Origin of the sequence: Streptomyces sp. NPDC088252 (assembly GCF_044740965.1) — a bacterium.
Lineage (GTDB): Bacteria > Actinomycetota > Actinomycetes > Streptomycetales > Streptomycetaceae > Streptomyces.
In genome coordinates, this window is the sequence record NZ_JBIURS010000016.1 from 113,543 (window position 1) to 171,213 (window position 57,671).

Consider the following 57,671-nt stretch of genomic DNA (forward strand, 5'->3'; position numbering starts at 1 on the left):
CCCTCTACGCCGCCCGTGACCCGCAGGGCATCCGCCCGCTGGTTCTCGGCCGTCTCGAGCGCGGCTGGGTGGTGGCCTCCGAGTCCGCCGCCCTGGACATCTGCGGTGCCAGCTTCGTCCGCGAGATCGAGCCGGGCGAGCTCGTCGCCATCGACGAGAACGGCCTGCGCACCTCGCGCTTCGCGGAAGCGAAGCCCAAGGGCTGTGTCTTCGAGTACGTGTACCTGGCCCGGCCCGACACCGACATCGCCGGGCGCAACGTCTACCTCTCCCGGGTGGAGATGGGACGCAAGCTGGCCGCCGAGGCCCCCGTCGAGGCCGATCTGGTCATAGCGACCCCGGAGTCCGGCACCCCCGCCGCCATCGGTTACGCGGAGGCCAGCGGCATTCCGTTCGGCGCCGGACTGGTGAAGAACGCCTACGTCGGCCGGACCTTCATCCAGCCGTCCCAGACCATTCGCCAGCTGGGTATCCGCCTCAAGCTGAACCCGCTCAAGGAAGTCATCAAGGGCAAGCGCCTGGTGGTCGTCGACGACTCGATCGTCCGCGGCAACACCCAGCGCGCACTGGTCAGGATGCTCCGTGAGGCAGGCGCCGCCGAGATCCACATCCGGATCTCGTCCCCGCCGGTGAAGTGGCCCTGTTTCTTCGGCATCGACTTCGCGACCCGCGCCGAGCTCATCGCCAACGGCATGACGGTCGACGAGATCTGCACGTCGATGGGCGCCGACTCGCTCGCGTACATCTCGCTCGACGCGATGGTCGAGGCGACGACGATCGCCAAGCCGAATTTGTGCCGCGCCTGCTTCGACGGTGAGTACCCGATGGAGCTGCCGGATCCGGAGCTGCTCGGCAAGCAGCTGCTGGAGACCGAGCTGGCGGCAGGCCCCGCGGCCACCGCCGCGTCCGACGCGCTGCGTCGTCCGTGACGGTCCCGCCGTATCCCTCTGGCCACCAGCCCCGTATTTCCACACGAAAGATCCCAGGCAATGTCTGAGACAACAGGTGCTTCCTACGCGGCAGCGGGCGTCGACATCGAGGCCGGCGACCGCGCCGTCGAGCTGATGAAGGAGTGGGTGAAGAAGACGCAGCGCCCCGAGGTCGCGGGCCTCGGCGGCCTCGGCGGTTTCGCCGGCCTCTTCGACGCCTCGGCCCTCAAGCGTTACGAGCGTCCGCTGCTCGCCTCCGCCACCGACGGTGTCGGCACGAAGGTCGACCTCGCCCGCAAGATGGGCGTCTACGACACCATCGGCCACGACCTCGTCGGCATGGTCGTCGACGACCTGGTCGTCTGTGGCGCCGAGCCGCTCTTCATGACCGACTACATCTGCGTCGGCAAGGTGCACCCCGAGCGTGTCGCGGCCATCGTCAAGGGCATCGCCGAGGGCTGCGTCCTCGCGGGCTGCGCCCTGGTCGGCGGCGAGACCGCCGAGCATCCGGGCCTCCTCGGTCCGGACGACTTCGATGTCGCGGGCGCCGGTACGGGCGTGGTCGAGGCCGACCACCTGCTCGGCCCGGATCGTATCCGTAAGGGTGACGCGGTGATCGCCATGGCGTCCTCCGGTCTTCACTCCAACGGGTACTCGCTCGTCCGGCACGTGGTCTTCGACCGGGCCGGCTGGGAGCTGGACCGCCGGGTCGAGGAGTTCGGCCGGACGCTCGGCGAGGAGCTCCTGGAGCCCACCAGGATCTACTCGCTGGACTGCCTGGCGCTCACCCGTACGACCGAGGTGCACGGCTTCAGCCATGTCACCGGAGGCGGCCTCGCCAACAACCTGGCCCGGGTCATCCCGGACGCGCTGCACGCCAGGGTCGACCGTTCCACCTGGACGCCCGGCGCGGTCTTCGACCTGGTCGGCAAGGCCGGTCAGGTCGAGCAGCTGGAGCTGGAGAAGACGCTGAACATGGGCGTCGGCATGATCGCGATCGTCCCGGCCGAGTCCGTGGACGCCGCCCTGACGACGCTGGCCGACCGCGGGGTCGATTCCTGGGTCGCGGGCGAGATCACGGAACGCGGCGAGCACGCCTCGGGTGCGGAGCTCGTCGGCGGGTACGCGCGATAGGCGCGGAGGCGGGTGCACCGGGGACGCCCGGTGGCCGCTTCGCCCTCGTTCGCCGGTCGGGCCGGGGCCCGTCGCTCGGTGCGCGACGTAATCCAGTCCGCCCGGAAGTCGAGGACGCCGTTGAGGACGACGGGGTCCGCACGGCGAACAGACCGTATCGGGGTAGCACAGAACCCGGTCCGGGGCAGGCCCGGACCGGGTTGATGTGTCAGCGCGAGGTCAAGCGCCGCGGCGCTGTGACGACGGACCGGACTTGCCGTCCTCGTCCTCGTCCTCATCGTCGTTGTACAGATCCGCGTACTGTGCGTACGGGTCATCTTCCTCGTCGTCGTCCTCGAACGGCTCTGCGTTCGGTGGCTGACTCGAAGGCGATGCGCCCAGCTCATTGGCCAGACGCGACAGGTCAGTCCCGCCGCTGCTGTACTTCAGCTGGCGGGCGACCTTTGTCTGCTTGGCCTTTGCCCGGCCGCGCCCCATGGCTCGACCCCCTCGGTGACGGGGCTCGACGGCCCCAGAGTCTTGACACGCGTTCATGTTTCAGGACGGACTCTCGGCAGAGAGACCGTGCCCGTAGGGCTTTAACGGTACCTGCTTCCGCGGCCATACGGTACGCCGCCCGCGTCACACGCCCCGGAAGAGGACCGGCGAGACGCCCCGTCCTCGCTGGTCAACTGCGATTTTAACCTCTTCCTGGCATGCGACCCGCCGACCGGCGTGAGTCTTGTCTCGCCGGTCGGCGGGTCGGTGGGCCATGCTCGGTGAAGGCGTCCGGTGACGCCCCGCGACCGTCAGCCGCGGCGGGCTTCGGCCATCCGCTGCTCGGCGATCCGGTCGGCCGCGGCGGCCGGCGGAATGCCGTCGTCCTTCGCACGTGCGAATATGGCCAGCGTGGTGTCGAAGATCTTCGAGGCCTTCGCCTTGCACCGGTCGAAGTCGAACCCGTGCAGCTCGTCGGCGACCTGGATGACACCGCCCGCGTTCACCACGTAGTCGGGTGCGTAGAGGATCGCCCGGTCCGCGAGGTCCTTCTCGACGCCGGGGTGCGCGAGCTGGTTGTTGGCCGCGCCGCACACCACCTTGGCGGTGAGCGCCGGAACGGTGTCGTCGTTCAGCGCACCGCCGAGCGCGCACGGGGCGTAGATGTCGAGGCCCTCGGTGCGGATCAGCGACCCGGTGTCCGCCGCGACGGCGATCTGGGGGTGCTTCTCGGTGATGCGGCGGACGGATTCCTCGCGCACATCCGTGATCACGACCTCCGCGCCGTCCGAGAGAAGGTGCTCGACCAGGTGATGGCCCACCTTGCCGACGCCGGCGACCGCCACTTTTCGGCCACGTAGCGTCGGGTCGCCCCAGAGGTGCTGGGCGGAGGCCCGCATGCCCTGGAAGACGCCGAACGCGGTGAGGACCGAGGAGTCGCCGGCGCCGCCGTTCTCGGGGGAACGGCCGGTGGTCCAGCGGCACTCGCGGGCGACCACGTCCATGTCGGCGACATAGGTGCCGACGTCGCACGCCGTCACGTAGCGGCCGCCGAGCGAGGCCACGAACCGGCCGTAGGCCAGGAGCAGCGCCGTCCGCCGGGGGCCCTCGATCTGCGCGGAGTCCCCGATGATCACGGCCTTGCCGCCGCCGTGGTCGAGACCGGCCATGGCGTTCTTGTACGACATACCGCGCGACAGGTTCAGCGCGTCCGCGACGGCCTCCTCCTCGGAGGCGTACGGATAGAAGCGGGTGCCGCCGAGGGCCGGGCCCAGGGCGGTGGAGTGGATGGCGATGACGGCCTTGAGGCCGCTGGCACGGTCCTGGCAGAGCACGACCTGCTCGTGGCCCCCCTGATCCGAGCGGAACAGGGTGTGCAGTACATCGCCAGGCGCGCCGGTCACATCGGTCACTGTGGTGACTCCCAAGTACGAAGCGGCGGGAGACCCTCCTGAAGGTGGGGAGGGCCGTGGACCGGCCGGCACGGCCGGTCCGACTAGGGCAAGAGCGTAAGTCCTACGCGGAGGTAGATCTGTTGCAGTGCCGAGGATCACCCCCCGGCGGAGTACGGGCATGACACGATTTGCTGCATGTCGGTGGTGTCTTCAGTGCTCGTCCCCTACGCGTCCTACCTCCGGGTGTACGAGCCGCTGGCAGCCTTCCCGGAGCCCGAACGCTCCCACTGGGCCCGCTACGCGGGCCGCTCCCGCATCCCCACGGCCCAGGACGAACTGCGTCGTTCGCTGGCCGCCCTGGTGGCCACACCGCCGGTCGGCGTGCCGGTGCACGAGAGCGCGGACGCGTTCGTCGCCGAGGTGGACGGCGTGGTGTGCATCTGCCCGTGGCGGACCAGGCTGCGCGGCTGGCTGGCGCTGGCCGAGCTGACGGAGATGTTCCCCGGGCCGGTGCTCGACGCGGTGCTGCCGCCGGTGGTGCGGGGGCAGGCGGTCGCGGACCACGAGCGGTGGGCGGAGCGCAATCCGGACGCGAGGCCCTGGATCCTCAGCTCGGTGTGGCAGGTCCCGGTGCGCTGGTTCGTGCTCTTCGCGGACGAGGAGAGGGAGTACGCGAAGGCGGGCGGGGACGGTGAGCCGCCCGTGCTGCGCTACCGGACGCCGATGGTCGAGGCCCGGCGCCGGCTGGCCCGGACGCTGAAGACGCTGCGCGAGACCGTGGACGAGGGGCCGCTGACCGAGGGGCTCGTGGACGTGGGGCGCTGGCTGGAGGAGTTCCATCCGCGGGCACTGGTCGAGCTGGACTACGCGGGGCTGGTGCACGCGCTGCCGGCGGAGCAGCTCGCTGCGGACCGCTCGGCCGCCGATGTGGCCGAGGGCGTCGCGGCGCTGCGGGCCGGCGACACCGAAGGGGCGAGTGAGGCGTACGGACGGCTGGCGGAGCGCTGGCGGGCGGTGAGGGACCGTCAGTTCGCCAACTGAGGGGCTCCCGTCCGAGTCCACTCCGGTGTCCTGTGTGACGCGTGAGGATGAAGAGGCGGAAGCGTACCGCAGAGGTCTTAGGACCTACGTCCCGAACCGGGCCTTTGCCTCAAGCGTGATGGATAGCACTAACTGGGCCCTTGCGTCCTTCCCTACTCCTCGTGCCAAAATAGGACAAGGAGTCCGGGGAGGGCTCCATCCGTCCAACTAGGGGCGGATTGCTCAGCATTGCACGCTATGGGGGGTCTGGTGACTCCTGATCGCTCTGTGACTGATCGTCACGGTGGTGTGACTGTCCGCTATGGCATGGTCCATCGGCTTCCGTCGCTGATGAACACCTGGGAGGGCAATTCCATCGGTTTGGCCGACGTGGCTGGACGGATGGTGTAGTTGTAGTGCCGAGGACAAGCCGTTCGTCCTATAACCGACTCGGCCCGCGTCCGCCATTTCGGGCAACGCGGGTCAAGGTGCAGAATTTAGAGGAAAGAACCGAGATGGTTCGGTTCTCCCGAGGAGGCCGCTCATGACCGCTCGCACCCCTGATGCCGAGCCGCTGCTGACCCCGGCTGAGGTCGCCACGATGTTCCGCGTGGACCCGAAGACGGTTACCCGCTGGGCCAAGGCCGGCAAGCTCACGTCCATCCGCACGCTCGGTGGACACCGCCGGTACCGCGAGGCAGAGGTCCGCGCACTGCTTGCGGGTATTCCGCAGCAGCGCAGCGAGGCCTGACACACCCCTGTCGCCGCGCCACAACAGGGCTTCCGGGTCCCCCTACCCGTACAGGCCCACCCATAGCTCCACATGACGGGCGTCCGCCCCAACGGGCGCCATACCTGTGTCATACGGGCACGTCATTCGATCGCGCTGGACTCCGCCGGGTCCAGCGCGATCTTTTTGTGCTCTCGCGCCCCCGGGAAGGCTTCCCGCGCGTGCCGCCCGTGACGGCTCCGACGCCTCGGGAAACCGGGCGTCCGGTTGGCTCCGGGCGCAGTGGCGTGCGGGCTTGCGCGGGTCTGTGCGGGACTGTTCCCGACCGCCCCGGGGAAGCCGGGCCGTGACGGTTCGGAAGGTCCCGTGCGGCTCCCGTCCGGGTGGTGCAATTGCACATATTAAATTCGCCAGTTGTAGGAAGGGTGTAAAGTCACCCCTTCTCAAAACTCGTTCAGTGACTCCCGTCACATCGCATGAGTCTTGCCAGGTACGAGCCTGCCACCTTCGTGGAGCGGGACGGCTCGCCATTGGTCACCCGGGCGGGGGACTTTCGTCCCGGGTCCCACAGGGGCCCCTCCGGCGCCCCGTGGGCACGGTCGGCGGTTTCGGGCGGGGGAGCGGCTCCGGAGGCCGTCACGGGCTCGATGACGGGTCCTGGGGGCCGGTGGCCGGCGGGTGGGTGGTGAGTGGGTCGGCGGAAGTCGGATGCGGCGGCCGGAAGGACGTGTGGGAGCGTGTCGGTTCCGCGTCCGACGAGTGCCGCCGTGCGCGCCACCTTCCGGTGGGCCGTCGTCATGCGTGCCACCTCCCGGCGGACCGCCGCCCCGTGCCGAGGAACAGGAGCGGCTCCTGCTGTCTGACTACTCGTCGGCGGTTGCCGGAGTCAAGACGCGCGAAAGCCCGGATCCAGGGGATCCGGGCTTTCGTCACTGCGGTCCTGACGGGATTTGAACCCGCGGCCTCCACCTTGACAGGGTGGCGAGCACTCCAAACTGCTCCACAGGACCAGGTTTTCGCTGCTGCCTTGCGGCTGGCTGCGAAGACAGACTGTACAGCAGGTCAGAGGGTCCGGTCGACCTCACCCAAGGTGGTGGTTCCGTCACGGTGCCGATCCCGTCCGTCTCACGGTGCCGCCGCGTCGATCGCCTTCACGATCCGCTTGTCGGAGACGGGATAGGCCGTCCCCAGGGCGTGCGCGAAATAGCTGACCCGGAGCTCCTCGATCATCCAGCGGATGTCCAGGACCTCCTGCGGAACGGGCCTGCCCCGTGGCATCTGTTCGAGCAGCCAGGCGTACTCGTCCTGCATCTCATGGACCTTCTCCATGCGCGTGGTGTCGCGCTGGACGGCCGTCGGCATCTGCTGGAGCCGGCGGTCCACGGCGACCAGGTAGCGCATCAGGTCGGGCAGCCTGCGCAGCCCGGTCGAGGTGACGAAGCCCGGCGGCACCAGGGCCGCGAGCTGGTCCCGTGCGTCGGTGACGTTGTTGACCAGGACGAGGCTGTTGGTGGCCTTCAGGCGGCGCTCGCAGGCCTGCCAGGCGGCCAGCACCTGCTGCACCTGCTTGACCGTGTGCTCGGTCAGCGCGACGAGATCGGCGCGCACCTTGTCGAACAGCTTGCGGAACGACTCCTCGTCCCAGGCGGGGCCCCCGTGCGCGCCGATCAGCCGGTCGGCGGCCGCCGTCGCGCAGTCCTCGAAGAGCGCCTGGATGGACCCGTGCGGATTGCGGGACAGGGCCAGCTTCTGCTGGTTCGTCAGCTTGTCCGAGGCGAACTTCGCCGGGTTCACCGGGATGTTCAGCAGGATCAGCTTCCGGGTGCCGAGCCACATCGCCTGCTGCTGCTCGGCCTCGGTGTCGAAGAGCCGGACGGCGACTGTGGCGCCCTGGTCGACGAGGGCCGGGTACGCCTTGACCGGCTGGCCGGCCCGACGGGTCTCGAAGACCCGGTTCAGCGTCCCGATCGTCCAGTCCGTGAGGCCCGAGCGCTCGATGGACTCGCCCGAGGGCCCCGCGGTGGCCGCGGCGGCCTTGGAGAGGGCCTGACGGGCCTTGGGACGCAGCTGGAGCTTCAGTGCCTCCAGATCCTTGTCCTCGGCCACCTTGCGGCGCCGCTCGTCGACGATCCGGAAAGTGATCTTCAGGTGGTCGGGGACCCGGCTCAGGTCGAAGTCGTCGGCCGTGACCGGGACGCCGACCATCCGCTGGAGCTCCCGCGCCAGCGTGACCGGCAGCGGCTCCTGGAGCGGTACGGCCCGGTCGAGGAACTTGTCCGCGTAGTTCGGCGCGGGCACGTAGTGCCGGCGGATCGGTTTGGGCAGCGAGCGGATCAGCTCGGTGACCACTTCCTCGCGCAGCCCCGGGATCTGCCAGTCGAAGCCCTCGGGGGTGACCTGGTTGAGCACCTGGAGCGGGACGTGGACGGTCACACCGTCGGCGTCCGCGCCGGGCTCGAACTGGTACGTCACCCGGAACTTGAGCTTCCCCTGCCGCCAGGAGTCGGGGTAGTCGTCCTTGGTGACGGCCCCGGCCTTCTCGTTGATGAGCATCGAGCGCTCGAAGTCCAGCGCGTCCGGCTCGTCCCGGCGCTTGTGCTTCCACCAGGAGTCGAAGTGGGCGCCGGAGACCACGTGCTCGGGGATGCGCCGGTCGTAGAAGTCGAAGAGCGTCTCGTCGTCCACGAGGATGTCGCGGCGCCGGGCGCGGTGCTCCAGTTCCTCGACTTCGCCGAGGAGTTTGCGGTTGTCGTGGAAGAACTGGTGGTGCGTCCGCCAGTCGCCCTCGACCAGGGCGTTGCGGATGAACAGGTCCCGGGACGTCTCCGCGTCGATACGGCCGAAATTGATCTTGCGCTGGGCGACGATCGGTACCCCGTACAGCGTGACCCGCTCATAGGCCATCACCGCGGCCTGGTCCTTCTCCCAGTGCGGCTCGCTGTAGGTGCGCTTCAGCAGATGCTGGGCCAGCGGCTCGATCCACTCCGGCTCGACCTTGGCGTTGACCCGCGCCCACAGCCGGGACGTCTCGACCAGCTCCGCCGACATCACGAACCGCGGCTGCTTCTTGAAGAGCGCCGATCCGGGGAAGATCGCGAACTTGGCGCTGCGGGCACCCAGGTACTCGTTCTTCTCGGTGTCCTTCAGACCGATGTGCGAGAGCAGCCCGGCCAACAGCGAGACGTGCACCGACTGCTCGGGCGCGGCCTCCTCGTTCAGGTGGATGTCCATCTGCTTGGCGACGGTACGCAGCTGCGCGTAGATGTCCTGCCATTCGCGGATGCGCAGGAAATTCAGGTACTCCTGCTTGCACATCCGGCGGAAGCTGGACGAGCCGCGCTCCTTCTGCTGCTCACGGATGTACCGCCACAGATTCAGGAACGCCAGGAAGTCGGAGGTCTCGTCCTTGAAGCGGGCGTGCTGCTGATCGGCCTGCGTCTGCTTGTCCGAGGGCCGCTCGCGCGGGTCCTGGATGGAGAGTGCCGCGGCGATCACCATGACCTCGCGGACACAGCCGTTGCGCTCGGCCTCGATGACCATCCGGGCCAGACGCGGGTCGACGGGCAGCTGGGAGAGCTTCCGGCCGAGCTGGGTGAGCCTCTTCTTCGGATCCTTCTCGTCCGGATCCAGTGCGCCGAGCTCCTGGAGGAGCTGGATGCCGTCGCGGATGTTGCGGTGGTCCGGCGGGTCGATGAAGGGGAACTTCTCGATGTCGCCGAGGCCGGCCGCGGTCATCTGGAGGATGACGGAGGCCAGGTTCGTGCGCAGGATCTCGGGGTCGGTGAACTCCGGACGGGTCAGGAAGTCGTCCTCGGAGTACAGCCGGATGCAGATGCCGTCCGACGTACGGCCGCAGCGGCCCTTGCGCTGGTTGGCGCTGGCCTGTGAGATCCGCTCGATCGGCAGCCGCTGGACCTTGGTGCGGTGGCTGTAGCGGGAGATCCGGGCGTTGCCCGGGTCGATCACGTACTTGATGCCGGGGACGGTCAGCGAGGTCTCGGCGACGTTGGTCGCCAGCACGATCCTGCGCCCCGTATGGCGCTGGAAGACACGGTGCTGCTCGGCGTGCGAGAGACGGGCGTAGAGCGGGAGCACCTCGGTGTGGCGGAGGTTCTTCTTGTTCAGCGCGTCCGCGGTGTCACGGATCTCGCGCTCGCCGGAGAGGAAGACCAGGACATCGCCCGGCCCCTCCGACCGGAGCTCGTCGACGGCGTCGCAGATCGCGGTGATCTGGTCCCGGTCGGCGTCGTCGCCCTCCTCCTCCAGGAGGGGGCGGTACCGCACCTCCACCGGGTACGTACGCCCGCTGACCTCGACGATCGGCGCCTCGCCGAAGTGGCGTGCGAACCGCTCGGGGTCGATCGTCGCCGACGTGATGACGACCTTCAGATCCGGGCGCCTGGGCAGCAGCCTGGCCAGGTAGCCGAGCAGGAAGTCGATGTTCAGCGACCGCTCGTGGGCCTCGTCGATGATGATCGTGTCGTACGCGCGCAGCTCGCGGTCCGTCTGGATCTCGGCGAGCAGGATGCCGTCCGTCATCAGCTTGACGAACGTCGCGTCGGGATTCACCTGGTCGGTGAAGCGGACCTTCCAGCCGACCGCCTCGCCCAGCGGGGTCTTCAGCTCGTCCGCGACGCGCTCGGCGACCGTACGGGCCGCGATCCGGCGCGGCTGGGTGTGCCCGATCATGCCCCGGACACCGCGCCCCAGCTCCATGCAGATCTTCGGGATCTGCGTGGTCTTGCCGGAGCCGGTCTCCCCGGCGACGATCACGACCTGGTGGTCGCGTATCGCCTCCAGGATCTCGTCCTTCTTCTGACTGACCGGGAGCTGTTCCGGGTAGGAGACGGCGGGCAGCCGCCCGGCACGCAGCGCGAGCCGCTCGGCTGCCTTTCCGGCCTCGGCGGCGATCTCGTCCAGCACGGACTGACGGGCCTCGGGCTTGCGGATGCGGCGCGCCCCTTCGAGACGGCGGCCGAGCCGGTGCGCATCGCGGAGCGAGAGCTGTTCGAACCGGTTCTGGAGATCAGCGAAGGAAGTAGACATACGGGTCCCAGGATCTCACCCGGGCCCGAAGAACGGCGAACGTATTTCGTGCGGCCCCGGTCACCACCTCGGCACTGCGCGGAGGCGTGGGATCACAGCACGTACCATTTCGGGCAGCTGACCACCCGTTGCCCGATGCCCCAGTCCGGAAAGGCCGGTCGCCGTGTCCCGTACGCAGTGGTACTGCCTGATGGCGGTGCTCGCGGTCGCGCTGGGGCTGTTCTGCGGACCGGGGAAGGCTGCGCCGGGCGACGCAGGACGCGCCTTCGCCCCGGTGGTCGCGGCTGCCGGGGCCGACACCGGAAGGGCGGCCTCCTGGGCGCGCCCCGGTCCGCACGCCGCTTCGGCGGACCCCGGCGCGGACGCCGCGTTCGCCGGTACGGCCGTCGTGTCGGCCATGGACGGGCACCAGATGCCGGGGTGCGGCAAGAGCAGGAAGCGCGAGGACGGCGAGCCCGCCCTGCCCGGCCGCGCCCGCGCGGCGCACGACCAGGCGCCCGGACTGGCGGAGTGGGGCCTGCCCGCCGCCACCGGGGAGGGACCGGTCGGCCCGCCCGCCCGGATAAGGCTGCGCGGTCCCGCTCCCGCCGCGCCCACTCCCGTCGAGCTCTCCGTACTGAGGGTGTAGAAGGCCGTTTCCCCCGGCCGTACCTCTTCTCTCCCGTATCACCAGCACGGAGTCCCGCATGCCCAAGCCCAAGTCCTCACGCAAGCCGGCGCCCAAGAAGCCGCTGATCTACGGTGCCGGAGTCGTCCTCGCCGCCGCGGCGCTCGGCTTCGTCTCCTACCGGGCCACCGCCCCCGACCATCCGGGTTCCTCCTCCTCTTCCTCCTCCTCGGTCGCCGATGTCACCTCGGAACCGGACGCCGGCGTCTATCCGGAGCTGGCGAAGCTCGCCCGGCGCGACGCCGGTGACAAGCTCGCGCAGGGACGGGTGGACGCGCCCGTCGTCCTCATCGAGTACGCCGACTTCAAGTGCGGCTACTGCGGCAAATTCGCCCGCGACACCGAACCCGCCCTGGTGAAGAAGTACGTCGAGAACGGCACCCTGCGCATCGAATGGCGCAACTTCCCGATCTTCGGCGCCGAGTCCGAGGCAGCCGCCCGCGCCGCCTGGGCCGCCGGGCAGCAGGGCCGCTTCTGGCAGTTCCACCGTGCCGCGTACGCCGAGGGGGTCAAGGAGAAGGGGTTCGGAAAGGACCGGCTGAAGGCGCTCGCCCAGCAGGCCGGGGTCGCGGACCTGGACCGGTTCGCGCGCGACGCGGACAGCTCCGCCGCCGCCGCCGCGGTGGGCAAGGACCAGGAACAGGGGTACGGCATCGGCGCGACCTCCACCCCGTCGTTCCTGATCAACGGCCGCCCGATCGCCGGAGCCCAGTCGATGGAGACCTTCACCCAGGTCATCGACGCGGCGGCCGAGAAGGCCCACGACACCGAGAACGCCAAGAGCGGAAAGAACGGCCGGGGCGCCGAGGGCGGCGCGAAATGACGGCCGACATCGGCTACTTCGCGGCCTTCCTCGGCGGGCTGCTCGCCCTGGTCAGCCCGTGCAGTGCGCTGTTGCTGCCCGCCTTCTTCGCCTACTCCATCGACTCCACCTCGCGGCTGCTGGCCCGTACCGGAATCTTCTACGCGGGTCTCGCCACCACCCTGGTGCCGCTCGGCGCCGCGGGCTCGTACGCCGGACGGCTCTTCTACAGCCACCGCGACGCGCTCGTGCTCGGCGCCGGGTGGCTGATCATCGCGCTCGGCATCGCACAGATCGTGGGTCTGGGCTTCGCCTCGCGCCGGATCGCCGCCCTCAGCGGTCGGATCCGTCCGACCACCGCCCTGTCGGTCTACGCGCTGGGCGCCGTATACGGACTGGCCGGTTTCTGCGCGGGGCCGATCCTGGGCAGCGTCCTCACCGTGGCGGCGGTCAGCGGCAGCCCGGTCTACGGCGGACTGCTGCTCGCCGTCTACGCCCTGGGCATGGCGGTACCGCTCTTTCTGCTCGCCCTGCTCTGGGAACGCTTCGACCTGGGCCGCCGGGCCTGGCTGCGCGGTCGCACCTTCCGGATCGGCCGTTTCGAGCTGCACACCACGACGCTGCTGTCGGGGCTGTTCTTCATCGGCCTCGGCGTGCTGTTCCTCGCGTACGACGGGACGACCGCGCTCCCCGGGCTGCTGGACGTCGACGATTCGTTCGCCGTCGAGCAGTGGGCCCAGCGCATCGGTGAGCACGTGCCGGACGCCATGGCGCTGCTGGCCGTGGTCGCGGTGGTGCTGCTGGTTCTGGCGGTACGGGCGTGGCGTGGCCGGGGTGTGAACTCGGCGGACCGGGAAGAGGCCTGACACGACGAAGGCCCCGTCCGGTGGACGGGGCCTTCGGGTGGTGGCTGGGGCCGGGATCGAACCGGCGACCTATCGCTTTTCAGGCGATCGCTCGTACCAACTGAGCTACCCAGCCACGCAGCTCATAATGGCTGCAGCGGTCCTGACGGGATTTGAACCCGCGGCCTCCACCTTGACAGGGTGGCGAGCACTCCAAACTGCTCCACAGGACCAAGCGATGTGCGAGACAAGTCTCGCACACGTTAAAGCGTGCCCCCAACGGGATTCGAACCCGTGCTACCGCCTTGAAAGGGCGGCGTCCTGGGCCACTAGACGATGAGGGCTAAGGGCCCACCTGCGCGCTTTCCAGCGCGTCGGGGACGTGAGAAGCATATGGGATGGCAGCGGCTATCGCCAAAACGGTTTACGGCGAGGCAGCGGGAGGGGTCGGGGAGACGGCCGGCCGGGACCCCCCGTCCGGCTCACCGGCGGCCCCGTACGCCCCGCGCCGCGGTCCGGCCCGGGGCGTGTCGAGCGGCCGTACGGGACAATGGCGGGGTGCTGGAGATGACGCGCGAAGAGTTCGAAGAACTGGTCGCCGAGGCGCTGGACCGGATTCCGCCGGAGCTGACACGGCTGATGGACAACGTCGCGGTATTCGTCGAGGACGAGCCGGATCCGGGTGATCCGGAACTGCTCGGGCTGTACGAGGGCACACCGCTGACCGACCGCGGTGAGTGGTACGCGGGGGTGCTGCCGGACCGGATCACCATCTACCGCGGGCCGACACTGCGGATGTGCGAGTCGCGCGAGGACGTCGTCGCCGAGACCGAGATCACGGTCGTCCATGAGATCGCCCATCACTTCGGCATCGATGACGAGAGGCTGCACGCGCTCGGCTACGGATGAGCGTGCGAGCGCCGTACGGGTGGGGCGCGGAAGGCGTGCGGGAGGTGTGCGGGCCGGGCGCGGGGCGTGTCCCCGGCGGGGCGGCGGGAGTTGGGCAGGACGCCCCCCCGCTCCCCGTACCGTCCGTTCGCTCTTCGTACCCCGGAGGTGCCTCCCGTGCGCCAGTTCTCCGCTCCCGTCCGATGGGCGGCCGTCGTCGCCGTGACGGTCGCCGCGTCCACAGGCTGCATGAGCGTCGGCGACGACGACGGGAAACCGGCGCCGTCGCCGACGTCCGAGCCGAAGGGGAGCGTGGCCGGGCCGGACGGCGGCACCGTGGCGGGCACGGGTCGCGCCCGCACCGGTGGTGGCCGTGCGGAGGCGCACTCCGAACGGGAGGCGGCCGAATCACCGGAACCGCGCGGCTCCGCCGGCCCCTCGGGTTCGCCCGGCGGCGTCCGGCCCGGCGCGGAGCCGGGTGACCGCGGTGATCCGGGACCGGCGGCGGGCGGCGGGCTGCCGGCGCCCTCGGTCTCGCGGCCGGGGCCCGGAGCGCCGCAGCAGCCCGAGTCCCCGCCGCCCTCGCCGTCGGCCACGCCCGAGCCGCCCGCCTCCCCGGAGCCCGAACCGGAGCCCTCGGAGCCGGCGCCGCAGCCGTCGGCCTCTTCGGCGGCTCAGCTCCGCACCGACGCGATGAGTGCGTCGGGGGAGCCGTGGCCGCTGCGGACGCCCGATGTGTCGCCGCAGGTCAGCCCGGTGTAGCCGGGGGTCGGCGGGGGGCGGTTTGCGCGATGTGGGGGGGAGTGCGTATGGTGGTAGATCGTTTGATCCCATTGCCCGGCGCCGAAACAGAAGCGCGCCGTGTGGCGCGTACTCTCCCTTGCCGTGGCTGGACCGCATTGAGGCGGTCGAAATTGCGAATCACGGAGTTACGGGCGCGTGCCGAGACTCCGGAAGGTTTCGCATTTCGCATGTCAATTTCCAGTTCTGACCACACCGTCATGCCCGAGAGCGTCGAGAACGACGAGCTCATCGAGGCCGCGCAGGCCGTCGTCGCCGAGTCCCTCGACGCCGCCGACGCCGCCGACGCCGTCGAGGCCGACGCCCCCCTGGCCGACGCGGACGCCGAGCCGACCGTCACCTTCGCCGATCTGGGCCTGCCCGAGGGCATCGTCCGCAAGCTCGCGCAGAACGGGGTGACCGAGCCCTTCCCGATCCAGGCGGCGACCATTCCGGACGCCCTGGCCGGCAAGGACATCCTGGGCCGCGGCCGTACCGGCTCCGGCAAGACCCTCTCCTTCGGTCTGCCGACCCTGGCCTCGCTGGCCGGTGGGCACACCGAGAAGAAGAAGCCCCGCGCGGTCATCCTCACCCCGACCCGTGAGCTCGCGATGCAGGTCGCGGACGCGCTGCAGCCGTACGGCGACGTGCTCGGCCTGAAGATGAAGGTCGTCTGCGGCGGTACGTCGATGGGCAACCAGATCTACGCGCTGGAGCGCGGTGTCGACATCCTCGTCGCCACCCCGGGCCGGCTGCGCGACATCATCAACCGGGGCGCCTGCTCCCTGGAGAACGTCCAGGTCGCGGTCCTCGACGAGGCCGACCAGATGTCCGACCTGGGCTTCCTGCCCGAGGTCACCGAGCTGCTCGACCAGGTTCCGGTCGGCGGCCAGCGCATGCTCTTCTCCGCCACGATGGAGAACGAGATCGGCACGCTGGTCAAGCGCTACCTGAACAACCCGGTGAGCCACGAGGTCGACAGCGCCCAGGGCAATGTCACGACCATGACGCACCACGTCCTCGTCGTGAAGCCGAAGGACAAGGCGCCGGTCACCTCCGCGATCGCCGCCCGCAAGGGCCGCACCATCATCTTCGTCCGCACCCAGCTGGGCGCCGACCGCATCGCCGAGCAGCTCGTCGAGGCGGGCGTCAAGGCGGACGCGCTGCACGGCGGCATGACGCAGGGCGCCCGTACCCGGGTGCTCGCGGACTTCAAGGACGGTTACGTCAACGCGCTCGTCGCGACCGACGTCGCCGCCCGCGGTATCCACGTCGACGGCATCGACCTGGTGCTGAACGTGGACCCGGCCGGCGACCACAAGGACTACCTGCACCGCTCGGGCCGTACCGCCCGTGCCGGAAAGTCCGGTGTCGTCGTCTCGCTGGCGCTGCCGCACCAGCGCCGTCAGATCTTCCGCCTCATGGAGGACGCGGGCGTCGACGCCTCGCGGCACATCGTGGGCGGCGCCGGCGCGTTCGACCCGGAGGTCGCCGAGATCACCGGCGCCCGTTCGCTGACCGAGGTCCAGGCCGACTCCGCGAACAACGCCGCCAAGCAGGCCGAGCGCGAGGTCGCCGACCTGACCAAGCAGTTGGAGCGCGTCCAGCGCCGCGCCGGTGAGCTGCGCGAGGAGGCCGACCGCCTCGTCGCCCGTGCCGCGCGTGAGCGGGGCGACGACCCCGAGGCCGCGGTGGCCGAGGCCGCCGCCGAGGCGGAGGCCGCGATCGAGGCCGCCGTCTCCGTGCCGGAGCAGCCCGCCGCCCGTGACGACCGTCGCGACGACCGGGGTAACTTCGACCGCCGGGACAGCCGTGGCGGCGACCGCGGTGGCTACCGCTCCAACGACCGCCGTGACGACCGCGGTGGCGACCGCGGTGGTTTCCAGCGCCGTGACGACCGTCCGTCCTTCAACCGCGACCGCCGTGACAACGACCGTCCGTCGTTCAGCCGCGACCGCCGTGACGACCGCGGTGGTGACCGTGGTGGTGACCGTGGTGGTTTCCAGCGTCGTGACGACCGTTCGTCCGGTGGTTTCCGCCGCGACAACGACCGTCCGTCGTTCAGCCGCGACCGTCGTGACGACCGTCCGTCGGGCGGCTTCCGCTCAAACGACCGTCGTGACGACCGTGGTGGCCGCTCCTTCGACCGCCGTGACAACGACCGTCCGTCGTTCAACCGCGACCGTCGCGACGACCGTCCCTCCGGCGGCTTCCGCTCAGGCGGCAGCGACCGGCCGTTCAACCGCGACCGTCGTGACGACCGTCCCTCCGGCGGCTTCCGCTCCGGTGGCGGCGACCGGCCGACCGGCCGCCGCGACGACCACCGGGGCTCCGGCACCAGCACCGGTTCCTTCGGCCGCCGCGACGACAAGCCGCGCTGGAAGCGCAACGGCTGAACGCGGTGAGGACCTGCTGAAGGTCCGCTGAAAGGTCTGCGGAAAGCGGGCCCGCTCTTCACGAGTGGGCCCGCTTTTCTTTTCGCTTTCCTCACATGAGCAACCGCTGTTGATATCCGGCGACTTGCACAGGGGCGCGGCCGGGGGCTGCACAATTCCATTGCGGCGGACCGCCGTTGATCACCTGTGCCGCCATGCCTTTCGGGTATTTCGGGGAGGACCGACCCTCTTGGTGCGCCTTGCTTCTTCACCCACCCCTGCCGTCGGGCGCCGTCGCGCCGTCCTGGCCGTGCTCACCGTGGTCGCGGCCGGCCTCGGCACGATGCCGAGCGCCGTCGCGGCGGACACGCCGACGCCGGTGCAGACCGGCGGGGTCTGGGGCATCGACTTCTCCGGCGGAACGCAGAACACGGTGGAAATCGCCCCGAGCGGGCCGCAGTTCGTCTTCGCCCGTCAGGCCGCCGCAGACGGGTCGACGGCGGGCGCTCCCACCTCGATGGGATACGCCGACACCTACGCGACCGGTGCGCATGTGAAGCGTGTGCCGTGCGACGCCGGTTCCTGCGTACCGCTGCGCGCCACCGGCAACGGCCATGTGGGCCGTTTCTTCGTCGACAACGGCCAGGAACGCGCCCAGATCTGGCTGACGGCGAACAGCTACCACTCGTTCGACGAGCCCGGTGTGACGGGGAGCCAGTTCGTCAACGCCACCGGACGTTACTTCGTCTACAACGCGGCAGCGACCGGCAAGCAGTACATCGACGCCGTCTCCGAATACCGCGGGAAGAATGTGCGGATGACCCGGTCCATCACCGCCGCCTCGGTATGGGGATCGATGCTGTGGACGGCGAGTTCCACCGCCGGAGCCGTCACCGCGACCGACCTCGAACAGAAGAAGGTCGTCGAGACGGTCGCCACCGGTGCGCCCTGTGTGATCAAGGAGCTTCAGACCGTCGGCCGCTGGATCTACTGGAACTGCGGTACGAGTGGCGCGGCCGGGGTGTACGACCGGACGGCGCGCAAGAGCGTCCCTGTTCCGTCCGGCGCCGCACTCGTCGGCGACGGCTATCTCGTCCGGCACGACCGGACGGCCGGGAAGCTGGTGCTCACCGACTTCCACACCGGTGAGCCCGCGGCGCCCCGGGAGATCGCGGACCTGCCGGCGGGCAGCACCGCCGACCAGCGCAGGCTGACCTGGGCCGTGGACAAGTTCGGTGGCGACATCGCGTACGTCGGCCCGGACAAGGCGATCCGAATCGTGCCGAGCGGTGTGCCCACGCAGCCACTGGCGGAGGTCGAGTCGGATGTCAATGGCGGGTACATCGACCTCAAGGACACCAGCGGCGGCCAGGGCTGGGAGAGCACCTGGCAGTTGAACAGGCCCGTGACCTGGACCTTCGTCGTGAAGGACGCTCACGGACGTACGGTCCGCACCTTGTCCGGGGGGCCGGGAACCGAGGTCGACGTCGCCTGGGACGGCAGGACGGACGCGGGCGCGCCACTCCACCGACGGCAGGGGCACCTTCGGGTCGAAGCGCTCCGGGTCCGGCTGGCCCAAGGGCGCCGTGGCCGTCCCGTTCGGGGACATGGGCAGCGACCGGTGCGCCGAGATGCTCGTACGGATGCCGAGCGGGGAACTGCGCCGGTACGCCGGCAGGTGCGGCGCCCCGTACACACCGAACAGCAGCCACACCTCGCTGGGCACGGGCTGGAACGCCTACGACGTCCTGACCGCGCCGGGCGATCTGACCGGCGACGGCCGCACGGACCTGCTCGCGCGCAAGGCGTCGACCAGCGACATCCATCTCTTCGCCGACGACGGCCACGGCAAACTGAAGCCCGGGGTCAAGATCCGTTCGTCCTGGACCGTCTACACGAAGATCGTGGGCGCGGGAGACCTCGACGGCGACGGTTACGGCGATGTGCTGGCCCGTCACAGGGACGGCACCCTCTACCGCTACGACGGAACCGCCGGCGGGAAGCTGAAGGAACGGGTCAAGGTCTTCTCCGCGTGGGGCGCCTCGTACAACGCCGTCGTCGGGGTGGGGGACATCACCGGTGACGGGAAGGCCGACCTCGTCGAACGGGACAGCTCCGGCAACCTCTTCCGCAACAACGGCAACGGCAAGGGGTCGTTCGGCTCGCGTACGAAGATCGCCACCGGGTGGCAGGGCTGCAAGGGGATTTTCTGATGGGAAACAGACTTCTCACGGCGTTCCGGACGGCTCCGCGACCCCGGACGGGCCCTGCGATGGGCCGGGCGCTCACCACCGTGACGGCGGCCGGTGCCGTGCTCGCCGGGCTGCTGGGCTCCGCGCCACAGGCCCAGGCGGCGACGGTTCCCTCGTGGCTCATACCGCTCCACTACTCCGACGACGCGGACGTCACCCACCGGGCCTGCACGGGCATCACCCTGTCCAAGACCCGGACGCTGGCCACGCCCGACTGTTTCACCGGCCGCAGCCACACGGACATGGAGTGGGACCACGACCTGAAGAGCGGCCTGCTGCGGGGCGGTAGCAGCGATCCGCGCTACCGGAGCCATCCGACGTACGACGCCGCGACGCGGCGGGGCGCGGTCTCGGTGGCGATCCGGGCGACGCCGGCCTCATACGGCAAGCCGGTGATGGCCGCGTCGGGCGACACGGCGTTGTACGCCTCGGGCGCCAAGGCGACGTTCTACTCATGGTCCGGCCTGGACCTGGACGACGCCCCGCGGGTCCGTCACACCGAGCAGGTCGTGCTCAAGTCGGCCGCGACCTGCGCCAGCCTGCTCGGCCGCACGCTGCCGGGCGGCACGCTCTGCACCGTACCGGCGCCCGGCGCTCCCCCCGTCGCGGACGAGGACCAGTGCTTCGGCGACGCGGGCGGAGCGCTCGTCGGCGGTGGCAAGCTCATCGCCATGTCGGCCACCAGGGCCACCGGCTGTGTCGCGGGCGGGGTACGCCTCTACACACGGATCTCCTCCTACCGGTCCACGATCACCGACTGGGCCCGTGACGTCGACCTCGACGAACGGATCAGCGGCTCGGTCCTGGCGCGGGAACCCAGCGACCTCATCGACCTCTGCACCACGAACCAGCAGGGCAAGCTGGACGGTTGCTACGTCGACAGAACGGGCTCGATGCTCGACTGGGACGACGATTTCGACTTCCTGACGCAACTGGGCGATCCGAGCGGCGACGGCAAGGGCGACCTGCTCGCCCGTACACCGGGCGGCACGCTCTACCGCATTCCCAACCCGCTCGCGTACGGCGAGGTCGGCGACGCCCCGAAGGTGAAACTGGGCACCGGCTGGTCCAAGTACAACAAGATCGTCGCCGCCCGCGACCTCAGCGGCGACGGCCTTCCCGACATCCTCGCCCGTGACACCGCGGGTGTGGTCTGGCTCTACCGCGGCAGGAGCGACGGCTTTCTGGCCGGCCGTACGAAGGTCACCACCTGGAAGAGCTGCACCGCCATCGCGGGACGCGGGGACCTCTCGGGCGACGGCCGCGCGGACATCGTGACGCGGGACGGCGCCGGGGTGCTCTGGCTCTACCGCGGCAACGGCAAGGGCGGCTTCTCCCCACGTACGAAGATCGGATCGGGCTGGGGCAAGTACAACGCGATCGTCGGCAGCGGCGACATGGACCACGACGGGCGTCAGGACATCCTCGCGCGGACGCCCGCGGGCGCGGTGTACCTCTACAACGCGAACCACACGGGGGGCTTCTCGGCGCCGAAGAAGCTGGCCGACACGCGCTGGAAGAAGTACACGCGGATCAGCTGAGGTCCAGGGCACGGCACGGGGATCGGCCGAGGCTCGGGACGCGGGGATCGGCCGAGGCTCCGGTCGGTTCAGGAAAGCTCGGGTCAGTTCGGGTCAGTTCGGGAAAGTTCGGGAAGTGCGCGGCCTGCGGGCCGCGCCCTTCCTGTTGCGGTGCGGTGTGTCGCGGGGCAGGTCTCCCCGGTGGTGTTTTCCCAGTCGTGACCACGGCGACCGCATGTGTTCTCCGCAGCGGGGGCATCGCTGGGGGCATGACAACAGACACCGGCGAGGACAGGCCGCCCACGGGCGTCTCCGACGAGGAGCGTCTCGCGCAGCTCGGGTACACGCAGACGCTGGCCCGGCGCATGTCGGCGTTCTCCAACTACGCCGTCTCGTTCACGATCATCTCGGTGCTCTCCGGCTGCCTCACGCTGTATCTCTTCGGCATGAACACGGGCGGCCCGGCCGTCATCACCTGGGGCTGGGTGGGCGTCGGCCTGATGACGCTCTTCGTCGGCCTGGCGATGGCCGAGATCTGTTCGGCGTACCCGACCTCCGCCGGTCTCTACTTCTGGGCCCATCGGCTGGCCCCGCCGCGCTCGGCGGCGGCCTGGGCCTGGTTCACGGGCTGGTTCAACGTCCTCGGCCAGGTGGCCGTCACGGCCGGGATCGACTTCGGGGCGGCGTCCTTCCTGGGCGCGTACCTGAACCTCCAGTTCGGCTTCGTGGTCACTCCCACCCGTACGATCCTGCTCTTCGCCGCGATCCTGCTGCTGCACGGCCTGCTCAACACCTTCGGCGTGGGGATCGTCGCGATCCTGAACAGCGTGAGCGTGTGGTGGCACGTCGTCGGCGTCGCGGTCATCGTCGGCGCCCTGACGTTCGTACCGGACTCGCACCAGTCGGCGTCGTTCGTGTTCACCGAGTTCGTGAACAACACCGGATGGGGCAGCGGCTTCTACGTCGTGATGATCGGTCTGCTGATGGCCCAGTACACGTTCACCGGCTACGACGCGTCCGCGCACATGACGGAGGAGACCCGCGACGCGGCCACGGCGGGCCCGCGCGGCATCGTCCGGTCGATCTGGACCTCCTGGATCGCCGGCTTCGCCCTGCTCCTCGGCTTCACGTTCGCCATCCAGTCGTACGACGGGGCGTTGAACTCCCCGACCGGCGCCCCGCCGGCCCAGATCCTCCTGGACGTCCTCGGCGCCACCACCGGCAAGCTCCTGCTGCTCATCGTGATAGGCGCCCAGCTCTTCTGCGGCATGGCGTCCGTCACCGCGAACAGCCGCATGATCTACGCCTTCTCCCGGGACGGGGCCCTGCCCTTCTCCCGCGTCTGGCACACGGTCAGCCCCCGTACCCGCACCCCCGTCGCCGCGGTCTGGCTCGCCGCCCTCGGTGCCCTGGCCCTGGGTCTCCCGTATCTGATCAACGTCACGGCGTACGCGGCGGTGACCTCGATCGCCGTGATCGGCCTGTACATCGCCTATGTGGTCCCGACCCTGCTCCGCCTGCTCCGGGGCGACGACTTCACCCCGGGGCCCTGGCACCTGGGCCGCTGGTCCCGCCCGATCGGTGTCGTCGCGGTGACCTGGGTCGTGATCATCACGGTGCTCTTCATGCTGCCGCAGGTCTCGCCGGTCACCTGGGAGACGTTCAACTACGCCCCGATGGCCGTCCTGGTGGTTCTCGGCTTCGCCGCGACATGGTGGCTGGCCTCGGCCCGCCACTGGTTCCTCAACCCGGATCACCACCGCGCGACCACACCGGAGATCCCCACCCGCACCCCGTGATCCCGGCGCCGATCCCCGTTCCCGCCACCGCTCGTTCCACGCTGATTCCCCTCGCGACGGGGCCCGACAACCGATACCCGATCGGCGGCCGGGCCCCGGCGGGCTATGCTCAGGGGTGATGTGCCGAGGGCCGTTAGCTCAATTGGCAGAGCAGCGGACTTTTAATCCGTTGGTTGTGGGTTCGAGTCCCACACGGCCTACCGACAGCAGGGGAGGGGCAACCCTCTGACCTGCTACTTAGCGCCTCGATCGGTTTCATTCGGTCGGGGCGCTTCGTCTTCCCCGACCTCGTGCGTGAGCGATGCGTGAGCGGACGGTCCGACAGCAGGGGCTACGGAGGGGCCCTTACGGGCACGTGGCACCAGTGCGGCGGCGGCTTCTGCCGCGGCTTTGTCGACCTCGGGCAGCAGGCTCGTGTACGTGTCCGACGTGAGCGTGATCGTGGAGTGGCGCAGCGTCTCCTTGATCGTGTGGAGGTCACCACCCCCGCCGTGGGTGAGAGTGGCCGCGACGTGAGCAGGTCGCGCAGAGTGATCGGCGGCAGGTCGGTGGTGGCGAGGATGCGGCGGAACGTCTCGGAAACCGTCTCCGGGTGCAGCCAGGAGCCGTCCTCACGGGTGAAGACCTTGCCGGTCTCGTTCCAGGCGTCGCCCCACTTCTCCCGGGCGCTCAGCATCGCCTTGTGGTGCTCGCGCAGAAGAGCGACGTTGACGCTGTCCAACGCGATCGTGCTGGCGCTGCCGTCGGTCTTGGGGGCTGACTCGTAGGTGTCCCAGCCGTCGACGACGATTTCCTTGGCCGGGGTGATGAGGCCGGCGTTCAGGTCGACATCGGTCCAGCTCTGGCCAACGGCCTCGCCCCCGCGAAGGCCACGGGTGCCGACGAGGTGGAAGAGGGCGTAGAGCCGATCGGATTCGGCCGCGTCCAGGAACGTGCCGAACTGCGCCGGTGTTGCTCCGCCCGCCACCAGCCCAGGTACGGCGGCTGCGCACCCTCGTCGGCGTTGAGAACGGAACCGACGTCTTGGGCGTGACGCCCATCGGTACCCTGTCCGCCTGCCCTCAAGCAGGTGCACAGGGTGGGTCAACCGAGCAGGTGGGTCAGGTGCTTTCGCAAGGGCGCCTCAAGGTCCAGGTTGTTTCCGCGTTCGATCCCCTGGAGGTACTCGCTGGCCACGACCAACTGGGCGAAGCAGCCGGAGGCAGACCGCAGGATGGGCTTGAACTCGCGGAGGACACGGTCTGCAACCGAAGGGACAGCGAGGCTGGAGATGTAGAGGGTGGCCTCGTCGTAGCCGGCTGGAGCCAGTCCCCACCGCTCCCAGTCCAGGATGCAGAGTTCGGGACCGGTCAGATTCGACCACTGGATGTCGGCGTGTGCGGCACTCCATTCCAAGACTTCGGTGTCCACGTCCGTCCCGAGGAAGCGGGGCAAGGCCCAGCGGAGCCGTTCTTGGCGAACAGCTACACGGCTCGTGGACACGAGGGAGATCGTGTCCAGCGCATCGCATAGCTGGGCCCACCACACGGCGGAGAGGTCCAGGCCCGGTGGCGCCAAGGGCGACCGACTGAGCGGCTGGCCATCGGCGCGGTTGTGGACCTCGGCACGGTAGGCGTACGCGTCGGTCGACCATTCGAAAGCCCCCCGGAAGCGAGGACGCGGAACGCGGTCCGGCATCGCTTCGTGTGCTTCTTCCGGTCCCTTCCAGGATGCGCTGGCTGCTTTCTCTGCCTTGGTCTCGGCCACCCGCAGCCAGAGGTGGCCGCTGGCCGGGCCGCTCAGAGTCTTACCGTCCCACCCCCAGGTCTCCTCACTGCCTGCAGCATTGAGAGAGAAGACTGTGGCGGCGTACTCGAATGCTCGTCGCATTCGTTCTGCTGTGGCGTGGTCAGGCGCGGAAGGCATCGACGATCTTTCTCAGTTCGGTGCTGTCGAAGGGACGCGGCAGGGATGGGCGGGTGGCCTGCTCGGCTGCCGTCCAGTGGCTTGTGGTGCTGGCTGACAGCAGAATCCGCGTCACACCGGGTGTGGAGGCGACTGTCCCGAGCAGCAGTTGTATGGGCGTGGTTCCCGGAAGCACTTCCTGCGCGACGGTGGGAGTGACCATCTCTGGCAGCTCTCCGCCATGGAGTGGTGCCGAGGCGAAGACTTCCAGGCCGAGGGCGTGGGCGTCGAAGAGAACGCCCCGGCCGTCCAGCGCGTCGGCGATGGGCCCCAGCTGCACGAGGCTCAAAGGGAGCTGGATCGCTGCGAACTTGTGGGTCGGGCCTCCGGCCTTGTGGGCCAGTTCCATGAGGCGGTCGACCGTCAGCGACCCGTCGTGCAGCGCCAACCACGTGGCCACGCCGTACGCCTTGATCAGTCCTTGCCGGCAGCACTCCTCCAGCGTCCGGAACGCTTTGAGGAGGCGGGCGTCGAGCTCGTGTGGCTCTGGTCCACCGTGTTCGGGGTTGTGGACGAACGTGATGTCGGGGATCCGGCCGAGGGCGGCCTTGCTCTGTGCTGCCTGCCACCTCACATATGACGGTTCGAGGCAGTACCCCTTCCCGGTCCGCGAAGGGGTGAGCACGCCCTCCTTCGTCGCCCGCACCTGGCGGGCAGCGTCCAGGAAACCCACCTTCGTCGACACACGTACGGACGGGAAGGCGCCCAGCACGGGGGCCAGCTGCTCCTCGGCTGTGCCGCGCTGGTAGTTCGGGGCCGTATCGATCCAGGAAACGTCTTGGTCGATCGCGGCCTGGGCGGCGGCCGCAACGCCGGCCGTGCGATAGGTGCCCAGGTTGAGTTCGGCGCCCCTCACTGCGTGCCCCTGACCGAGGCGACCTGGCCGTTCAGGAGTTCACTGATCACGGCAGCCGCCTGCCCCAGAGTGAGTTCGGTGTCGCTGACGGGGTCGGCGAGCCGGTGTTCCGATCGGTCGGCGAGACGCTTCAGCAAGGGCAGTGCGGGCGCTGTGAAGGTCCAGGACTCGCCGCCTGCCGTCAGAACGACGTTGCCGTCGTCCGTCGTGCTGAGCGCGTGGCGTGCGGTGAGCATCCGCGCCCTGACGCCAGGGTCGGCCGGTACTGCGTCCACGAAGGGCAGGCTGGGCCGGAACCGTACGGGCTCGTCCGCGTCCCGGTGCTGGAAGTAGCGATCGATCAGGCTTCCGTCAGCCAGTGAAAGCCGTGAAACCTACGGGAGTTGGCAATGGCCAAAGCACCCCAGGACGACCGCAATACGGGACTCGAAACCCTGCTTGAGCAGGCGCAATGGTCGCGTACCCAGCTCGCCAATGCGGTGAACCGCACCGGTGTCCAGGTCGGTATGACCCTGAAGTACGACCACTCCGCCGTTTCGCACTGGCTGAGCGGGACGCAGCCAAGGGAGCAGGTCAGGCCGGTCATCATCGAGGTACTCGAACGCAAGATCGGCCGCCCCGTGACCTATGCGGAAGCGGGTCTGCAGCCTCCGAAGGGCGGAGAGGACTCCGGCAGCGGAGACACTGTCGAGTCCCTCTTGGATCTGGGCAGGGCTGATATGGACCCCTCGCGACGCGGCGTGCTCGCCGCCGGCTTGTACTCGGCTGCTCTCGTCGTGCCCCTCTTCGCAGGCGAGGCGCACGCAGAGGAACGCGAACGCGCCACGAAACCCACAGGCCGTATCGGGCCGGGCGAAGTCGCGACCGTACGGACCATGACCGACCGCATCGCAGACATCCTCGACGAGCTGGGCGGCGGCCACGCCCGCCCAATGGCCGCGGCATTCCTCGTCAACACCGTCGCGCCCTACCTGCGAGCCCAAGCAACCGAGCCGGTCAGAAACGACATGCTCTCCGCCGCCTCCGACCTGACCTACCTGACCGGGTGGATGGCGATGTACGAACGAGAGCACGGCCTCGGACAGCAGTACTACGTAAAGGCGTTGAACCTCGCCAAGGCTGCTGCTGACCACGTCACCTACTGCCGTATTCTGCGCGGCATGAGTCTTCAGGCATCACATCTGCGCCATGGGCAGATGGCCTTGAAGCTCGCGGACTCAGCTGCCGAAGCTGCACCCAAGGCCGGCCCGCGGCTGGTGGCGTTCCTTCGAGGTCAGCAGGCACACTCGGCAGCCATGGTCGGCGACCGGAAGCAGGCATTCACTCGCCTGCGTGAAGCCGAAGCAGCGCTCTCGAAGGCTGACTCACGCCGAGATGCTGTCGGCGGATACGACCAAGCGGCCTACCAGTTCCACGTCGCCCACGTCCTCTACGAGACGAAAGACCTGGCGGGCTCGATCGCGGCTCTGAAGAGCTCGGTCCGGGCACAACCCAAACAGGAACGGCAGGGCCGACTCCACGCCAACGGCGTGATGGCCCAACGCCAGTACGAACTGGGACACATCGAGGAGGCGTGCAGCACCTGGAATACGTTCCTCGACGACTACGTGGGCTTGTCAACCGCTCGCGGCGACGAGCACTTCGAGACGATGCGGAAGCGGCTCGCTCCCCACCGGAAGGTCCGGGCCCTGAGAGAACTCGGCGAACGCGCTCGCCAGGTCGCGACGCTGAAGGGGTAGTGACCCTGGAGAGGGCGATGAGTCGGGCGCCGCACCGCCCTCCCCGTCTGGGCGGCGCGCGGGTCAGGCAAGCAGGATCTGGCCGGCAGGGCGGTCAGGCTTCCAGTTACGGACCCGTCTCGTTTCCGCCGGCGCCCTGCTCTTCCAGCACTTGATTAACCGCGACAGCGGCTTCGTGTGCGTCTGCTGATTCACCGGCGTTGAGTGCCGCGAGGTAGCGCTCGCCGTGCTTTTCAGAGCGGCCCCGAGGGCGACGCGCCGCACATGGTAACCCAAGCGGCCCAGTCGGCCAGGGGGCCGCTCTCCTGCGGCCTCGTCGGGGGCGAACGGTTGTCCGCCGAGAGGCGAGACGCTGACCGGACGACCCCAACCGACAGGCTGGATCTCCCCCTCACCGAAGGAGCGTCGAAGCCTCGACGGCTTCCTCGCCGCTCACCGCGTTCGCGGCCCGTCGCCGTTCGAGGCGGCTGACTCCCGAAGCAGTCTGGAGGCAGCGGGTGTCGGAGGTCTTGGTGGCGATCGATGACGTCAGCGCTTGGACCATGGGCGACTTCAGCTACTCCGACCACTGAATCCACTGCTGCGCGCTGAGGGCCCTCACTGTTGTTTTGGTGGCGGCTTGCGCCTGCGCGTCGGTCAGACGGCGGCAGGGGCGCCGAGCATCGCGGAAGCCTGTTGGAACGGGTTGAGGACGCGCGTGGGCGCGGCGGTGTGGGGAAGGCCGGGGCAGGTGAAGCCGAGTTGGGTCATGGCCCGGAGGATTTCGCCGGCGCTGAAATCGCGGCGGTCCTGGCGTGTGATGACCTGCCCGACCTGCTTGACGGGGTAGGTGCGGCGGCCGATGATCACGGACTCGCCGATGACCTGTTCGGGCTTGATGCCCTTCATGGATTCCAGGACGCCGCTCTTGGTGAGGTCGAACGGGAAGCGGGCGATGACACAGCGCATGATGCCTCACAGGGAGAAGAATGAAGGGGGATGGTTTCGCCGCGGTGAGGCGGTTCAGTGGGCAAGGGCGAGGACGCCCGGAGCGCTGCCCTGCTCGTCGACGACCGGCAGGGCACCGGGCCGGCGGCCGCGCATCGCGTGCTGGGCTTCGGTGATCGTGGTAGCGGGTGAGGTGAACGGCCCGCGGTTGTCGAGAATGTCGCGTAGCTGGACCCGGTCCGTGTACGCGGGGCTGTCACGGACCGCGGCGAGCTGGGCCTGGGTGACCAGTTGGGTGCACAGGCCGTCGTTGTCGCAGACGAGCAGGTGCTCGGTGCGGGCACTGGTCATGACGGCCAGGGCGACTTCGATGGTCATGTCGTCGCAGACCTGCGGTCCGGCCGTGTCCATGGTGTCGGCCACTGTCCTGTGCGCGGGGGTGGCGCTCGCCGGGCGGGGTTGCATCTGAACCAGTGCCAAGATGTGCCTCCTGCAGAGATGGGCCAGTTTCCTGATCAAGGGTTCTAGGCCGCCGCGTCGAAGGAGGACTGCCGCACGATCGTGCGCCGGGCAGTCGAAGCGGGGCTGCGTCGACCGCGGGAGGCCGCGCTGCGGCTGCGCTGACGTCGCTCGGCCACCGGCGTGGTGATCGTCACGGGAATGCCGGAGGGGGTCTGGGCGCCGGTGATCCGGCTGAGTGCCTCCTCGCCCGAGCGGACCTGAGTGGTCTGCGGCACGATGCCGGCGGCTGCCATGAGGCGGCTCATGTCGCGGCGCTGGTTGGGGGTGACCAGAGTGACGACGCTGCCGGACTCGCCGGCCCGCGCGGTACGGCCGCCGCGGTGGAGGTAGTCCTTGTGGTCGGTCGGCGGGTCGACGTTGACAACGAGGTCGAGATTGTCGACGTGAATACCGCGCGCCGCGACGTTCGTCGCGACGAGCACAGTGACATGCCCGGTCTTGAACTGGGCCAGGGTCCGGGTGCGCTGCGGCTGCGACTTCCCGCCGTGCAGGGCGGCGGCCCGCACCCCGCTGCTCAGCAGATTCTGCGTCAGCCGGTCGACAGCGTGCTTGGTGTCCAGGAACATGATCACCCGGCCCTCGCGCGCCGCGATCTCCGTCGTCATCCGGTGCTTGTCGGCGCCGTGGACATGCAGTACGTGGTGCTCCATCGTGGTGACCGCCCCTGCGGTCGGGTCGACGGAGTGGACGACCGGGTCGGTGAGGTAGCGGCGGACCAGGAGGTCGACGTTGCGGTCGAGTGTGGCGGAGAACAGCATCCGCTGGCCCTCGGGGCGGACCTGGTCCAGGAGCGCGGTGACCTGTGGCATGAAGCCCATGTCGGCCATCTGGTCGGCCTCGTCCAGGACGGTGATCGCGACCTGGTTCAGCCGGCAGCCACCCCGGTCGATGAGGTCCTTGAGGCGGCCCGGCGTCGCGACCACGACTTCGGCACCACGGCGCAGCGCGCTGACCTGCCTGCCGAGCGGCATTCCGCCGACGACAGTGGCCAGGCGCAGCCTCACCGAGCGTGCGTGGGGGGTAAGAGCGTCGGTCACCTGCTGTGCCAGTTCACGCGTCGGCACGAGGATCAGGGCCAGCGGCTGGCCGGGCTCGGCGCGCTGCCCGGCGGTGCGGGCCAGCAGGGCCAGGCCGAAGGCGAGGGTCTTGCCGGAGCCGGTGCGCCCGCGACCGAGGACGTCGCGGCCCGCGAGGGTATTGGGCAGGGTCGCGCCCTGGATCGGGAACGGGATGCTCATGCCTTGCGCGGTGAGCGAGGCCAGCAACTGCTCGGGCATGTCGAGGTCGGCGAACGCCTCGACGGCGGGCAGCGCGGGAGTGATCGTCTTGGGCAGGGCGAACTCGCCCGAGGCCGCCGCGGGCCGCCGGCCGCGGCCGCCTGGGCGGCTCGGCCCTCCGGAACGGCTCGGGGCGGGCGTACCGAAGCGGTTGCCCCGGTGCGAACCGGCGCCGGAGCCGAAGGCGGGACCGCCGGTACGGCTGCGGGAGGAGCGGTTGTTCGTACGTGAGGGGTTCATTCAGAACCTTCCTTGATACGGCACGTATCAAGGAATTCTCGCAGCAGAAGAACAGCGCGGGGAATCACAAGAACGAGCCGAACGAAATGCGAAAGCAGATCTGGCCCGCGGTGAATCCGGTGCAAGTGCAGGCGATGAAATGGGTGACGTCATGCGGACGTGAGATCCCGGACGTCTACGGGTGCATCTTCAAAGAGGTCCGCATTCCTGGAGAGGGATCTGCGGGCGTCGTTGCCCCACAGGGAAGCCCCGGGGAATGCCCGTAGCTGGGGCCCGCACCCCGAGGGATGCGGGCCCCAGCTACGAAGTGCGCGTCAGCGTCAGGCAGGAACGATGTTCTCAGCCGTCGGGCCCTTCCGGCCCTGCGCGATGTCGAAGGTGACCTTCTGACCTTCGAGCAGCTCACGGAAGCCCTGAGCGGCGATGTTCGAGAAGTGGGCGAACACGTCAGCGCCGCCACCGTCCTGCTCGATGAAGCCGAAACCCTTGGCCGCGTTGAACCACTTCACAGTGCCAGACGCCATGTCATATCTCCTTGTGGGGCAGTACGCCGGAACCCGCAATCCACGGATGCCGGGTCGCCGCGATGATGCCCCGCCCGGAGATGACCGGAAATGCAAAACGCTCCCCGCGGCTAAAAATGCCGACGAAAGGCGTTGAGGTTTTTGGGAACCACGACTGCAACTGAGATCGACAGTAGCATGCGGTAGCGGCCTGCGTAAGGTCAATAATTCCGCTCTGCCCGTTGCAGTAAACACACTGTCCGCGCGGCACATTAAACTCTCGTCTCGCGGTCATAGATATTGATCCACCCGGAACACAGCATTCCAGGAAGAGCGGTCGTCGTTTACGGCGGCCCATCAGCCCGTATACGGGTCCCGACGCAGCTCAGCGCAGCGCTGCTGCGCGGCGCTCTCACGAGTGCCCCAGCTCCCACCACCATGGACCGAGACTGAAGGCGGCCGACGCCCACCGTTCGTGCGAACCAGTCGGACAGCAGGACCTGCCCGGGGCGGCAGTACGCTCCGCGCGCGGGCTGATCGCCGTACGGTGGGCGAACACGTCCGAGCCGCCACTGTCCGGGCGGTGAAGCCGCAGCCGTTCTGCGCGTCAAACCACTTCACAGTTCCCGCGGCCCTTGCCTCACACCTTCCTGCCGATGAAGCGTCCTACGACATGCGGCAGACGGAGGCGGTCACCCTGGCTCCTCCGCCGCAGCAGAACGCCCACGACGAAGATGTGGGCGAAGGGAACATCCTGGTCAAGGCAGTTGACTCAGAAGCCACGCGTCAGCCCGCGGTCGTCGGGTTCTCTGATTCGGCGGCGTGGCGGTATTCGGCGTTGATGCGCTGGGCTTCTTCGAGCTGGTCCTCGAGGATGATGATGCGGCAGGCGGCCTCGATGGGGGTGCCCTGGTCGACGAGTTCGCGGGCGCGTGCGGCGATGCGCAGCTGGTAGCGGGAGTAGCGCCGGTGGCCGCCCTCGGAACGCAGCGGGGTGATCAGGCGGGCTTCTCCGATGGCGCGGAGGAAACCTTGTGTGGTACCGAGCATCTCGGCGGCCCGGCCCATCGTGTAGGCGGGGTAGTCGTCGTCGTTGAGACGGCCGAACGAGTCGTCTGCTGTCATTTGCACCTCTCTGTGGAACGCGTGGAGGGGCTCGGGTGCCGTACGGCACCCGAGCCCCGAAGGAACTGCTACACCATCTGCCGACCCTGATACTGCGCCGGCCTTCTATTTCCGCTGACCCGACCTGGAAGTTGTCGGGGGTGCGGGGATCGCGGTTGCTTGACCGGAGACCACCTCGCTATCGATGTCCTGCGGTACCCGGGCTCAAAACTTCCACCCGGGCGATCCTGATGGCGCCTGGCTCCTCCGTTCTTCCCTCTGGGATCATCACTTACCTACTGCTGTACTGCTCTCCTGCGTACTGCTCTGTGGCCTGCGCCAGCGCCACTTTTCGACAGCCAGCCCCGTCGCCCGTCCTGCATCTGCTCTGGCTTAGAACCCCACTGCCGAACCTCCCGGTGCGCGCGTCCGCAGCCGACGCCTTCACCGAGGTGCTGCTCACTGACTTCACTGCTGCGTACTGCACTTGCGGGTACTGCTCACGGCGGCCCCTGATCACTGCGGGCCACCCGGTCCGGTCGCCAGTCCCGTCGCCGTCCTGCAACAACCCTGGCTTCGGAACTCCACCACCGCACCGTCCTGCGAACTGCAACTGCGGTTACTGCTGCCCGGCAGTTCGTCTCTGCCGGGCCCTGCTGTCTCTCTGGGCTACGAGAGAAACCATAACCACACCACCACCCAATGTCTACTCTGGCCGACATAGATTTCCGTTACCCGGGCGGAGAGATAGTCGGCCTCGGTCACGGAACGGGTGTGCGGCGGCCCCGCTCCAGCCAGGCTCGCCCGCTCCGACCAGCGCCGTTACGCGCAGCCTCGACGCCGCGAACACCGCAGTCGCCACGTCTGGCCATGCGGATGATCGCTCAGGACACGCGCGGGCTCGTGCGGTTGACACACCGCAGGCCGGGCACAAGCGCCGCCAGATAGGACCTGCGTGACGATCCAGAGACCAGGGTGGCCTGATGAACACAATGAGCGTCAACGTGGCAACTGCCCTCTCCACGGCATGCATTGCCAGCGCGCGCCGGAGCGCCCGGGATTTCCTCGCAGGTCACGATCTTCGCCGAACCTCATTTGGGACAAAGGGGCCGCTGGTTCAAACTCGAACCCGCCACGGCTGACTGCTGTCTGCTCTTGACCGGCAAGGCTCCGGCCGCGCCGCGGTCTCAGTTCTGGTCCCATCCACCGGTGTCCGGGATCGTTGAGGAACCCGCCTGCCGACCTCTCCGCTCCAGGCCGGCACGCCCACCACCCACCTCGGATCCCTGATGAACATTTGGAAGGTGTGTTGGCTCGGTCGTCTTCAACGGGGCCTGGATGCGTGAGCGATGCGTGAGCGGACGTGCTGACATGGCGCACACAACCTTGGACCGGCCAGCATGCGACATGCCTCTGACTAGGCATTTCTGGACCAGCGTGGAAGCTGGCGGAAGTCCCGGCAGGACCCTGCCGGGACTTCTAATCCGTTGGTTGTGGGTTCGAGTCCCACACGGCCTACGTCTCAGCCCCAGGTCGGAGTGCGTCTGATCTGGGGCTGGTCCCGTTTCCGAGACGTTCGAGATCGTTAGCTCAGCCTGTGCTCAGCCGAGAGTAAACGATCAAGACGTACCGGAGCCCCGGCCGCGAGTGTGGCCGGGGCTCCGGTAATCGCGCCACGCGGCGGGCTGCCCGCTGCCGGGGCCAGCTCGGGGGAGACGCTATGTTCCGGGCTGCACCGATGGCGCCCGCACCGCATACGGGCGCGCGAGCCGTGCGGCCTCGTCGTCGCGGAAGGCCGCAATCTCCCGGCACCCCTGGCTCGTGACGAACTCGCCGGGCGTGACGCACAGGTCCATGCGTTGGATGCACACGCCGACCATGAATGGTCCGTCGGTGGCGCGGTACATGCGGACCCCGTAGTACCCCTCTTGGCAGTCGTCGGGGTTGTTGAACCGGCAGTCGGCGCACGTCTCCGGCAGGCGCACGGGGCGGATGTTCTTTGCGTACAGCGTGCGTCCGGCAGGCGGCACCGCACCCGCTGATCCGAGGCTCCTGCCGTGACGATGCGCCGGACGGGTGTTGCGCCGAGGTGGTCGACGACTTCCTGCATGGCGGCGAGCGACACGCCGCCGTCCTCCAGAGACACGAGCATCCGCACCACGACGGAGCGGCCATGCCGCTCGGTGATCCGCAGTACGCGCTCAATGTGGTCACGTGAGGGGATCACGATGTTCGCGGACACCTTGACCCCATGGGCGGTCGCGGCCTCGATCGTGGCATCGAGGGTGGCGAGCTTGCGCTCGGCGAGCTTCGGAGAAGCGAGGCGCGGGGCCTGCACTGCGGCCAGTTCGTCGGGCGTGGTGCCGAACACGGACAGGTTGATGCGGTCGAGGCCGGCCGCGGCGGCGGAGGGCAGGACTGCGGCGCCGTTCTCCCCATTCGAGGTGAGTCCGACCGTGAGCCCCAGACGCCGAGCAACTCTGATCAGGCCAGGCAAGTCCGGGTGAAGCGTCGGTTCCCCACCGGTGAAGTGCACTTCGCTCGTCGGCAGGCTGCCGCGCATCGCGGCGAGGGCGAGGGCGAAATCGGCGTCGGCGGGGATGCGGGCCGGTAGGAAGTCGGCGCCGTTGGTGCGGAGGTAGATGGAGACGCGACCGGAGCGGCCCGGGGTGCTGCCGGTGAACTGGTCGGCGGACCGGTCGGTGTTGTCGGACGCGACAGGCGTTCCCTCGTTGTGGCAGAACGAGCAGGTGAGGCCGCACGCGTCGATGATCTCCACGCGCAAAGTGCGGTCCGGTCCGGCCTCGACCGGGACGTCTTTCGGATCGTGCATGGTGCCGCCTCTCCGTGCCGGCCGGGGCCGTGTGCCCCGGCCGGGAGCAACGAGCGTCGGCCTACTCGAAACGCAGGTCGGCGATGGAGTCCAGTGCGATGCCGTACAGGCCATAGACCTTCGTGGTGTTGACGGATGTGAGCCGGTCGCGGCCGATCCCCAGCGCGGCGGCGGCCTCCCATACCTGCGGTTCGTCGTCGGCCTCGATCTCCAGATACGGCGGGATGAGCGGCCACTCGTCGACCTCCAGCCGGGCGGCGCCGAGGAGGTACGAGGTGCGGCGGTTCTCCTGGTAGCCGCGTGGCGTCAGGCCGACCAGACTGAGGAGCTCGTTTGTCTCTTCGAACGAGTCGACGGCGACCTCGGTCTCATGGGTACCGTCAACCGCGTCCGTTGAGATCTGCTTGACGCACAAAGTGATGCCGGCGCCGGTGTCGCGCAGCCGGACCCACCGCCCGGGAACAGCCGGGACGGTGTCGTACACGTATCGGCGCATGAGCCGGGGCTCGCCCTGCTGGGTGCCGCCGGCGTCGATGATGAGCCGGGCAGTCTTCGCGGGGTCGATGTCCAGGGCCTTCGCCTCGTACTCAATGCCTGCCATGAGTCTCCGTTCGGTGAGTGTCGCTGACGAATGAACGACCGCTCGGCGCGCGGGGTGTTCCTCGGGCCGCATGACCTGATCGGTACCGTGTCCGCGCAGTACCAGCTGATCGACGATCTCGTGCGGTCCGCCAAGGGTGAGACCCGCCGCGGCCTTCTCCGCGTCGGGGCTGCATACGCTGCCTTGGTTGGCTGGCTGTACCAGGACGCCGGAGATATGGACGGCGCGGCATTCTGGCGCGGGGTGACACAGGAGATCGCGATGCGGTCCCGCGACCCGCATCTCATTGGCTACAGCCTGGTCAATCAGGCTCAGTTGCGCACTGACCCGGGCGACGGACACGCGGTCATCGACCTGTGCGAAGCCGCGCTCGACGATGTCGACCAACTCGTCCCGAAAGTGCGAATCATGGCTATGCAGCAGCAGACACACGGCGCCAGCCTCACCGGGGAACGGCATATGGTCGACCAGCTCATCGACCAGCTCATCGACCAGGCCGACCGGCTGCTGCCTCGCGTCGACGACGACCTGCCCTGGGGCAACGCCTGCCGACGGACGCCCGGATACCTAGAGGTGCAGCGCGCCACCTGCTACGGACGGCTCGGTCTCGGGGAAGAGGCCGGCGCGCTGTGGTCGCAGGTCCTCGCCATCGTCCCGACGACTGCTCGTCGCGACCGCGGGGTGCACATGGCTCGGCAGGCGAGGGCCGCCGCTGCAGCGCGAGAGCCGGACCAGGCGGTGGAGATCGCCCGGACCGCGGCGACGATCGCGGTAGAGACCCGCTCAGGCAGGATGCGGCGGGAGCTGGTCACCCCGGAGCGGGCGATGCGGCCGTGGCAGGATGCCTCGTATCACGCAGGGGCGGCGATGATCGTGCATATCGCCGACCGGGAACGCCGCATCGGCCACCACGCGGACATCGACCTCAGGATCGACCACTTGCGCATCGCCGTCACGACTCACGACATCGGCTACAAGCTGACGGAGGCCGACTTCGATCTCGCAGCCCGGATCGACGCCATTGCCGCGGCGCACCGGTCCACGCCGCTCGACTGACCCCGGACGTACGAAAGCGCCGGTCCGGCCGGGCCGGGCACGGTGGAGTCGGCACCGTCACGGCCGGCAGCACCGGACGGGCCGGGGGAGGCCGCCGTCGCGGTAGCCGGGCATGCTGTCCCGCAGGGTCGTGATGTCCGGGGTTCGTGCCGTACGGGCCCGGCGCGTGCGGGGAAACGCGAGGGTCGGCCACATGGGGTGGGCCATTCTTCATCGGGCATGCCGGACGTGTGGTCAGCATGAATGATCTGGGCACGGATTACGGGACAGCCCTTGGGTTTGGTGGTCCGGCTGGTGGTGGCCGACGGGCGCGCCTCAGAGCCACTCGTCAAACACGTACGCGATGGCCTGCCTGGCGAGCTCTTCTTCGATCAGTCGCTGCCGGGTATCGCTCGGTGCGGGTAGGGGTGCTGCGGTGGGGATGAGCTTCACCCAGAAGATGGGGCTGCCTCCTGGCAGCGAGGCAATTCCACCGAATCGCAGGTCCCCGGCAAACCAGATCAGCCCTCGTCCGTCCGTCAGGCCGATCCATACTTCGTCCGGCATGGCCGGGGCGAGGAGTTGCCGGGCCGCACCTCCTTGAGGGTCGAGCAGCAGCAGCCGCTTGGCCTCCCCCCCGGCGATGGCTTCCACGCGGCATGGCCATGCCTGCCAAGGGCTTGCCAGGACGCCCGACACCGTTTGGTTCAGGTCGGCTGCTGCATTTCTTTTCGACCCGACGATGATCCCGTTGAGGCTTCCTGCGAGAAGGGTTATGAACATGCCGAAGAAGAATGGTTCCCATGACTGTGCGATAAAGCAGACAATGAATGAAGCGGCAATGGTGAAGCCGACGACGTTTTCAGTTGACGGGGAGTTGCGTGATCTCAGCTCGGCTGCCTCGCGTTGTTTCTCCATCTCTGGTCGCAAAGTCGCTGTCAGATCGACGGCGAGGCGTGACGTCACCTGGTATCCGAACTCTTCCGCCAGCACAGCGCCCCCCTGTGACAGTCCACGACCTGTGCAGCCATTGAACCGCCAAGTCCCTTGCTGGCGGCAGGGGTTGAATCGGTCAGGGGAAGGTTGGGCGCAGCGGTGAGGCCGCGCCCTCGGGGGATTTGGGGAGGGCCGGGCGGTGAGCGCGGTGTCCCTACGACAGCTGGGCGTGGTGCTCGCCGGGTGGGGCGGCCCTCCTGCGCTCCCGCAGATGGGCGTGGGCCATGAGGCCGAGGAGGGTCACCAGGAGTACCGCCGAGGAACCCGGAGTGCCGAGGTCCAGGCCGCCCCTGGCGGTCGGCTTGGTGAGGAAGTCGCCGGCTGTGGCCCCCAGGGGGCGGGTGAGGACGAAGGCGATCCAGAACAGGGCGACATCGGGGACGGCCGGCACCCGCGTCAGGACGGCGAGTACGGCCAGGAGCGCTGTGACGAGCAGGGCGCCGCCGGCGTAGCCGAGGCCGGAGCTGTCGGAGAGGAAGTCGCCCATGGAGGTGCCCAGGGTGTTCGACACCAGGATGGCGGACCAGAAGAGGGCCTCGCCGCGGAAGGTGACGATGTCGCGGATGGCGAAGGTCTGCCCGGTGAGTTTCCAGGCGATGAAGACGGCGATCAGCAGGGAGACGAGAATCGCGGCGCCCGCGGGGTATCCCAGGCCCAGGCCCTGGGGGCCCCGTCCCAGCGAGGTCGTGCCCGCCGTGAGGTATTCGGCGCCCGCGTCGCGGTTCATGAAGTCCGACATGGTGGTGCCGGCCATGCTCGTGGACAGGATGACGGTCCAGTAGAAGAACGGGTTGTAGCGCTTGGACCGCAGCTGCACCACCAGCGTCACCACGAAGACCAGGAACAACGCGATCGTGGTGAGGAAGTAGCCCAGTCGCAGCGTCTGGGAGAAGAGATCGCCGGCCGTCTCGCCGAGGGTGGTGGCGGCGATCTTCATGATCCAGAAGGCCAGGGTGACCTCGGGGAGTTTCTTCATCACATGCGGGCGCTCACGGGTGGCATCCACCGCGGTGAGGAATTCCGGCTGTCCCAAAGCGCACTCCTGGTCGACCGTCCGGCACTGCACCGCTCGGGCGGTGGGCGGCCGGTTGTTGTATGGCGGCGGTGAGCGGCCTCGGGTGCTCTGCTCGCACTCCGGACGCACCTGTGCGTCGCCATCTCGACGTGCGTTCGCGCCTTCGCGCCTCCGCGTCCACGTAACGTAGACGGTCTACACCGACGTAGACGGAACGACACCCCCTGAACGACACCCCCTGTGGGTGCCACGCCGCTCACGGGGGCGGGCGTTTCGGCCCGGTCGACCGGTGCTCTCTCTAGGCTGAGGCAGTGATTATCATGTCCTCGCCAAGCAGCCGCCTTGCCGCCCGCGCCGCCCTTCTCGCCCTGCTCGTCGTTCCTGTCTGGGGCTGCTCGGCCGGGACGGAACCCGGTCCTCCGGGGGGATCCGGCGGAGAGAAGCCCTCGCCGTCGTCGACGACGGGTGCGGGGCGCGAAGGGCTGGGCGACATCTTCGTCGGCGGACGGGCCGTCACCGGGTCGAGGCCGTCCGGGAACGCGAAGGTCCCGTATCGGCGCACATACGTGGACGGTGAGCTGTACTCGGCCGTCACGGGGTACCGGTCCATGGCGTTCTCGCACATGGGCCTGGAGGGGGTGTACGACGGTGTGCTGACGGGCCGTCCGGGTGGCGGGAAGTCAGGCGTCGGCGATGTGATGACCACGATCGATCCGGATGTGCAGAGGGCGGCCGGTGACGGGCTGCGCGGCCACAAGGGTGCCGCTGTCGCCATGGACGCCGAGAACGGGCACCTTCTGGCTCTGGTGAGTACGCCCTCGTACGATCCGTCGTCGTTCGCAGGCAACACCACGGCGGACGCCGAGGCGTGGCAGCGGCTGACGGGTGATCAGGGCAAGCCGTTGCTCAACCGGGCACTTCGCGAGGCCGTGGCACCGGACGAGACGTTCGAGGTCGTCGTGGCGGCCGCCGCCCTTGAGCGGGGCGTGTACACGTCGGTGGACGAGAGCACCCGCAGCCCGCTCCCGTACGCCCTGCCCGGGAGCGGCACGGAGTTGCCGAGCGACCCCGCCCGTTGCCGGAATGCCTCCATCCGGAATGCTCTGCGGTACTCGTGCCGCAATGTCTTCATGGCCATGGCCGTCGAGGTGGGGCAGCCCCGTCTCGTGTCGACGGCGAAGGCCTTCGGCTTCAACGACGACGCGCTGCTCGTCCCCGTACGGGTGGGGAGGAGCGACTGTCCCGAGGGGGACGTGAGCGCGAGGGATGCGGCGCTCATCGGCACCGGGCGAGGGGGTGTGACCGCCACGCCGGTCCAGATGGCCAGGGTCATGGCCGTGATCGCCAACGGCGGGAAGCGCGTCGATCCCCAACTGGTCTCGAAGGTGGTCCATGCCGACGGGCGTGTGGAGAAGCCGCGGCGTGCCGCCGGCGCACATGCCGACCGGGTCATCGGGCGGAGGACGGCCGAGCAGTTGCAGTCGGCCCTGAAGACATCGGCATCCGGTCCGGTGGACGAGCGTGGTGGTGCGCCGGGCGCGATGATCGGCGGCAGGACCGGATGGGTTCCGCCCGCGCGTTCGTACGGGGACGTATCGAGCGCCTGGTTCATTTCGTACGCCCGCTCGGGGCAGGGAAGGCTGGTCGCGTTCGCCGTTCATGTCGGAGATTCCGCCGACCGGGTCGACGGGGCCGATGGTGCGCGACCGGCTGTCCGCGTCGCGGAGAGGATGAGCGGGGCTGCGGCGGCCACGCGAGGCTGACGGCTGTGCCCGATGGGCGGCCCCCGGTACCCGGTACGCGGGCCGGGGAAGGCGGGCGCGTCAGGTCGCCGGCGCGATGTTCTGGTTGGCGTGGAAGAAGTTGTACGGGTCGTAGGTGCGCTTGACGGCCGCCAGGCGGTCGTAGTGGTCGCGGTAGGTGGCGCGCACCCGGTCCGGGGCCTCGCCCGCGCCGATGAAGTTCACGTACGTACCGCCCATCGAGTGGGGGTGGAGCTCCTCCCAGTAGTCCACGCACCACTGCCTGAGCGTCTCGGCGTTGTCCGGGTCCGGGTCGATGCCCGCGATGACGCCGGACCAGACCGCGTCGCGGTAGGCCCAGGCCGTGTCGTCGGGTCCCGGCCGGTGCGCGGCGCCGTCCACCGGGTAGAGGTGCGTGGTCGACAGGCCGGTGGGGAGGTTCTCGGTGTACTTGGCGTGGACGGCGATGGCGTCGTCGGTGATGCGGTCGAAGAAGTTGCCGCGCCAGTACCACTGCAGGCCTGGGGGGAGCAGCTCGTCGAACATGGACTGCAGGGCGGGGTAGGGCATCGGCGTCATGAAGTGGAATGCGGGCGGTCCGGGGTCGGCCACGGGCCTCAGGGTGGCTTCGAGGAGGTCGGGGGCGCCCGTCCAGCACCACACGACACCGCACATCTTCTGGCCGTGGATCTCCTCGGGGAAGGGCGGACCGGGCGGCACGGTGAGCGCGGCGAAGAAGCCGCTCAGCTCCTCGGTGGCCCCGGGCAGGAAGTCGCGGTACCAGCGCAGTACGTCGGGGGTCCGGTCGACCGGCCAGAGAGTGATGGCGACGCCCACGGTGTCCACCGGGTGCATCCGGAACGTGAAGGAGGTGACGATGCCGAAGTTCCCGCCCCCGCCGCGCAGCGCCCAGAACAGGTCGGGATGGGAGGTGGGGCTCGCCGTCACCGCGGTGCCGTCGGCCAGGACCACGTCCGCGGTCAGCAGGTTGTCGGCCGTCAGCCCGTATCTGCGGGTGAGATGGCCGTGGCCACCGCCCAGCGTGAGACCGGCGATTCCGGTCGTCGACAGGATTCCGGTGGGGGTGGCCAGGCCGAAGGCGTGGGCGGCGTGGTCGAGGTCGCCGAGCGTGGCGCCGCCGCCGACCATGGCCCTGCGCGTGCCGGGGTCGATGTGCGCCCAGCGCATGGGTGACAGGTCGATGGTGACCCCGTCGTCCACCAGGCACAGGCCGGCGCCGCTGTGTCCGCCGCCGCGGACCGCGACCACGAGACCCTCGTCCCGGACGAAATCGACCGCGGCCATGACGTCCGCCGCGTCGCCGCATCGCACCACGGCCGCCGGACGTCTGTCGATCATCGCGTTGTAGATCGTGCGGGCCGTCCGGTACTCCGGGTCCCGCGGAGCGATGACGGGTCCGCGCAGCGCGGCCCGCATCGCGTCCAGGGTGTCGAGCGCGGTGCCGTTCATGGTCCGGCCATCTCCCTGCTCACCTGGATGCGGACCGCTGCCCCGCCCGATCCCCGTCGGGCCGTCGAGGTGCGCGCCGCACGTGCACCGGGTGCCCCGGCACCCCGGGACCGGGGCGGGAGCGGCCGCCGTGGGCTGATGCCTCAAGCCTCCCCGCGGTCCGGGGGCCGTGCCAGTTCGCCGGACCGGGAGGAGCGAGACATGTGCGTCAGGGACGGGGCGGCAGGCTCTCAGACGAGGAGCTTCGTCTTCGCCCGCTGGTATTCCTCGTCCGTGATGGCGCCCCGGTCCTTGAGCTCGGCGAGTCTCGCCAGGTCGTCGACGTGCCTGCTCTCCTTGGGGGCGTGCGCCTCGGTGGCGCCGGCGGCCTCCCGTACGTACGCCTTGAAGGCCGCCTCCCGGTCCTGCGCCTCCTTGACGTCCCGCTTCCCCATGGATTTGCCGCGCACGATCACGTACACCAGGACGCCCAGATACGGCAGCAGCAGGGCCACGACCAGCCAGCCCGCCTTGCCCCAGCCGCCGAGGTCGTCGCTGCGGAAGATGTCGGCGATGACCTTGAAGAGCAGGAACAGCCACATGATCCAGAGGAAGAACCAGAGCATGGTCCAGAAGAGGTTGAGCAGGGGGTAGTTGTCCACGGTCGGCTCCCCTATCACCGCGAGTCATCGCGTCGACTGACTGAAAGATAAATCAGTCATATCACCCCATATTCACCCTCGCTCGTTGGTGTTCGAGACCCTCCTCGGGCGGCAGGCGCGGAGTACCGTGGAAACGTCGAGGGAGGCTCCGGCCTCCAGGAGGCGGGGTCGCCTCGTGGTCATGAAGCGGCGTGAACGGCGTGAGCAGCGACGCGGAGAGCGGCGCGAGCGGCGGCGCGGGCAGGCGCACGCAGGGACGCTCGCGAGGGCGCATGCACAGGGCGGATGAGTCCGCCTTGAGCCCGGTCGGGGCGATCGGCCGCGTCACCGTGCCGATCCCGCCCGACGGTCCGGGCGAAGTGCTGGTGGCCGTACGGGGCGGGTCGGAGGCCTACACCGCATGGTCGACGACGTCGATCGACAGGGACGTGCGCGTCGTTGTCGTCGACTCGGTCTCGGCGCGCGGGGTGATCGTGGAACGCCTGCCGCCCTGAGCCGGAGCAAGGGCGCACCCACGTCGAGCAGTCACATACGGCAGGAGTCTTCCGATGTTCTTCTGGCATGTTCCCGCCCCCAACGAGGCGATGCTCATATCCGGTTCCAAGGGGCAGACCCTGGACACCCAGTTCCGGATCGTCACCGGCCACGGCAGTTTCGTGCTCCCGGTCAAACAGAAGGCGCGCATGCTCTCCCTGGCGCTGCGCGAGGCGGAGATCACCGAGGACTGCGTGACCCAGCAGGGCATCCGCCTCAACGTCCGGGCCGTCGCGGTCTTCAAGGTCGGCGACGACGCCGTGTCCATCGCCAACGCGGCACGCCGATTCCTGACGGAGCAGGAGCAGATGGAGGAGCTCGTCGGCCGGATCTTCGCCGGACACCTGCGCTCCATCGTCGGCGGACTGACCGTGGAACAGATCATCCGCGAGCGCAACCGGGTCTCGCAGGAGGTCATCGCGGGCAGTCACGGCGAGATGGAGAAGCTCGGCATCGTGGTGGACGCGCTCCAGATCCAGGAGATCGACGACGCCACCGGCTACATCAACAATCTCGCCGCCCCGCACGCCGCCGCGGTCGCCAGCCAGGCCCGGATCGCCGAGGCCAAGGCCGACCAGGAAGCCAGTCAGCGCGAGCAGCAGGCCGCCGCGCTCAAGGCGGAGTACGAACGTGACACCGCGATCAAGCGGGCGGGCTTCCACGCCGAGACCGAGCAGTACAACGCCCGCGCCGCGCAGGCCGGACCGCTCGCCCAGGCCCAGGCCTCGCACGAGGTCATCGAGGAGCAGACCGCGCTGGCCGAGCGGCAGGCCGCGCTCGCCGCGCAACGGCTCGAAGCGGAGGTCCGACGTCCGGCGGACGCCGAGGCGTACCGTCAGCGCACCCTCGCCGAGGCGGCCCGGGACCGGGTGAAGTTCGAGGCCGACGGCAACGCGTACACCGAACGGACCATCGCCCAGGCCCAGGCCGACGCCAACAGTGTGCGCGCCACCTCGCTGCGCGACGGCAACCAGGAGCTCATCGCGGCCAACCGCATCGTGGAGAACCTGCCGGCGCTGGCCGACGCGGCGGCGCGCGGCATGTCGGGGGCCGACCTCACCGTCCTCAACGGCACCAGCGGTGTCAATGAGATGGCCGCGGGCGTGGTCGGCCAGGGACTGGCGATCCTCCATGCGCTGCAGCGCGGCGCGAGTCCGATGAAGTCACCGGCGGTCGACGGGAAGGCCACTCCCCGTATCACCGAGACGAACTGATCCTTGGGGCCGCGCCGAAGGGGCGGGACGCGGGAGATTCGCCGAGTGGTCATGAGCGCGCCGGACATGCCGTAGAGTTGTATTCACCGACGCGGGGTGGAGCAGCTCGGTAGCTCGCTGGGCTCATAACCCAGAGGTCGCAGGTTCAAATCCTGTCCCCGCTACTGATGATTCGGGCCCGGCACGCTGCATGCGTGCCGGGTCCGAATCATTTCCCCCTGTTGCCGCCGGTCCCTGGGTACCGGTGACCGGTCGTCGGCCCTTCGGCCCTGTGAAGGGGCAGGACGGGCTGTGTGTGAGCCGGGCCACGTGCGTACCCCCATTGGCCGATGAGGAGTCGCCGCGCGCCCTTGGTCCGGTGAGCCTGGGGGTGGGGCGCGGCACCGTCCGCAGCCGAGCGCGTACCGGGCAGGAGACCACAGGTGTGGAAGCGGCTGAAGCGGCGCGGCAGACATGCCAGGGACGGTGTCCGTACCAGGCGGTTCGTCCGCGCGCTGCCCGCCCTGATGATCATCGGTGGGCTGGTGTTCGACTTCCTCACCCCGCCGACCTTCACCGCCATTCCGCTGTTCGTGGCCGCGCCGCTGATCGCCGCGCCGTTCTTCTCGCTGTCCAGCACCATCCTCACGGCCGTCGCCTCGATCCTGGCCATCATCACGCTGCGGCTGCACAGCAACACGTTGCCGCGAGCCGTGCCGTTGATCGAGCTGCTCACCCTGGTCACCGTGTCGGTCCTCGCGGTCGTCATCAACGGGGTCGTGCGGCGCAGCAACGAGCAATTGGCCTCCGCGCGGGTGATCGCGGAGACCGCCATGCGGGCCGTGCTGCCCAAACCGTCCGACCGGATCGGCGGGCTGCATGTGGCGGCGCGGTACGTGGCGGCGCAGGCGGACGAGTTCGTCGGCGGCGACCTGTTCGCCGTGGCGGACACCCCGCACGGGGTGCGGCTGGTGGTCGGGGACGTACGGGGGAAGGGGCTCGACGCCGTGGAGTCGGTGGCGGTGATCATCGGCGCGTTCCGGGAGGCGGCCGAGCAGGAGCGTTCGCTGGAGGGCGTGGCGCAGCGGCTGGAGCGGGCGCTGGCGCGAGAGGGGACGGGGCGGGGCGGGCTGGACGCGGTCGAGGGCTTCACCACCGCCGTACTGGCCGAGATCCCGTCCGGGCTGTCGCGGGTGCGGATCGTCAACCGCGGCCATCCCGAGCCGATCCTGCTGCATCCGGACGGGGCGCTGGACGTTCTGGGGCCATCGGTGCCCGCGCTGCCGCTCGGGATGGATCTGGGGGTGTGGCCCGACCGGGCGGACGAATGGGATCTGCCGGCGGGGACGACCCTGCTCCTCTACACCGATGGCCTCTCCGAAGCGCGGAACGTCGACGGGGTCTTCTACGATCCGGCGGCGCGGCTGCGCGGGCGGATCTTTCCGGGACCCGAGGAACTGCTGTCCGCCCTGACCGACGACGTGCGGCGGCACACGGGCGGCGAGACGACCGACGACATGGCACTGCTCGCGGTCGTACGTCCCGCGGAGGGGCAGCCGCACCGGCGCAGGACGGTGAAGATCGTGGGACTGGACACGATGTGACGGGTGGGGCGGGTGCGTGGTGCGGACCGGGCGGAGCCCGGGGCGCGGCATGCCACCGTCCGTAACCGAAGCGCACCGCTCCGCATAACATTTGACGCAACGTCAGAATCCGGGTAATGGCTGAGGGGCGCTCAACTCATCCGATTCCACCCGGTTATGTCACGTAAAGTCCAGGCCAAGACCGGAACGATCAGTGGGAACAGCTTGGAATCGGGCCCGGGTGTCTATTAACGTTCGATAACGCAGCGCGGTCGTCCCAGCCGTCGTCAGTGGCGGCACCGTGCGCGAGCGCCGAATTCCGCAAGGGAACCGGGGAACCACCTACATGGGGTGAATCGGACACCTGTGTCTCGTGAGAGGCAGAGGCGCCCGTAGGAGACCTTCCTGCTCCGAACCCGTCAGCTAACCCGGTAGGCGAGAAGGAAGGAAAGGAGTGCGCCCAAGTGGCGTCCAACAAGCCTGCCCCCGAGGCCCCCGCGCGGTTCACCTCCGACTTCGCCCCGGGTGCCGACTTCGGCTCCGGTTCTGACTACGGCCTCGGGTACGGCCCCGGTTTCGCTTCCGACGCCGGTTACGCAACCGCCGGGACGGGAACGGCGTTCGGCGCCAGCTACGGCACCGAGCCGGGAACGGCGTTCGGCACCGGCTACGGCACCGAGCCGGGCAGCGACTTCACCGGTGAGTTCGGGTCCGGTGAGTTGCACGGGCCCGGCGACTCGGCAGAGCTCCGCAGGGGATTTCGCGCCGACGGCGGCGGTGAGCCCGAACGAAGCCGGGAGGAGTGGAACCCCACCGAGGAGTCCGTCCGCCCCGTGCGCGGCAAGCACCGCGTCGCCAAGCAGCGCAACGGACTTGCCCGTAGCTCCACCGTGCTCGGGGTCGGCGTCATCGCGGCGGTCGGCGCGGGCGGCATGGCCACCGCGCAGAGCAAGCCGGCGGTCTCCATCTCGCTTCCCGATTCCATCGCGGACAACCTGCCCGACGCCAAGTCCCTTCCCGGCGTGGGTTCCCTGTTCTCCGGCGAGTCCGAAGCCGACAAGGCCGAGGCCGTCGCCGCGTCCGCTCCGCTCACCACCGCCGGCATCACCACCGCCGAGGCCCAGCGGGGCACGACGGACGCGGGCGAGGCGCTCCGTGCCCGTATCCTCCAGCAGGCCGAGCAGCAGCAGGACGCCGCCGACGCCGAGGCCAGGGCCGCCGAGGAGAAGGCGGCTGCGGAGAAGGCCGCCGCCGAGGCCAAGAAGCAGCAGGACGCGGCCGAGGCCAAGGTCGCCGCCGAGAAGAAGAAGGCGGCGGAAGAGGCCAAGAAGAAGGCGGAGGCCCTGCGGCTCGCCAAGCTCGCCGCGAGCTACGCCATCCCGACCACCTCGTACACGATCACCTCGACCTTCGGCGAGGCCGGCTCGATGTGGTCCTCCGGCTACCACACCGGCCTCGACTTCGCGGCGCCGACGGGTACCCCGATCAAGGCCATACACAGCGGCACGATCAAGTCGGCCGGCTGGTCCGGTTCATACGGCTACCGCACGGTGCTGGAGCTCGAAGACGGTACGGAGCTGTGGTTCTGCCACCAGTCCTCGATCGGTGTCAGTGTCGGCCAGAAGGTCACGACCGGTGACACCATCGGCCGGGTCGGCGCGACCGGCAACGTCACGGGCCCGCACCTCCATCTGGAGGTCCACACCCCGGCCGGTACGGGCATCGACCCGATGGCCTGGCTGCGCGGCAAGGGCCTCAACCCCTGATCGGCCGGCCGCCTCGCGGCCCACATGACCCGAGCCGGTTCGCCGGCCGCTGAACCCCGGCAGCCCTGACGCTCCCCCCGACGTCAGGGCTGCCGGTCGGATACGGGCCTGCCCGAAGGGCCGGCTGCCGGAATAGCGGACCCGCCGGTATCCGTTGATCCACACATGACTTCTCTTCGTAAGCTGGGCCCTTCCGATCTTCAGGTCTTCCCGCTCGCCCTCGGCGGCAACGTCTTCGGCTGGACGGCCGACGAGGCGCAGTCGTTCGCCGTGCTGGACGCCTACGCCGCGGCGGGCGGCAACTTCATCGACACCGCCGACGCATACTCGGCCTGGATCCCGGGCAATGAGGGCGGCGAGTCGGAGACCGTCATCGGGAAGTGGCTCGCGGCACGCGCCAACCGGTCGGAGATCGTCGTCGCGACGAAGGTCGGCGCCCATCCCTCGTACAAGGGGCTCGCCGCCACGAACATCAAGGCCGCGGCGGAGGAGTCGCTCCGTCGGCTCGGCACCGACCACATCGACCTCTACTACACGCACTTCGACGACGAGACCGTCCCGGTCGAGGAGATCATCAGCGCCCTCGACGAGCTGGTGAAGGAGGGCAAGGTCCGGGAGATCGCCGCCTCCAACATCAGCCCCGAGCGGCTCCAGGCGTCCCTGGACTTCTCGGAGCGCGAGGGGCTGGCCCGTTACGTGGCCCTGCAGCCGCACTACAACCTGGTCTCCCGCGACACGTACGAGGGCGAACTCCAGGAGACGGCCGCTCGGGCCGGGCTCGCCGCCGTCCCGTACTTCGCCCTGGCCTCCGGGTTCCTCACCGGCAAGTACCGTCCGGGTGCCTCGGTGGAGAGCGCTCGGGCCGAGAAGGCGGGGCAGTACCTGGAGTCGGAGCGAGGACAGAAGGTCCTGGCCGCGCTCGACAAGGTCGCCCAGGAGCACGACGCGGAGATCGCGACCGTCGCGCTGGCGTGGCTCGCGTCCCGGCCGACCGTCGTCGCGCCGATCGCCTCGGCCCGCACCGTCGAACAGCTGCCCGCCCTGGTGGCCGTCGCCGACCTCCGGCTGACCGAACAGGACCTGGCGGAACTCACCGAGGCATCCGCCTGACACGGTCGTCCAGGGGCATGGTCGCCCGCTCACGCCCCGGGAGCACAGCGCTGCCGGGGCGTTCGCGCGTGCGGGACGGTTCAGCGCCCGGCCGCGGTCGGCCCCGTCCACCGCCCTCCTCGCCCGGCGGACGAACGCTTCGGAGCCGAGCGTGGCCCTACTGGCTCCGCCGCGGCGGCTGGTGCGGGGCCAGATAGGGGTTGTAGCCGGGGCCGCCGTACGGCGTGTGCGGCGGCGGGAACGAGTGAGCGTACGGGCCCGGTGCCGGCCGGGGGAGGCGCAGGCGGCCCGTCGCCTGCGCCGCGTACGTCAGGGCGGGGGCGGCCACGTCCCTGCGCTGCCAGAGATGGTGCAGCAGCTCCAGCTCGCGTTCGGCGAAGTCCGCACCCGCGGTCCCGCGGCGGGCCTGCCTGCGCAGTGAGGCCAGTGACGTCGCGAACGACTCGTACTCGGCGACGGTGCGGGCGGCAGCCTTGCCGTGGGCCTTGGCCTGCGCCTTGGTACGAGCCCCGGCCTGGGCCGACGATCCGCTCGCCGGAGCACGCCCCGTCCCGTACCCGTACCCGTACCCGGGTCCCGTCCCGAACCCCGGCGCGTACCCCTGCCCGTGTCCCGGTGCGTATCCCGCTCCGTACACCGACGTGTGTGCCTGCGGGTGTCCCGGCCCCGGTCCGTGCCCCGGGCCCGGTCCGTAGGCCGGCGACGTCGGCGATGGCGGCGCGTGTGCCGGTCCGTACGGGCTCGTCCAGTTTCCCCGGGCCGCGAGGGAGTGTCGTCGGCGTGCCGCGTCGCGTGCCATGCCTCGGGCCCGCATCGAGGAGAGGGCGAGCGGCTCGGCGGGCGTCAGCCAGCCGGCCGCCGCATAGGCCGGCAGCTCGGCGGAGAGCGTACGGAGCTCCCGTTGGCGCGACCAGATCGCCAGCCAGGTCACCAGGCCGAAGGCCGGGACCATGAACACGCCGTACACGGCATAGAAGCCGTACGGTCCGACGGTCGCCGATCCGTTCCACAAGGCATGCATGCCCATGGCGAGAACGAGGCCCGACAGCGGCAGAGCGATGCGGCGGATCCGACGCCGCCGCGCACTGGCCGCGGCGAGCCCGAAGCCTATTCCGGTCAGCACCGTGAAGAGCGGATGCGCGAACGGCGACATCACGGCCCGTACGAAGAACGTCGCGGCCGTCACCGAGACGACGCCCGAGGTGCCGATCTGCTGGTCCTCGCCGAAGGCGTTGCCCAGGTAGAGGATGTTCTCGGTGAAGGCGAAGCCGCTCGCGGTGAAGCCGGCGACGACCACGCCGTCGACGATCCCGTTGAACTCCCGCTTCCGGAACAGGAAGATCAGCAGCACGGCCGCGGCCTTGGCGCTCTCCTCGACGACCGGCGCTATGACCGTGGCACCGAGGGTGTCGGCGTGCGACGGGTCGGCGGTGGCCGTGGCTATCCAGTGGGTCGCGAACGAATTCGCGAGGATCGCGACCAGGGCGGCCGCGAACGCACCCCAGGCGAAGGCGAACAAGAGATTCCGCCAGGGTGCCGGCTCGACCCGGTCCAGCCAGCGGAACGCCGCCATCAGGAGCGGGACGGGCAGCACGGCGAGGCCCAGACCGACGAGAAACCCCTCCGTGCCTGTCTGGTCACGGACCAGGGCCAGGATCGCCAGGCCGCACAGCGCCAGCACCGTGAACACGGCCACGATGCGGAAGGTCCTGCTGCGCCACACCATGCCGACGCGGCGGGGCCGGTAACGCCAGTGCCTGCGCTCCGGCACGGCAGCCAGGATCTCGCCGACGCGCTGCTCCTCGAGCAGAGGGACGGCCGGCTGTGACTGCCGCTGCTGGACAGACCCGTCGGACACCACCTGATGACCCTAACGAGCAGCACTGACACCTGGCCATGGGGCGCCGTGTCGATCGGCCCCCGCCCGGAGGCCGGTGCCACCACCTGTGGACGCCACCGGACGCCGGTGCCACCACCGGTGAACGACGCCGGTGAACGACAGCGGTGGACGTCAGCGGCGGGCGAAGAGCAGGTCGTGCACGACATGGCCCTTGTCGAGGCCCTGCCCCTCGAACCGGGTCAGCGGCCGGAACGCCGGTCGCGGCGCGTAGCCGCCGTCCGCCTGGGTGTTCTCGAAGAGGGGGTGCGCGGTCAGCACCTCCAGCATCTGCTCGGCGTACGGCTCCCAGTCGGTCGCACAGTGGATCACGGCGCCGGTCTTCAGCCGCTGGGCCGCCAGGTCGAGGAACTCCGGCTGGATCAGCCGTCGTTTGTGATGGCGCTTCTTGGGCCACGGGTCGGGGAAATACACCCGCAGCCCGTCCAACGAGTCGGGCTTCAGCATCTCGCGCAGCAGGATGATCGCGTCACCGTTCGCGACCCGGATGTTGGTCAGGCCGTTCCGGTCCGCGAGGCCGAGCAGATTGCCCTGGCCGGGGGTGTGCACGTCGACGGCGAGAATGCCCGTGCCCGGGTCGTCGGCCGCCATTTGTGCAGTGGCCTCACCCATCCCGAAACCGATCTCCAGCACGGCCGGGAGTCCGTCGAACAGCTCGGGCAGATCGAGGACGCGCTGCCCGTCGATGTCCAGGCCCCACTTCGGCCAGAGCCGCAGCAGGGCGTCCTCCTGGCCGGGCGTGACGCGGCTGCGGCGTGGCTGGAAGCTGCGGATCCGGCGCTCGTGGTGCGATCCGGCGGGGTCGATGGCCGGTCCGCCGGGGAAGCGCGGTTCCTGGCGCAGCCTGCGCTGCCGCTCGAAGGAGGCGGCGCGCAGACCGTCCGGAATCCCTGCCGCGGGGGAGGCGGCGGGCTGAACCGGGGAAGCGGTGCCCGGCTCGGCCGAGGCGCTGCTCGCTCCGGCCGCGGCCTCGCCGGGCTTCGGGGCGGAAGGATGCGCGGACGGGCTCGCGGAGAGGCTCGCCGAGTGGTTCGCGGAGGGATTCAAGGACTCAGACACAATGCCCCGATTCTACGGCGGGCGGCCTCCATCCCGTCCCCTGCGCCCGGAGCAGCGCCCTGCGTGCCACCTCCCGCCCGATGGGCAGGGAGGCCGTCGCGGCGGGCGACGGGGCGTTCAGCACGTGAACGGTGTGCGGGGCCTCGCGGATCAGGAAGTCGTCGACCAGGGTGCCGTCCCGCAGTACGGCCTGCGCCCTGACCCCGGCCGGGGCGGGCCGCAGATCGGCCGCCGTGACCTCGGGCAGCAGTCGCTGCACGGCCGTCGTGAACGCACGCTTCGACAGCGAACGGCGCACCTCGCCCGCCCCGTACCGCCAGTGTCTGCGCGCGATCTGCCAGGTGCCGGGCCAGGTCAGGGTGTCCGCCAGCTCACGGGGGCGCACGACGGGCCAGTCGTATCCCTCACGGGCCAGCGCCGGCACCGCGTTCGGCCCGACGTGGACACCGCCGTCGTGGCCGCGGGTCAGATGCACGCCGAGGAACGGGAACGCCGGATCGGGTACCGGGTAGACCAGGCCGCGCACCAACTCCGGCCGCGCCAGCTCGTAGTACTCCCCGCGGAAGGGAACGATCCGTACGCCCGGATCGTCGCCCGCGAGCCGCGCCACCCGGTCGCAGTGCAGCCCCGCGCAGTTGACCAGCACCCGGGCCCGCACCACCGGACCGTCCGCCGTACGCACCGCCACACCCCAGGGACGCCGGTCGATCGCGGTGACCTCCGCCCCGTAACGGATCACGCCGCCCGCCGCGTTCACCTCGGCGGCGAACCGCGCCGCGACCGCCGCGAAGTCGCACACCCCGGTCGTCCCGGCGCGGATCGCGGCGATCCCGTGGACCTGCGGCTCGTACTGCGCGATCTGGGCGGGCCCCAGCTCGCGCACCGGCAGCCCGTGCTGTCGGCCGCGCTGGACCAGCGCGTGCAGCCGGGGGAGCTCGGACCGCTCGGTCGCGACGATCAGTTTGCCGGTCACCGCGTGCGCGATGCCGTGCTCGGCGCAGAAGTCGACCATTTCGGCGGCGCCACGCACCGCGTAGCGGGCCTTGAGCGAGCCGGGGCGGTAGTAGATGCCGCTGTGGATCACTCCGCTGTTGTGCCCGGTCTGGTGACGGGCGGGGCCCCATTCCTTCTCCAGTACCGTCACCCGGGTGCCCGGAGCGGTGCGCGTGATCGCGTAAGCCGTCGACAGGCCGACGATTCCGCCGCCGATCACCAGCACATCGCAGTCGTACGCCGCGCGCGTCATCATCACGCCACCTCCCACCCCGATAGTGCACTGACCCACTGACAACGTACTCAAACCAGCGAAGCCCAGCGTGGCGCCGGATCTTTACGCGGGCGGCGTCCGGTGGCCCGCCGGACACCGTCCGTATGCCGTCCGGACGTCGTCCGTATGACATGGGGACGCGGGAGACGCAGTGACCTCGGGGCGCGTGCCGGGCGCCGAGGAGTGCCCGGCCCCGGGACGGGGCGCCGGGGCGATGCCGTGCGGAAGCCCCGGGGCGTGCGAGCGCTCGCCCCGCGCGGTGCGGCTACGCGGGCGCCACCAGCAGTGGCCGGGCCCGCTCACGCAGCTCGGCGACGCGCGGCTCGTGCCCGTACGGTTCGAGCCGGTGCAGCAGGTCCCGCACGTACTCCGTGGTCCGCGCCGAAGAGATGCGGCCCGCCACCTCCACCGCCCGGGTGCCCGCCGCGCAGGCCGCGTCCAGATTCCCCGACTCCAACTCGGCCACCGCAGACACGACGAGCCGCAATCCGTGCGAGCGGACGAATTCCTCGGTCGGCCTGGACAGGGCCTGCTCGGTGAAGCGCCGCACCTGCCGGGGCGCCTTCAGGTCGAGGTGGCACTCCGCGGCATCGGCCGCGAACCTGTCGTACGAGTAGAAGCCCAGCCACGACGGGTCCGCATCGCTGTCCCGGGAACGCTCCAGCCAGCCCTCGGCGGCCTTGAGCGCGGCCCCCGCGGCGGCTGCGTCGCTCGCCTTCGCGTGGGCGCGGGCCTCCACCAGGCGGAAGAAGCTCATGGTGCGGGCGGTGGCGAGCCCCCGGTTGCGTTCGACGGCGGCCTGCGCGAGGTCGACCCCCTCGTCGGCGAAACCTCGATAGGTCGCCTGCAGCGACATCGAGGCGAGGACATAACCGCCGAGAGGCACGTCGGCCGCGGCCCGCGCGAGTCTCAGGGCCTGGATGTAGTAGCGCTGCGCGGCCTCCTGCTGGCCGGTGTCGAAGGCCATCCACCCGGCGAGCCTGGTCAGCTCCGCCGCGGCACCGAAGAGCGCCCGGCCGACTTCGTCGCTGTAGGAACCGAGCAGCAGCGGTGCGGCGTCGACCCGTAAGCACTCGGGGACCATGGAGGAACGCCAGTCCCCGCCGCCGTACTTGGAGTCCCAGCGACGGGCGTCCTGGGCGGCCTCGCGCAGCTTGGAGACATCGCTGTGGCCGACCCGCAGCGGGGAGATGTCGCTCGTGAACGTGGTGGCGGTCGTGTGCGCGTGCGCGCTCGCGTGTGTGCTCGGAGCCGCAGCAGTGGGCACGGACCCGGGTGTTGCCTCCGGGCCCGGCTGGGCGGGGATGGACGGCGTCCGCTGCGTGCCCATGGCCCCCAGGGTTCCCAGCGCAGCCTGAGCCGCCTGCGCATTCAGCGCGTTCTGGGCCGCTTGACCCGCTTGTGCCGCTTGAGTTGCCTGGGTCTCCGGTGCTCCGGGCGCCGGCTGTGTGCCGAGCGGTTTCCGAGCGGTCCGGGAGCCCGCGGTACCGGACGCGCCGGGTGCATCGGACTCCGGCTCCGTGCTCTTCCCCGTCATGCCCGGTGCCCTCTGCGCCCCTGCACCGGTGCGTGCGCCCCTTGCGCCCTGGGTGCCGAGGATGGCTGCCTCGGCAGCCGTCGCATCGCGCGCCACCGACGGGTCGGCGGGGGATATCAGCCAGCGGGACGCGGGCGTCGCGTACGCGCTCACCGAGAACGAACCCGCCAGCGACTGCCAGATCCCGCCACTGCCCGCCCGCCGCCCGGCCAGATCCAGCCGGTACAACTCGGTCGCCGAACGGACCGCTTCGGCCACGTCCCGCGGAAAGGCCAGTCCGACCTCCGGGGCCGGATCGGCGTCCGCGAGACCGATCTCGTGCAGCGGGACCGGGCGGCCGAGTTTGGCCCCGATCGCCGCCGCGATGAGATGGGGCGCGGCGCCCTGCGGCACCATGCCCTTGGAGACCCACCGGGCCACCGAGGTCTTGTCGTACCGAAGTGTCAGACCGCGCTGCGCCCCGAGGTCGTTGACCCGCCGGGCGAGCCCGGCGTTGCTGATTCCCGCGAGGGCGAGAACGGTTCCGAGCTTCTCGTTCGGTCCGCGTTGCTCCCTGGACATGCGCCACCCCTCGACACACAGACGGCCGCCGCGTCACCGTTGCGGCGCGCGGCATTCGTACCGTGTCCTCCCCAGGGACGAACCCCGGCACTCCGACCGCACACGCATATGGCCGAGCCCCGAGGAATATGCCTCCTGCCGAGGACCTCAGTAAACCCAGCGTAGTTCGCCGCATCCCTACCGTTAAGGGGCAGACGTCCGTATGGCGGGATTGTTGTCCGTGCGGAGGCGAGCGGGTCCGAGGCTCCGCTCGGGCCGTCGCCGGCGTGCGGCTCCGGTCGCCGCGCACAGGGCCCCGGCCCCGGCACGGAAACCCGCCCGGAGCTACCCGGAGCCCCGCCCGGGCCTCGACGCGGGCCCGGCGCGAGTACCTGCTCCACGCCCCGTCCGTGCGCTCCTGGAGGCGTCCTTCGTGCGTGGTGACGGCCCCGTCCGCCGGGCTCCGCACGTGCTCCTGGCGTGTGGCCGTGCGCCCGGCCGTGCGCTCTCGTCCGGCTGTTTCGGAAGGGCTTCCATGGTTGCTGCGTGGGTCGGCCCACTGCATTGGACTCAGTGGGCTGGGGGACACTGCCGCCTCATTCCCCGCAGGCGGCGGACCGGTCCGGGAGGTGAACGACACCTCCCGGACTGTGCGTCGAATCCGATGCGGGGCAGGTGCGGGGCCGCGCGGGGCCAGGCTTCACGGCCGGGGTAGGGCCCGTCGGCCGCCCCGATGGTGATCGGCGGCGGGCGACGGGGGGGATTCCGGGAGGGATTCGGGGGATCATGGAGCGAAGTGGGGCGAAAGTGGACTTCTGATACGACGAGTTCCCTGGCGTCCGGGTTCAATGCGCTCCAAGAATGGCCGAATGTCGTCGGTCCTCCGAGGTTGGGCCCGGCGATTCACGGACATCCCGTCGACCCCCCGACGGTCGTCCGCCACCGGGTCGTGGGTGATTCGGGACGTGGCCGGATTTCGGCCGGTGGATCCTGCTCGTCCGGGGAAGGCAACGCGCCCGGTACGCAAGCCCGTTGGGGTATGACCCGCCTTGCGCGGGCCGTGTCCCGCATGTCCCGTCGGAAGCCCGCTGCCGAGCCGTCGTCGGACGCGGCTGCGTCCGCACCGGCCGGGGCACGTCCCGGTCCGGCCTTTGCCAGGGGCGCATGCCCTTCCGACGTGCGCCGTCCGTAGCCCCTCCTGTGCGCCTTTGTCGTGGCAGCATGTTCGCAACGGCGCCGCGCACCACCGGAGTTCTCCCGATGCCTTCCTGCTGCGCCATTTCGTCCACAGCCTGTGGAGGCGGCGATGCGTTGGTTGGTGGGGTGGAGCAGTATCGCCGCGAGCTTCGGCACGGCCGGTGCGGTGGGCGCCAGTGAAGACGGGCGCACGATGCACCCCGTCGGATCCCAACTGCTGTGGGGCGACCCGGATCCGCTCTGGGCCGTCGGCGACTGGCGCCCCGACGAGATCCGTATCAGCACGGTCGAGACCGCGGAGGGCGCGCCCACCGCCCGCATGGCCGTCCTCGGCTGCTGCAGCGCCACCGACGAACAGCTGCGCGTCGGCCTCCTCGCCGCCCGCGGTGGGGCCCTGCGCCATCTCACCTCCTGGCCCGGCAGCTACACGGTCGTCGTCCAGGTCGGCCGCCGGATCACCGTCATCGGGGACCTCGCCGGGGCCCGCCCGGTCTTCTACACCCCCTGGGCCGGCGGTACGGCGTACGCCACTGCCGCCCTCCCGCTCGCCGACCTCATCGAGGCCCAGCTGGACATCGGTCACCTGGCCGCCCTGCTCGCCTGCCCCGAAACACCGGAGGCGCTGCGCGACGGCACCCCGTACGCCGGAGTGAAGCGCATCCCGCCGGGGCACGCGCTCATCCTCCGCGAGGGGTCGCGCGAGATCACCGGGTACGAGGCGGTGGCCTCCCTCGCCGTCGCAGCTCCCCAGATCGACCCCGTCAGTGCCGTCGACGGGGTGCGTGACGCACTGGTGGAAGCAGTACGTGCCAGACTCACGGCCCCGCGCCACGCTCCCGAAACCCTGCCGCCCGACCCGGGCCCGGTCCCCGGCATGGGTCCCGCCGAACGACGCGCCGCCCGCGGCGCACCCGTACCCGGCATCGGCGCCGACCTCTCCGGAGGCAGTGCCTCCGCCACCCTTGCCCTGCTCGCCGCCGGACTGCCGGGCCTGCCGGGCACCCTCCTCGGCCACGGCACGGGAGCGGGGGAGCGGCTGCTCGCCGTCACCTTCAACGACCTCACCACCCGCGGCCACGAGGACGAACTCGAACGCGCCCGCGTCATCGCGGCCAACCCGCGCCTGCACCATGTCGTCGTCGCCGCCGGGGAGGAGGCGCTGCCCTACGCCGATCTGGGGGGCGGCCCACTCACCGATGAACCCGGCCCGTCCCTCGTCGTCGCCGAGCGCCATCGTCGCCGCCTCGCCTCGGGCAGCGCCGACCACTTCGTCGGCGGCGGCGCCCGGCAGGTGCTCGACGCCCACCCGGCCCGCCTCGCCGACCTGCTGATGGACCGGCGCCGACGCCACCTGCTGCGCCCGGTCGCCGCACTCGCCAAGGCCGAGGGCCCTACCGCGCACTCCCTCTTCGTGCCGTTGACCGTCTATCGCGCGGCCCGCCGCCTGTCCCGTACGTCGTACCGCACGGGCCTGGAGACGGCGGCCGGCCTGCTGCCGGACGCGAACCGCCACACCCCCGACCTCGACACCCCCGCCGACGCCTCGCTCGCCGCCCTCGCCTGGTCGCGGCCGGGGCCCGCCGCACACTGGCTGACGGGGGAGGCGCTCGCCGAAGTATCGGTTCGCCTTCAGGAGGCGGCGATCCGGCCCGCCTCCGTCCAGCGTCCGGGCGAGGCCCGTGCCAGGGCGGCCCTCGCCCGGTACGCCGCGGACCACCGGATCCTGGAGCAGGCCGCGGAGAACCGCAGCCAGCGGCTCCACGCCCCGTTCCTCGACAACCAGGTCGTACGCGCCGCCCGGGCGCTCCCCGAATCGCTCCGGGTCCAGCCGGGCGCCCGCGCCGCGATTCTGCGCCGGGTGCTCGCGGGCGCGGGCATTCACGAA

43 protein-coding genes, 6 tRNA genes, 3 pseudogenes and 1 riboswitch (2 of these 53 running past the window's edge) are annotated in these 57,671 nt (G+C 69.9%); of the genes and pseudogenes, 25 read left to right on the forward strand and 27 right to left on the reverse strand.

Annotated features, from left to right (window positions below; translation table 11 throughout):
• Positions 1-929, forward strand: the 3' portion of a protein-coding gene (purF, locus tag ACIOHC_RS28725; protein ID WP_114245671.1) for an amidophosphoribosyltransferase. Its footprint begins 598 nt before the window's first position; the window shows 929 of its 1,527 coding nt (coding positions 599-1,527); its start codon lies beyond the left edge, outside the window; it ends in the stop codon at positions 927-929.
• A gap of 60 nt (positions 930-989) precedes the next feature.
• Complete coding sequence (purM, locus tag ACIOHC_RS28730; protein ID WP_389637639.1) at positions 990-2,063, forward strand: phosphoribosylformylglycinamidine cyclo-ligase; 1,074 nt, start codon at positions 990-992, stop codon at positions 2,061-2,063.
• 219 nt (positions 2,064-2,282) lie between these two features.
• Here purM and ACIOHC_RS28735 read toward each other — a convergent pair whose 3' ends face one another.
• A complete protein-coding gene (locus ACIOHC_RS28735) occupies positions 2,283-2,540 on the reverse strand; it encodes a DUF3073 domain-containing protein (RefSeq protein WP_351076855.1) in 258 nt (85 codons plus the stop codon).
• 311 nt (positions 2,541-2,851) lie between these two features.
• Positions 2,852-3,952, reverse strand: a complete 1,101-nt coding sequence (locus ACIOHC_RS28740; RefSeq protein WP_351076858.1) for a Glu/Leu/Phe/Val dehydrogenase dimerization domain-containing protein — start codon at positions 3,950-3,952, stop codon at positions 2,852-2,854.
• Between the two features lie 177 nt (positions 3,953-4,129).
• On the opposite strand from ACIOHC_RS28740, the gene ACIOHC_RS28745 reads away from it, so the two are divergent.
• Both ACIOHC_RS28745 and bldC read left to right on the forward strand, forming a co-directional pair.
• The gene (locus tag ACIOHC_RS28745) at positions 4,130-4,975 is read left to right on the forward strand and encodes a hypothetical protein (protein ID WP_389637637.1); all 846 of its coding nucleotides are present in this window, start codon (positions 4,130-4,132) and stop codon (positions 4,973-4,975) included.
• A 523-nt stretch (positions 4,976-5,498) separates the two neighbouring features.
• Positions 5,499-5,705, forward strand: coding sequence for a developmental transcriptional regulator BldC (gene bldC / locus ACIOHC_RS28750; RefSeq protein WP_003949541.1), 207 nt, complete (start codon positions 5,499-5,501; stop codon positions 5,703-5,705).
• Positions 5,706-6,619: 914 nt separating this feature from the next.
• On the opposite strand, the gene ACIOHC_RS28755 is transcribed toward bldC, so the two are convergent.
• Together ACIOHC_RS28755 and hrpA are read right to left on the reverse strand one after the other, a co-directional pair.
• Positions 6,620-6,694 (reverse strand) — tRNA-Asp (locus ACIOHC_RS28755).
• A 115-nt stretch (positions 6,695-6,809) separates the two neighbouring features.
• Positions 6,810-10,730 carry an ATP-dependent RNA helicase HrpA gene (hrpA, locus tag ACIOHC_RS28760; protein WP_351076861.1) on the reverse strand — a complete coding sequence of 1,307 codons (3,921 nt, stop codon included), beginning with the start codon at positions 10,728-10,730 and terminating at the stop codon, positions 6,810-6,812.
• Positions 10,731-10,893: 163 nt separating this feature from the next.
• Here hrpA and ACIOHC_RS28765 point away from each other — a divergent pair, with 163 nt between their 5' ends.
• Genes ACIOHC_RS28765 through ACIOHC_RS28775 form a run of 3 tightly spaced genes read left to right on the forward strand, consistent with a single transcriptional unit; the run spans position 10,894 to position 13,065 of the window.
• On the forward strand, positions 10,894-11,358 hold the full coding sequence (locus ACIOHC_RS28765) for a hypothetical protein (RefSeq protein WP_351076864.1): 465 nt from the start codon (positions 10,894-10,896) through the stop codon (positions 11,356-11,358).
• A 58-nt stretch (positions 11,359-11,416) separates the two neighbouring features.
• A complete protein-coding gene (locus ACIOHC_RS28770) occupies positions 11,417-12,220 on the forward strand; it encodes a DsbA family protein (RefSeq protein ID WP_351076867.1) in 804 nt (267 codons plus the stop codon).
• Positions 12,217-13,065, forward strand: a complete 849-nt coding sequence (locus ACIOHC_RS28775) for a cytochrome c biogenesis CcdA family protein (RefSeq protein ID WP_351076868.1) — start codon at positions 12,217-12,219, stop codon at positions 13,063-13,065. The genes ACIOHC_RS28770 and ACIOHC_RS28775 overlap by 4 nt, the downstream gene beginning before the upstream one ends.
• 38 nt (positions 13,066-13,103) lie before the next feature.
• Here the strand turns inward: ACIOHC_RS28775 and ACIOHC_RS28780 are convergent.
• The 3 genes from ACIOHC_RS28780 to ACIOHC_RS28790 all read right to left on the reverse strand — a co-directional run bounded on the left by ACIOHC_RS28780 (position 13,104) and on the right by ACIOHC_RS28790 (position 13,388).
• A tRNA-Phe gene (locus ACIOHC_RS28780) sits at positions 13,104-13,180 on the reverse strand.
• Between the two features lie 22 nt (positions 13,181-13,202).
• Positions 13,203-13,277, reverse strand: a tRNA-Asp gene (locus ACIOHC_RS28785).
• Between the two features lie 38 nt (positions 13,278-13,315).
• A tRNA-Glu gene (locus ACIOHC_RS28790) sits at positions 13,316-13,388 on the reverse strand.
• A 214-nt stretch (positions 13,389-13,602) separates the two neighbouring features.
• On the opposite strand from ACIOHC_RS28790, the gene ACIOHC_RS28795 reads away from it, so the two are divergent.
• The 3 genes from ACIOHC_RS28795 (at position 13,603) to ACIOHC_RS28805 (ending at position 17,108) form a co-directional block, all read left to right on the forward strand.
• Positions 13,603-13,953: a metallopeptidase family protein gene (locus ACIOHC_RS28795; RefSeq protein ID WP_030929660.1), complete on the forward strand. Its 351-nt coding sequence runs from the start codon at positions 13,603-13,605 to the stop codon at positions 13,951-13,953.
• A 156-nt stretch (positions 13,954-14,109) separates the two neighbouring features.
• Positions 14,110-14,694, forward strand: coding sequence for a hypothetical protein (locus ACIOHC_RS28800; protein WP_351076870.1), 585 nt, complete (start codon positions 14,110-14,112; stop codon positions 14,692-14,694).
• A gap of 239 nt (positions 14,695-14,933) precedes the next feature.
• Entirely contained in the window at positions 14,934-17,108 is a 2,175-nt protein-coding gene (locus tag ACIOHC_RS28805) for a DEAD/DEAH box helicase (RefSeq protein WP_401844551.1), read from the forward strand.
• Positions 17,109-17,834: 726 nt separating this feature from the next.
• Here ACIOHC_RS28805 and ACIOHC_RS28810 read toward each other — a convergent pair.
• A complete protein-coding gene (locus ACIOHC_RS28810; RefSeq protein WP_401844554.1) occupies positions 17,835-18,047 on the reverse strand; it encodes a hypothetical protein in 213 nt (70 codons plus the stop codon).
• On the opposite strand from ACIOHC_RS28810, the pseudogene ACIOHC_RS28815 reads away from it, so the two are divergent.
• The 5 genes and pseudogenes from ACIOHC_RS28815 to ACIOHC_RS28835 form a co-directional block, all read left to right on the forward strand.
• Positions 17,944-18,579: pseudogene (locus ACIOHC_RS28815) on the forward strand (hypothetical protein); the annotation flags it as partial. The gene ACIOHC_RS28810 and the pseudogene ACIOHC_RS28815 sit on opposite strands and share 104 nt — an antisense overlap.
• Positions 18,580-18,694: 115 nt before the next feature.
• Positions 18,695-19,300, forward strand: a complete 606-nt coding sequence (locus ACIOHC_RS28820) for a VCBS repeat-containing protein (protein ID WP_365688464.1) — start codon at positions 18,695-18,697, stop codon at positions 19,298-19,300.
• On the forward strand, positions 19,300-20,880 hold the full coding sequence (locus ACIOHC_RS28825; protein WP_401844556.1) for an FG-GAP-like repeat-containing protein: 1,581 nt from the start codon (positions 19,300-19,302) through the stop codon (positions 20,878-20,880). Before ACIOHC_RS28820 ends, ACIOHC_RS28825 begins: the two co-directional genes overlap by 1 nt.
• A gap of 248 nt (positions 20,881-21,128) precedes the next feature.
• Entirely contained in the window at positions 21,129-22,658 is a 1,530-nt protein-coding gene (locus ACIOHC_RS28830) for an amino acid permease (protein WP_401844559.1), read from the forward strand.
• Between the two features lie 127 nt (positions 22,659-22,785).
• Positions 22,786-22,858 (forward strand) — tRNA-Lys (locus tag ACIOHC_RS28835).
• A 33-nt stretch (positions 22,859-22,891) separates the two neighbouring features.
• On the opposite strand, the pseudogene xerC reads toward ACIOHC_RS28835, so the two are convergent.
• The 4 genes and pseudogenes from xerC to ACIOHC_RS28855 all read right to left on the reverse strand — a co-directional run.
• Positions 22,892-23,610, reverse strand: a pseudogene (gene xerC, locus ACIOHC_RS28840) (tyrosine recombinase XerC); the annotation flags it as partial.
• 131 nt (positions 23,611-23,741) lie between these two features.
• On the reverse strand, positions 23,742-24,527 hold the full coding sequence (locus tag ACIOHC_RS28845) for a hypothetical protein (RefSeq protein ID WP_351076884.1): 786 nt from the start codon (positions 24,525-24,527) through the stop codon (positions 23,742-23,744).
• A gap of 19 nt (positions 24,528-24,546) precedes the next feature.
• On the reverse strand, positions 24,547-25,458 hold the full coding sequence (locus tag ACIOHC_RS28850; protein ID WP_401844562.1) for an aldo/keto reductase: 912 nt from the start codon (positions 25,456-25,458) through the stop codon (positions 24,547-24,549).
• Complete coding sequence (locus ACIOHC_RS28855) at positions 25,455-25,733, reverse strand: hypothetical protein (RefSeq protein WP_351076889.1); 279 nt, start codon at positions 25,731-25,733, stop codon at positions 25,455-25,457. Before ACIOHC_RS28855 ends, ACIOHC_RS28850 begins: the two co-directional genes overlap by 4 nt.
• Before the next feature lie 114 nt (positions 25,734-25,847).
• Between ACIOHC_RS28855 and ACIOHC_RS28860 the strand changes: the two genes are divergently transcribed.
• Positions 25,848-27,197: a hypothetical protein gene (locus tag ACIOHC_RS28860; RefSeq protein ID WP_351076892.1), complete on the forward strand. Its 1,350-nt coding sequence runs from the start codon at positions 25,848-25,850 to the stop codon at positions 27,195-27,197.
• Positions 27,198-27,833: 636 nt separating this feature from the next.
• Here the strand turns inward: ACIOHC_RS28860 and ACIOHC_RS28865 are convergent.
• The 7 genes and pseudogenes from ACIOHC_RS28865 to ACIOHC_RS28895 all read right to left on the reverse strand — a co-directional run bounded on the left by ACIOHC_RS28865 (position 27,834) and on the right by ACIOHC_RS28895 (position 35,204).
• The gene (locus ACIOHC_RS28865; protein ID WP_327368876.1) at positions 27,834-28,145 is read right to left on the reverse strand and encodes an SCO5918 family protein; all 312 of its coding nucleotides are present in this window, start codon (positions 28,143-28,145) and stop codon (positions 27,834-27,836) included.
• Between the two features lie 54 nt (positions 28,146-28,199).
• Positions 28,200-28,604 (reverse strand): CBS domain-containing protein, encoded by a 405-nt coding sequence (locus ACIOHC_RS28870; protein WP_367432121.1) that lies wholly within the window; start codon positions 28,602-28,604, stop codon positions 28,200-28,202.
• 44 nt (positions 28,605-28,648) lie between these two features.
• Positions 28,649-30,163, reverse strand: a complete 1,515-nt coding sequence (locus ACIOHC_RS28875) for a DEAD/DEAH box helicase (protein ID WP_365688451.1) — start codon at positions 30,161-30,163, stop codon at positions 28,649-28,651.
• 320 nt (positions 30,164-30,483) lie between these two features.
• Positions 30,484-30,687 carry a cold-shock protein gene (locus ACIOHC_RS28880; RefSeq protein WP_351076900.1) on the reverse strand — a complete coding sequence of 68 codons (204 nt, stop codon included), beginning with the start codon at positions 30,685-30,687 and terminating at the stop codon, positions 30,484-30,486.
• Between the two features lie 765 nt (positions 30,688-31,452).
• The gene (locus tag ACIOHC_RS28885; protein ID WP_266359503.1) at positions 31,453-31,791 is read right to left on the reverse strand and encodes a MerR family transcriptional regulator; all 339 of its coding nucleotides are present in this window, start codon (positions 31,789-31,791) and stop codon (positions 31,453-31,455) included.
• 1,697 nt (positions 31,792-33,488) lie between these two features.
• A pseudogene (locus ACIOHC_RS28890) lies at positions 33,489-34,603 on the reverse strand (radical SAM protein).
• 61 nt (positions 34,604-34,664) lie between these two features.
• Positions 34,665-35,204, reverse strand: coding sequence for a CYTH domain-containing protein (locus ACIOHC_RS28895; protein ID WP_365693757.1), 540 nt, complete (start codon positions 35,202-35,204; stop codon positions 34,665-34,667).
• Between the two features lie 687 nt (positions 35,205-35,891).
• Between ACIOHC_RS28895 and ACIOHC_RS28900 the strand changes: the two genes are divergently transcribed.
• A complete protein-coding gene (locus ACIOHC_RS28900) occupies positions 35,892-36,260 on the forward strand; it encodes a 4a-hydroxytetrahydrobiopterin dehydratase (protein WP_401844589.1) in 369 nt (122 codons plus the stop codon).
• Positions 36,261-36,575: 315 nt separating this feature from the next.
• On the opposite strand, the gene ACIOHC_RS28905 is transcribed toward ACIOHC_RS28900, so the two are convergent.
• Positions 36,576-37,232, reverse strand: coding sequence for a hypothetical protein (locus tag ACIOHC_RS28905; RefSeq protein ID WP_401844566.1), 657 nt, complete (start codon positions 37,230-37,232; stop codon positions 36,576-36,578).
• A gap of 157 nt (positions 37,233-37,389) precedes the next feature.
• A complete protein-coding gene (locus tag ACIOHC_RS28910; RefSeq protein WP_401844567.1) occupies positions 37,390-38,268 on the reverse strand; it encodes a hypothetical protein in 879 nt (292 codons plus the stop codon).
• 302 nt (positions 38,269-38,570) lie between these two features.
• Here ACIOHC_RS28910 and ACIOHC_RS28915 point away from each other — a divergent pair, with 302 nt between their 5' ends.
• Positions 38,571-40,013, forward strand: a complete 1,443-nt coding sequence (locus ACIOHC_RS28915; protein ID WP_401844591.1) for a penicillin-binding transpeptidase domain-containing protein — start codon at positions 38,571-38,573, stop codon at positions 40,011-40,013.
• Between the two features lie 60 nt (positions 40,014-40,073).
• Here the strand turns inward: ACIOHC_RS28915 and ACIOHC_RS28920 are convergent, their stop codons facing one another.
• Entirely contained in the window at positions 40,074-41,462 is a 1,389-nt protein-coding gene (locus ACIOHC_RS28920) for an FAD-binding oxidoreductase (RefSeq protein WP_401844568.1), read from the reverse strand.
• 230 nt (positions 41,463-41,692) lie between these two features.
• The gene (locus tag ACIOHC_RS28925) at positions 41,693-42,103 is read right to left on the reverse strand and encodes an SHOCT domain-containing protein (RefSeq protein ID WP_365693751.1); all 411 of its coding nucleotides are present in this window, start codon (positions 42,101-42,103) and stop codon (positions 41,693-41,695) included.
• 296 nt (positions 42,104-42,399) lie between these two features.
• Here ACIOHC_RS28925 and ACIOHC_RS28930 point away from each other — a divergent pair, with 296 nt between their 5' ends.
• From ACIOHC_RS28930 to ACIOHC_RS28955, 6 genes are all read left to right on the forward strand, one after another.
• Complete coding sequence (locus ACIOHC_RS28930; protein WP_351076913.1) at positions 42,400-42,597, forward strand: hypothetical protein; 198 nt, start codon at positions 42,400-42,402, stop codon at positions 42,595-42,597.
• 54 nt (positions 42,598-42,651) lie between these two features.
• On the forward strand, positions 42,652-43,851 hold the full coding sequence (locus ACIOHC_RS28935) for an SPFH domain-containing protein (protein WP_351076916.1): 1,200 nt from the start codon (positions 42,652-42,654) through the stop codon (positions 43,849-43,851).
• A gap of 90 nt (positions 43,852-43,941) precedes the next feature.
• Positions 43,942-44,015 (forward strand) — tRNA-Met (locus tag ACIOHC_RS28940).
• 258 nt (positions 44,016-44,273) lie between these two features.
• Positions 44,274-45,434: a PP2C family protein-serine/threonine phosphatase gene (locus tag ACIOHC_RS28945; protein ID WP_401844570.1), complete on the forward strand. Its 1,161-nt coding sequence runs from the start codon at positions 44,274-44,276 to the stop codon at positions 45,432-45,434.
• Between the two features lie 279 nt (positions 45,435-45,713).
• Positions 45,714-45,866: riboswitch (cyclic di-AMP (ydaO/yuaA leader) on the forward strand.
• 266 nt (positions 45,867-46,132) lie between these two features.
• Complete coding sequence (locus ACIOHC_RS28950) at positions 46,133-47,179, forward strand: M23 family metallopeptidase (RefSeq protein ID WP_351076948.1); 1,047 nt, start codon at positions 46,133-46,135, stop codon at positions 47,177-47,179.
• A gap of 165 nt (positions 47,180-47,344) precedes the next feature.
• Positions 47,345-48,289 carry an aldo/keto reductase gene (locus ACIOHC_RS28955; protein WP_351076921.1) on the forward strand — a complete coding sequence of 315 codons (945 nt, stop codon included), beginning with the start codon at positions 47,345-47,347 and terminating at the stop codon, positions 48,287-48,289.
• Positions 48,290-48,446: 157 nt separating this feature from the next.
• Here ACIOHC_RS28955 and ACIOHC_RS28960 read toward each other — a convergent pair whose 3' ends face one another.
• From ACIOHC_RS28960 to ACIOHC_RS28975, 4 genes are all read right to left on the reverse strand, one after another.
• Complete coding sequence (locus tag ACIOHC_RS28960) at positions 48,447-50,147, reverse strand: PrsW family intramembrane metalloprotease (RefSeq protein ID WP_351076923.1); 1,701 nt, start codon at positions 50,145-50,147, stop codon at positions 48,447-48,449.
• Positions 50,148-50,300: 153 nt separating this feature from the next.
• The gene (gene trmB / locus ACIOHC_RS28965) at positions 50,301-51,245 is read right to left on the reverse strand and encodes a tRNA (guanosine(46)-N7)-methyltransferase TrmB (protein WP_401844572.1); all 945 of its coding nucleotides are present in this window, start codon (positions 51,243-51,245) and stop codon (positions 50,301-50,303) included.
• A complete protein-coding gene (lhgO, locus tag ACIOHC_RS28970; protein ID WP_401844573.1) occupies positions 51,238-52,494 on the reverse strand; it encodes an L-2-hydroxyglutarate oxidase in 1,257 nt (418 codons plus the stop codon). The genes trmB and lhgO overlap by 8 nt, the downstream gene beginning before the upstream one ends.
• Before the next feature lie 283 nt (positions 52,495-52,777).
• Positions 52,778-54,610, reverse strand: coding sequence for a sporulation protein (locus ACIOHC_RS28975; RefSeq protein ID WP_401844574.1), 1,833 nt, complete (start codon positions 54,608-54,610; stop codon positions 52,778-52,780).
• A gap of 1,285 nt (positions 54,611-55,895) precedes the next feature.
• Here ACIOHC_RS28975 and ACIOHC_RS28980 point away from each other — a divergent pair.
• Positions 55,896-57,671 carry the 5' portion of an asparagine synthase-related protein gene (locus ACIOHC_RS28980; protein WP_351076930.1) on the forward strand. Its footprint extends 336 nt past the window's final position, so the window shows 1,776 of its 2,112 coding nt (coding positions 1-1,776); it begins with the start codon at positions 55,896-55,898; its stop codon lies beyond the right edge, outside the window.

Coding starts and splice junctions, on each gene's coding strand:
- ACIOHC_RS28820 (WP_365688464.1), top strand. CDS start 18,695: ATGGGCAGCGACCGGTGCGCCGAGATGCTCGTACGGATGCCGAGCGGG.
- ACIOHC_RS28885 (WP_266359503.1), bottom strand. CDS start 31,791: ATGACAGCAGACGACTCGTTCGGCCGTCTCAACGACGACGACTACCCC.
- ACIOHC_RS28900 (WP_401844589.1), top strand. CDS start 35,892: ATGGCTCGGCAGGCGAGGGCCGCCGCTGCAGCGCGAGAGCCGGACCAG.
- ACIOHC_RS28865 (WP_327368876.1), bottom strand. CDS start 28,145: ATGCGCTGTGTCATCGCCCGCTTCCCGTTCGACCTCACCAAGAGCGGC.
- ACIOHC_RS28735 (WP_351076855.1), bottom strand. CDS start 2,540: ATGGGGCGCGGCCGGGCAAAGGCCAAGCAGACAAAGGTCGCCCGCCAG.
- ACIOHC_RS28915 (WP_401844591.1), top strand. CDS start 38,571: ATGTCCTCGCCAAGCAGCCGCCTTGCCGCCCGCGCCGCCCTTCTCGCC.
- ACIOHC_RS28860 (WP_351076892.1), top strand. CDS start 25,848: ATGGCCAAAGCACCCCAGGACGACCGCAATACGGGACTCGAAACCCTG.
- ACIOHC_RS28845 (WP_351076884.1), bottom strand. CDS start 24,527: ATGCGACGAGCATTCGAGTACGCCGCCACAGTCTTCTCTCTCAATGCT.
- hrpA (WP_351076861.1), bottom strand. CDS start 10,730: ATGTCTACTTCCTTCGCTGATCTCCAGAACCGGTTCGAACAGCTCTCG.
- ACIOHC_RS28880 (WP_351076900.1), bottom strand. CDS start 30,687: ATGGCGTCTGGCACTGTGAAGTGGTTCAACGCGGCCAAGGGTTTCGGC.
- ACIOHC_RS28895 (WP_365693757.1), bottom strand. CDS start 35,204: ATGGCAGGCATTGAGTACGAGGCGAAGGCCCTGGACATCGACCCCGCG.
- ACIOHC_RS28920 (WP_401844568.1), bottom strand. CDS start 41,462: ATGAACGGCACCGCGCTCGACACCCTGGACGCGATGCGGGCCGCGCTG.
- ACIOHC_RS28830 (WP_401844559.1), top strand. CDS start 21,129: ATGACAACAGACACCGGCGAGGACAGGCCGCCCACGGGCGTCTCCGAC.
- ACIOHC_RS28770 (WP_351076867.1), top strand. CDS start 11,417: ATGCCCAAGCCCAAGTCCTCACGCAAGCCGGCGCCCAAGAAGCCGCTG.
- ACIOHC_RS28825 (WP_401844556.1), top strand. CDS start 19,300: ATGGGAAACAGACTTCTCACGGCGTTCCGGACGGCTCCGCGACCCCGG.
- ACIOHC_RS28955 (WP_351076921.1), top strand. CDS start 47,345: ATGACTTCTCTTCGTAAGCTGGGCCCTTCCGATCTTCAGGTCTTCCCG.
- bldC (WP_003949541.1), top strand. CDS start 5,499: ATGACCGCTCGCACCCCTGATGCCGAGCCGCTGCTGACCCCGGCTGAG.
- lhgO (WP_401844573.1), bottom strand. CDS start 52,494: ATGATGACGCGCGCGGCGTACGACTGCGATGTGCTGGTGATCGGCGGC.
- ACIOHC_RS28975 (WP_401844574.1), bottom strand. CDS start 54,610: ATGTCCAGGGAGCAACGCGGACCGAACGAGAAGCTCGGAACCGTTCTC.
- ACIOHC_RS28875 (WP_365688451.1), bottom strand. CDS start 30,163: ATGAACCCCTCACGTACGAACAACCGCTCCTCCCGCAGCCGTACCGGC.
- ACIOHC_RS28935 (WP_351076916.1), top strand. CDS start 42,652: ATGTTCTTCTGGCATGTTCCCGCCCCCAACGAGGCGATGCTCATATCC.
- ACIOHC_RS28775 (WP_351076868.1), top strand. CDS start 12,217: ATGACGGCCGACATCGGCTACTTCGCGGCCTTCCTCGGCGGGCTGCTC.
- ACIOHC_RS28805 (WP_401844551.1), top strand. CDS start 14,934: ATGCCCGAGAGCGTCGAGAACGACGAGCTCATCGAGGCCGCGCAGGCC.
- ACIOHC_RS28745 (WP_389637637.1), top strand. CDS start 4,130: ATGTCGGTGGTGTCTTCAGTGCTCGTCCCCTACGCGTCCTACCTCCGG.
- purM (WP_389637639.1), top strand. CDS start 990: ATGTCTGAGACAACAGGTGCTTCCTACGCGGCAGCGGGCGTCGACATC.